This is a genomic window from Corynebacterium sp. CCUG 61414 (assembly GCF_024453945.1).
Lineage (GTDB): Bacteria > Actinomycetota > Actinomycetes > Mycobacteriales > Mycobacteriaceae > Corynebacterium > Corynebacterium pseudogenitalium.
In genome coordinates this window covers 1-40,377 of record NZ_JAGPYU010000018.1, presented here as the reverse complement: position 1 = coordinate 40,377, position 40,377 = coordinate 1, and the positions used below count along the sequence as shown (strand labels likewise).

Here is a 40,377-nt window from a genome sequence, read left to right as displayed (position 1 = left end):
AGCATATATTTTCCGCAAACGCGGAGTTCAGAGCATGAAAATCAACGATTCCGGACACACATTTTGTCGCTTAACCCACAAAAGAACCTCCGACACTGCGTCATTTGCAATCCCGGAGGCTCTTTCCTCTTGTGCGCCCGGTGAGACTTGAACTCACACGTCAAAGACACTGGAACCTAAATCCAGCGCGTCTGCCAATTCCGCCACGGGCGCATAAAGCGCCTTTCATCCTACACACTGCACAAGTGGGCACAAACTAGCAGGAAGGACCGGGGCTGCTGCTACCAGGTTGGGGGAGGTGTCCGCCGCGCGGACACGCGATCTGCTCCACCTGTCAGCGGCAAGACATCAAATGTTTCCGCCGCGCGGACACACAACCCCCTTTTCATCTTCCACCCCGCGGACACAGGATCCACTCCCCCGTTGTCCGCCGCGCGGACACGCGATCTGCTCCACCTGTCAGCGGCAAGACGCCAAATGTGTCCACCGCGCGGACACACGCAACCACAGAACAAGTATCGGGGCCGCAAAACTTGTCGGAGGGGGCGTCGATAAGTGTTGTTGCTAGACTGAAGCACTGTGAGCGAGCAAAACAGTTTCCCAGGTGAAGAGGGCGCGCCGAAGCGTCGGCACGTTCGGGTTCGCGCATGGCACGTCGTGTTGCTCATCGCCGCGGTGATTACGTGCTGTCTGCTGGCGTACTGGCAGTGGACTCGCTACCAGTCCGGGACAGGAACGTTCCAGAACCTGGGGTACGCGTTGCAGTGGCCGTTCTTCGGTGCGTTTTTCGTCTACGCCTACAAGGCGGGGTTAAAGATGGAGAACGAAAAGATTGATGCGCTGAACGCATCGGGGTCGATGGATGAGCTCTACGAGGCGGACCTTGCACGCTACGGTGCGGACGGCAGCCGTGATCCGGTGGAGATTGATGAGGATTTCCTGCCGGAGCGTCCTACTCTCGATGTGGAAGAATACAACTCGATGCTCGCACCACGCCGTCGTGGTTCGGCGGAACCAAACAGCGAACCAAACAGCGAGCCGAAGAGCGAACCCAACAGAAAGTGAGAGGCCTGAAAGCATGACCCAGCCGCAGCCAAACGCAGCAGCACCCAAGATTCACCCGGAGCGTCAGCGCCGAGTAAAGCAAGCGCTCACGGCGTTCTCTGTCGCAGCGTGGACAACGGGCATCCTGCTGCTGCTCCTATGCGCGCGCATGATCATGCAGTACCTCCTGCACATAGACGTGTCCATGCTGGAGTGGGTGGCGCGCGTGCACGGCCTGGCGTACATCCTGTTCCTGGTCACATCGCTGAACCTGGGACTGAAAGCCCGTTGGGCTGCGCAGACGTGGGCGGTGACCGCGATTTCTGGCGTCGTCCCCTTCTTGTCTTTCTGGGTGGAGGCGAAGCGCCGCAAGGAGGTCACGCGCACGTTCCAGCTACGCTAGCTGCCCACGCTAGCTACAAAGCGCCGCGATGCGCGGTGCCAGCGCCCGCAACGCCGTCCCACGGTGTGAGCGGGCGTTTTTCTCTTCCGGTGTGAGCTGCGCTGACGAGCGGCCGGGGGTGTCGGCTGGTTGGAAGATCGGGTCGTAGCCGAAGCCGTGCTCGCCCTTCGGCGCTTCGAGCAGGCTACCCTCCCAGCGGCCCTCGGCGGTGAACTCCTCGCCCTGCGGGGTCACGAGCGCGCAGCAAGACACGAACGCCGCGTCACGCAGAGCGATGTCCGCCATCTGCGCGAGCAACAAGTTGTTGTTCGCGGTGTCGGTGTCCTCGGCGCCATGCTGCCCGGTATGCCCAGACCAGCGGGCGGAGAGCACGCCGGGCATCCCGTTGAGCGCGGCGACGGCCAGGCCGGAATCGTCCGCCACGCACGGCAGCCCGGTGGCTGCTACCCCGGCGCGCGCCTTGATCAGCGCGTTTGCTTCGAACGTCAGCCCGTCCTCTTTTGGCTCCGGGTACGGCTCCACCTCGCCGAGGGCGACGAGTTCCACGCCGTCGATACCGCAGTCGTCGAGTACCTGCTGGAGTTCCTTGAGCTTCTTTGCGTTATTGGACGCAACCAGCAACTTCACCGTCATGCGAGCGCGGCCTTCTGTGCCTGGATGAGCTCGTTCAAGCCCTTCTGCGCCACGTCGAGCATCTGGTTGAGCTCCTCGCGGCCGAACAGGCCGTGCTCGCCGGTGCCCTGAATTTCGACGAAGTTATCGCCCTCCTGCATCACTACGTTGAGGTCAACTTCAGCGCGGGAGTCTTCTTCGTACGGCAGGTCGAGGCAAACGCGGCCGTCGATAATCCCTACGGAGACTGCGGCGACTGGCGCGAGCAGCGGCTCACCCGGTACGACACCGCGCTCTTTGAGTACGGAGATGGCGTCCGCAAGCGCGACGTACGCGCCGGTGATGGAGGCGGTGCGGGTGCCGCCGTCGGCTTGGAGGACGTCGCAGTCGAGCTGGATCGTGTTCTCCCCCAGCTGGCGCAGGTCCACCGCGGCGCGCAGCGAACGCCCGACCAGGCGGGAGATTTCGTGGGTGCGGCCCTTCACCTTGCCGCGCATCGATTCGCGTGGCATGCGCTCGTGGGTTGCGGCCGGGAGCATGGAGTATTCGGCGGTCAGCCAGCCTTCGCCGGAGTCTTTCTTGAAGCGCGGCACGCCTTCCTCGATGGAGGCGGTGCACATGACGCGGGTGTTGCCGAACTCTACAAGGACGCTACCTGCCGGGTTCGAGGTAAACGAGCGGGTGATACGCACCGGGCGCATTTCGTCGAGCGCGCGCCCGTCTGCGCGCAGAAAATCAGAAGTTGTCATGCCCTCCAGGGTAACGCACTGCGTTACAGCTCGAAGCAGGCGCCGGGCTCGCCGAGCACCGTCGGCCCACCGAACTCGCGCGCAGCGGCCTCAAGGGTGGCCTGCTGGTCCGCCCACGGCTGGATGTGCACAACCACGAGCTTTTTGACGCCCGCTTCGCGCGCAATCCGCCCCGCCTCTTCACCAGAAAGGTGCATGCCGGGCGCCATCCCCTCGGATGTCGGACCCCAGGCGGCCTCGCAGAGGAAGAGATCCGCGTCGCGGGCCGCCTCGACTAGGTTAGGCGTGACCCCGCTATCGCCCGAGTAGACCAGCGTCGCGCCGGTCTTCTTGCACGTAACCCGCAGCGCGTGCGATTCCTGCGCCGGGTGATCCACCGGGAACGGAGTGACCTGCACGCCATCTATCTCAACCGGGGTGCGAGGGCTCCACGTGTGTACGTCAAAGGTGTCACTGATGTCGTCGACCTCGTCGGCGGTGTTCGCAGTCATTCGGCCAAAGTGTGTCGCGGCGTGGCCTGGGCCGTACAGCTTATGCGCGCTCTCCGCGGGCTTCTCCGGGTGGTAGCGCCGCCATACCAGCAGCGAGGGCACGTCAGAGCAGTGATCCGCGTGCAGGTGCGAAAAAATCAGGTGCGCGTTGGAAGGATCCATTTCTTCGCGCGTTTGCATCGCAGCCAATGCGCCTGGCCCAAAGTCCATCAGTATGTCCGGGTTGCCCGGAGTACTGATCACATAGGACGAGCCGGGATTACCGGGGGCGCCTAAACTCCCTGAACACCCGAGAATGGTCAACTTCATGGAATTACTGTGCCATGAAAACTACGCAATTTCTAACGTTTCCACTAAAAACGCTCAGTTTTGTAGCCATGTCAGTAAAAACCGGCAGCTGTGGCCTAGCTCATGGGGTGGTTTACGGCGTGCACCATCGGCCCAAGGAAGCGCGTCGCGAGGGAGTCAAACACTGCCGGGTCGCCGGTGGACTCGAAAGTCCTCGTTGGCTCCACCTCAGGATCCGCCAGCAAGTCGCGCTCAGTGAGGATGCGGAGCACGTCCTTCGCAGTCTCCTCCGCTGAGGACACGAGTGTGACGTCGTCCCCCACTGCAAGCTGCACGATGCCAGAGAGGAGCGGATAGTGGGTGCAGCCCAGCACCAGCGTATCGACGCCCGCTTCGCGCTGCGGTGCCAAGTACTCCTTGGCAATGCTGAGGATCTCCGGGCCCGACGTCACGCCGCGCTCCACGAACTCGACGAACCGCGGGCAGGCGGTGGCCGTCACCTCCAAATTTGAGTTGAGCGCGAACAGGTCCTGGTATGCCCCGGAGGTGATGGTGCCCTGCGTACCGATGACACCAATTTTGTTATTTCGCGTCGTCGCGATTGCGCGCCGCACCGCTGGTTGAATCACCTCAACAACTGGGATGTCGTAGCGCTCGCGGGCGTCGTGCAAGAATGCGGAAGTGGCCGTGTTGCAGGCGATGACCAGCATCTTGCAGCCGCGGGCGACGAGTTCGTCGGCGATGCGCATTGCGTGTTGGCGCACCTGCGCAATCGGCTGCGGGCCGTACGGGCTGTTCGCGGTATCGCCGATGTAGATCATCGACTCGTTGGGCAGCTGGTCTATGACGGCGCGGGCTACCGTCAGTCCGCCCACGCCAGAGTCGAAAAGACCGATAGGAGCATTGTTCTCGAGCGTTTTCACGTCACATCATCCTAGCCCATAGGGCTGATTCGGATTCTTGCGCTGTTTCTTCTGCGCTTTCTTCATCGCAAGCTCCGGCGGGTCGTCCGAGGTGATGATCATACCCGCCGCCATGCCGCCAATCGCTCCAAAGAGGTGCGCCTGCCAGCTGACACCTTCGACCAGTGGGAGCACACCCCACATCAGACCCGAGTACGTAAACCCGAGGATGACACCAAGCAACACCTGGCCCGCCGACCGGTTGAAGAAGCCGCGCACCAGCAGGTACGCCAGCCAGCCGTAGACCAGGCCCGAGGCACCAATGTGGTTCGTGCCGATCCCACCGAACAACCAGGTTCCGATGCCGCCGATCAGCACCACAAAGGCCGTGACCTCCCAGAACACTCGCTTACCGGAGTACCCCACCAGGAACGCGAAGAGCGCACCCAGTCCGGTGTTGCCGATCAAGTGGTCCAGGTCAGCGTGCAGCAGCGGCGAGGTGAAGATGTGCCAAATACTGGTCAGGTCCAGCGGGTGCACGCCAAAGTTATTCAGCCCTCCGCCGAACACCGCCATGTTCAGGATGTGCACGGCCCAGATAATCGCGATGTAGCCAAGGGCGAACAGCAGCCCGGTTCTGCGCTGCTGCTTGAACTTGCTCTTGCGCTGCGCGGCGGGGTCCATCGCAGGGTCGACGCCAAACGCGGCAAGCTGCTGGTCCGGGTGCGAGAACGGCCGGTCGAAGGGCTTGCCGTAACCCGGCTGCCCAGTCTGGCCGTAGCCCCAGCCTGGCCTCGGTGCGTGTGGAGGTTGCGTCATATGCTTACTCGCCCATCATCGCCTGCAGCAGCGACTCCTGGCAGAACGCCAGCCACTCGATGAGCTGCGCGCGTTGCTGCTCGGCGGCCTCGCCGCCGCGGTCGTCGGCCGAGACGTACAGGCGCATGTCGTTGAGCGCCGCCAGGAACTGGTGCGCCTCCTCTTCCTCGATGGTCACCTCAACGCCACCGGTTGGGCCCAGCGCCTCGTTGACCACCTGCAGGTTGGTCAGCTTCGCCTTGATGATGTCGTTTTCGTGCAAGCTGCGAAGCAGGCCGTTGTCGCCCTCGAACTCCTCGTCCTGCTCCCGCTCAAAGTCCGGCAGCAGGCGCAGGAGCTTCGGGTCCGTCGGCGCCTCCGAATGCCCCACTGAGAGTCCCATCATCTCCGAGAACTCGTCGCGCGGCGCGGACTGCGCCCTAGCGATCAACGCCTCGGACACCGTCGCCGTCAAGTCCCCGATGATCTCGCGCTCGAGGGGGTCAAACAGCGTCGTAAATTTGATGCCTGAGCGCAACAGGCCCTTCTTCTTCCGCCAAGCTTGCATTCGCTACTCTCTCCTTGCCCTGGCCTAGCCGGCCTGCTGCATTGTTGCCCAGAGGCCAGCGGTGTGCAGCTTCTTCACGTCGCCTTCGACCTTGTCTTTTTCACCAGAGGACACCACCGCTTTCCCCTCGGTGTGCACCTGCATCATGAGCTCCTGGGCGCGCTTACGGTCGTAGCCCAAGACGGTTTGGAAAACGTAGGTGACATAGCTCATCAGGTTGACGGGGTCGTCCCACACTATGCACATCCACGGCAGGTTTTCGCTCGTCGCAACCTCGACGTCAATGGCTTCGTCGAGCTCAGGAGACGCCATCGGCGAACTCATCGCTACAATTCCTGTCTTTTTCATGTGCACCACCTTACCTGCTTCAGAAACACGACGCCCGCAAGCATTGTGTGCTAATGCACCCAGCAGCCCCGTCTACGCACTACACTCATCGAACATGACTGAAAACCAGGCCCGCCCCAACTACTCGACGGCATTCCTGACGGACATGTACGAGCTGACCATGCTCGACGCCGCCATCCAAGACGGCACCGCACACAGGCAGTGCGCCTTCGAGGTCTTTACCCGCCGCCTGCCGAATGACCGCCGCTACGGCGTCGTCGCAGGCACCGCCCGAGTTGTCGACGCCATCCAGAACTTCCGTTTCACCGACGCGCAAATCGAGGCGCTCGACTTCCTCTCTGACGAGGCCAAGGAATATCTGCGGGACTACTCGTTCTCCGGCCAGGTCGATGGCTACCGCGAGGGCGATATTTACTTCCCATACTCCCCCATCATGACAGTGCGCGGCACCTTCGCCGAGTGCGTGATCCTGGAGACAGTCATCCTGTCGATCCTCAACGGCGACTCCGCGGTGGCCTCCGCCGCGTCCCGTATGGTCACGGCCGCTGATGGCCGCCCGATCATAGAGATGGGCTCGCGACGCACCAACGAGCAGGCAGCGGTCTCTGCTGCGCGTGCCTCCTACATCGCGGGGTTCGTCGGCACCTCCAACATGGAAGCCTCCTACCGCTACGGTATCCCGGCCTCCGGCACCGCCGCCCACGCGTGGACACTGCTGCACGTCGACGAGGAAGGTCGCCCCGACGAGGTCTCCGCGTTTAAGGCACAGGTCGAAAGTCTGGGCAAGGACACCACCCTGCTCGTCGATACGTACGACATCACTAAAGGCATCGAGCACGCACTCGAGGTCGCGGGCACTGAACTCGGCGCGATCCGCATCGACTCCGGCGACCTGGGCATCGTGTCGCGCCGCGTGCGCGCCCAACTCGACGAGGCCGGCGCGTTCAACACCAAGATCATCGTCTCCTCCGACCTCGACGAATTCGCGATCGCGGGCCTGCGCGGCGACCCTGTCGACGGCTTCGGCGTCGGCACCTCGGTGGTCACCGGCTCCGGCGCACCGACGGCCACGCTGGTGTACAAGCTTGTAGAGGTCGACGGCCACCCCGTGGCCAAGCGTTCCTCCGGGAAGCGCACCTACGGCGGCGCCAAACTGGCCAAGCGCGCCTACCGCGCCTCCGGTGTCGCGGTGGCGGAGCTCATCTACCCGCTGCGCGCGGAAATCGATACGAAGCCAGCCCTCGAGTACCGTGACCTGGTGGTACCGCTGATTCGGGGCGGAGCAGTCGTCGACAAGCATGACGAGCTCGAGGCCGCCCGCGAGCTGCACAATACCGCTCGCACCACCCTGCCGTGGGAGGGCCTGGCGCTGGCGAAGGGCGACGCGGCGATCCCGACGCGCTTCGTCGGCTTCCCTGAGCCCACCGAGTAGGTAGACTTTCCCGACGTGAGTGACCAGCCTTTCGCCCAAACGACCGAAGACCTCCTCGCGGCCGCCGTCGCCGCCCTCGGTGGCGCAGAGCGCCCTGGGCAGGTCGCGATGGCGAAGGCCGTCACCAAAGCGATCGATGCCGGACGCCACCTCGCCGTGCAGGCTGGCACTGGCACCGGCAAGTCGCTCGCCTACCTCATCCCCGCGATTCGGCACGCGCAGCAGTCGGACAGCACCGTCGTCGTATCGACGGCCACCATCGCGCTGCAACGCCAGCTCGTCGAGCGCGACCTGCCCCGGCTCGCCGACGCCCTCGAGCTGCTTTTGGAGCGCCGCCCGACGTTCGCCATCCAGAAGGGCCGCAACAACTACGTTTGCCTGCACAAAATCGGGCTAGACGAGGAGACGCCGGAGGCGCTCATCGAGGAAGACGACATTTCCTGGCTGGGCAAACACGTCAAGCGCGTCGCCGAGTGGGCACAGGACACCGAGACCGGCGACCGCGACGACCTCGAACCCGGCGTACCCGATTTGGCGTGGCGCCAGGTGTCCGTTACTTCCAACGAGTGCCTGGGAGCGAGCCGCTGCCCGCACGGCGACGAATGCTTCGCCGAGCTCGCACGCGAGAAAACCCGCTCCGTCGACGTGGTGGTAACTAACCATGCGCTGCTAGCTATCGACGCCCTCGCAGACGTTGACGTACTGCCGGAGCACGACGTCGTCATCATCGACGAGGCCCACGAGCTCGACGGGCGCATCACCTCCGTAGCAACCAACGAGCTCTCCGCCCGCGCGCTGACGCTCGCTGCCCGGCGTGCGGGCAAGCTCGGTGCGGATAAGGCGATCCTCGAAGACGTCGCCGACGACTTCAGCGCGGCGCTCGCTCTGGAGGAGCCCGGCCGCTGGGAACGCATCTCCGATCCCGCGCGCGGCGCCTTCACCGGTGTCCGCGATGCACTGTGGCGCACGCGCAACGCCATCGCGGACGCCCCCGAGGGCGAGGCCGCGAACGACCCGGAAACCGCCGCCGAGCGCGGCAACCTCAAGAACCACCTCGAGGACTTGCACGACGCCACCGTCCGCATCCTCGAAGTTTTCGACGAGGACGACCCAGCCAAGCACTACGACGTGGTGTGGCTGACACGCTCCGACAAGTACGACGACTCCGTGGCCGTCGCGCCACTCTCCGTCGCCGCCCTGCTGCGGGAGAAGCTCTTCGGCGAACACACCGTGGTGCTCACCTCCGCCACGTTGACGGTCGGCGGGAACTTCAACGCCATGGCGGCCTCCTGGGGTCTTCCGGACAAGACATGGGACAGCCTCGACGCCGGCACCCCCTTCGACCCGGCGAAGTCCGGCATCCTCTACACCGCCAAGCACCTGCCTGCACCTGGACGCGACGGCCTGTCGGACGCGACGCTCGACGAGATCGCCGAGCTCATCACCGCCGCTGGCGGCCGGACGCTCGGTTTGTTCTCTTCGCGCCGCGCCGCCCAGCAGGCCGCGGAAGCGATGCGCACACGCCTCCCCTTCGACATCATGTTGCAGGGCGAAGACTCCACCGGCGCGCTCGTGGACAAGTTCGCCCGCAACGAGAACAGCTGCCTGTTCGGCACGCTGACCCTCTGGCAGGGTGTCGACGTCCCCGGCCGCTCACTGTCCCTCGTCATCATCGACCGCATCCCGTTCCCCCGCCCCGACGATCCGCTGTTGCAGGCACGTGCCAACGCCGCGGATGCTGCCGGGCGCTCCGGGTTCATGGAGGTCTCCGCGACCCACGCCGCCCTCCTCATGGCGCAGGGAGCGGGCCGCCTGCTGCGCTCGGTCAGTGACCGCGGCGTCGTCGCTGTGCTCGATAACCGCTTAGTCACGAAGCGCTACGGCTCATTCCTGCGCCGCAGCCTCCCAGCCTTCTGGGAGACCACCAACCCCGATACCGTCAGAGGCGCGCTGCAACGCTTAGTGGCGGCTCGCTAAACGCCAGCGCCGTCACCGAGCCTGGCGCGACCTCCGTGAACCCTGCGTCGGCGACCACCACGCCGTCGTGTTCGCGCGCGTACGCCAAGCACTCCGCAAACACGCCGCTGTCCGCCTCGCGGACACTCAGCGGGAAGCCGTCCTCGGCCCACGCCTGCACCCACTCGAGCGGGCGCTGCGCAGCAAGCAGCATTGAGGCATGCCCCACCTGTGCGGCCGCCTTCCCCGCAGACATCTCGAGCCCAGCATCCACCACAATCACAGGTGTCGACGCCCCCACCTGCCCCTCCACTGTCTCCATCGGCAGGTCCGTCCCCTTGATCTGCAGCTTCGATACCTCGTGTGGCACGTCGCACACCGCGGATGGCACAAACGCCCGCACCGACCCGACCGTCACCCCGGGCACCTCCTGCACATCCAACCACGCCTTGTTTCGCGCCCGTCGAGTCACCTTGCGGATGCGGTGGTCGTACCAGCGCTGCAGGTGCTCCCGCCACGGCCCGGGCTCGCCCGCTTGTTCCGCGAGGCAGACGGCGACGGTGGCGCGGGCGGCGTCGACTAGCACCGCGTTGCGTGGTGGCGGGTCCTGCTTCGGCAGGTTGATCACCAGCTGCATCGCCTGCACCGTCTCCGGGTCGCGCGGGTCCTCGGTGCGCTGCCGGTAGTCAGCGCTGGTGCGCTCGTGCAGGAGCTGCCAAGCTAACTGTCTGCTCATGCTTCGCGGCTTGTCAGCGCTACGCGGCCGTCGATGCCCTGGCGCTCATTCGAGTCGTCGATCTCGTCGCGCGGGATGCCGATCATGTAGAGCACCTCATCCAGGAATGGGTGGTTCACCGACGCGTCCGCGATCTCCTTCAACGCCGGCTTCGCATTAAACGCAATGCCCAAGCCTGCGACCGACAGCATGTCAATGTCGTTCGCGCCATCGCCCACCGCAATCGTCTGGTCCATGCGCAGCCCACTGTCCTGCGCAAACTCGCGCAGGAACTCCGCCTTCGCCTGGCGGTCCACCACCTTGCCGATCACCCGACCCGTCAGTTTGCCGTCTTCAATCTCGAGCGTGTTCGCGCGCACGTAGTCGAGCTCCAGTTCTTCAGCCAGCCCCTCCAGCACCTGGATGAACCCGCCAGAGACCACCGCGGTGCGGTACCCCATCGAGTTCAACGTGCGAATCGTGGTCCTCGCTCCAGGCGTGAGCACAATGTCCTTCGCCACCTGCTCAATCACCGACGCGTCGAGCCCCGCCAGTGCCTTCACTCGCTCGCGCAGCGACTCCTCAAAGTCCAATTCGCCCCGCATCGCGCGCTCAGTCACAGCAGCGACCTCCGCCTCACGTCCCGCGTGCGCAGCCAGCATCTCGATAACCTCGCCAGTAATCAACGTCGAATCACAGTCGAAACACACCAGGCGCTTCATCCTGCGGTGCAGGCCCGCGTGCTCCATCGCGAGATCAATCCCCAGCTCTGCGGAGATCTCCGCGAGCTTCTTACGGATCTCCTGCCCGTCACCCGGCGAGTAATTCGGGATCGTAATGCACAGCTCCAGGCCTGTCACCGGGTACTGCGCAATGCCGCGAATCGTGTCGATGTTTGCACCTACCGACGCCAACTCCGTCCCCAGCCGTGAAACCGCCTCAGCCGTAACCGGGTTGCCAAGGACCACCACCACGTGCGTGGAACGCGGGCGCTGGTCCGAGCGGGCGGAGACATCCGTCTCGATGGTGACACGCTGACCATAGTCCCACAGCGCGACGCGCAGCTCACGCTCGATATCCACCAAGTCGTTTGGGTCCATGCCCACGAAGGCTGCCAGCATCAGGCGCCCTCGGAAGTCCGTCTGCTCCACGTCGAGCAGCTGGACATTGTGGCGCGACAGGGTTGTGAAAAACGAACCCGAAACGCCCGGGCGGTCTGGGCCCGACGCGGTGATAACCGCAGGCTTGAGACCTGCTTGCAGCTCTACCTCAAACGCCGTCATTGGTGGTGTACTCCTTCGTGTTACTGGCTGACTGTGATGAGGGTAGCACCTTTTGACAACACAAAACCCCTCATCGGAGAACCGATGAGGGGTGTGATCTGTCAGGATGAGGGGTTCACCATCTGGTTACTTCCCGGAGTTCGTGCCCTTCCACGTTGCTGGGGTATCAGCCTTGTGGTTGCTGTGAGCCTCGCGGCGCAGCTGCTCCACCATGTGCGGGTAGTGCAGCTCGAACGCAGGACGCTCGGAGCGGATACGTGGCAGCGCGGTGAAGTTGTGGCGCGGTGGCGGGCAGGAGGTTGCCCACTCGAGCGAGTTGCCGTAGCCCCATGGGTCATCCACGGTGACAATCTCGCCGTAACGCCAGGACTTGATGACGTTCCAGATGAACGGCAGCATACCGATGCCCAGGATGAAGGAACCGACCGTGGAGATCTGGTTCAGCAGCGTGAAGCCGTCGGTATCCAGGTAGTCAGCGTAGCGGCGTGGCATGCCCATGTTGCCCAGCCAGTGCTGGACCAGGAAGGTCATGTTGAAGCCGATGAACGTGAACCAGAAGTGGATCTTGCCCAGGCGCTCGTCCAGCATGCGGCCGGTCATCTTCGGGAACCAGAAGTAGACACCAGCGATTGCGGAGAACACCACGGTACCGAACAGGGTGTAGTGGAAGTGCGCAACCACGAAGTAGGAGTCATGCAGCTGGAAGTCCAGCGGTGGCGAAGCCAGCATAATACCGGTCAGACCACCGAAGAGGAACGTGAACAGGAAGCCCATCGCCCACAGCATCGGGGTCTCGAAGGTGATGTGTCCGTTCCACATCGTGCCCACCCAGTTGAAGAACTTCACGCCGGTTGGGACGGAAATCAGGAAGGTCATGAAGGAGAAGAACGGAAGCAGGACGGCACCGGTTGCAAACATGTGGTGCGCCCACACAGCCATCGACAGGCCAGCAATCGCGAGCGTTGCAAAGATCAGGCCGATGTAGCCAAACATTGGCTTACGGGAGAAGACCGGGATGATCTCGGAGATGATACCGAAGAACGGCAACGCCAGGACGTACACCTCAGGGTGTCCGAAGAACCAGAACAGGTGCTGCCACAGGATTGCGCCACCGTTTGCAGTGTCGTAGATGTGGCCGCCCAGCAGGCGGTCGTACAGCACGCCCAGTGCAGCAGCGAGCAGCAGCGGGAAGATCATCAGCGCGATGATCGAGGTGACGAACACGGTCCAGGTGAACGCTGGCATACGGAACATCGTCATGCCTGGCGCACGCATGGTGAGCACGGTGGTCAGCATGTTGATCGCGGATGCGACGGTACCGATACCGGTTGCGCCCACACCGACGATCCACAGGTTCGCGGATACGGATGGGGTGTGCGTTGCGTCAGCAAGCGGCATGTACATGGTCCAGCCGAAGTCAGCCGCACCACCCGGGGTCAAGAACCCAGCCAGCATCGCGAAAACACCGACGGACGTAATCCAGAAGCCGAACGCGTTCAGACGTGGGAACGCCACATCCGGCGCGCCGATCTGCAGCGGCAGGACATAGTTAGCGAAACCCCACACAACTGGCGTACCGAACGCAAGCAGCATCACGGTGCCGTGCATGGTAAACAGCTGGTTGAACTGCTCGTTGGACAGGAACTGCAGGCCCGGGCTGAACAACTCAGCACGGATCAGCAGAGCCATCAAGCCACCAACGAAGAACCAGATGAAGGACATGATGATGTACATGATGCCCAGCTCTTTGTGGTCTGTCGTGGTGAGCTGCTTATAAATCTGAGAGCCAATCCGGCCATTGCCAGTTGGCTCCGGACGTGTCGACTGGACTTTAGTCTCCAGCCTTGGCGCCACAGCGGTCATTCGTTCCTCCTGACTGTAACTTTCGGACACAAAACGGGTACACGAAAGCTAATTGTGATACCGCATCATCTTAAGTGACGCGCCCATACATTTGCCAGCCTTTCTTGGCCTCCCCCCAATATCCACCTCGCACCTCAGCCAAGGCCTGACAACAGCCACCATGAGCTACCTGCCGAAACACCAACAGTCACAGCAGCCACCAAACGCATAGCACAAGCCAGTACGCTCGCAACGTTTCGAAACTCCCCCACACACGTCCCCCGTTTAGTATCAACCCAAAGTTTGGGCATGTTGACGCCCGAAAGCGAAAAACGTGCCACCGCAAACTGCTGCGGTGGCACGAAGTGGCGTCGAAAAGCACTCAGCTGACAGGGTTAGAAGTCCCAGTCATCGTCCTCGGTCTCCTCGGCCTTGCCAATGACGTACGAGGAACCCGAGCCAGAGAAGAAGTCGTGATTCTCATCAGCGTTTGGCGATAGCGACGCCAGGATCGCCGGCGAAACGCGAGCCTCATCGACCGGGAAAAGTCCCTCGTAGCCCAGGTTATTGAGGGCCTTGTTCGCGTTGTAGCGCAGGAATCGCTTCACATCCTCGGTCCAGCCCAGCGGATCGTAGATGTCTTCCGTGTACTGGATCTCGTTCTCGTACAGGTCGTAGAGGATGTCGAAGGCGTACTCCTTGAGTTCCTCCTGACGCTCCGGCGACTCGTCGCGCAGGCCGACCTGGTACTTGTACCCGATGTAGTAGCCGTGCACCGCCTCGTCGCGAATGATGAGGCGGATAATGTCCGCGGTGTTCGTCAGCTTCGAGTGCACCGCCCAGTTCAAAGGCAGGTAGAAGCCCGAGTAGAAGAGGAAGGACTCCAGCATGACGGAGGCGACCTTCTTCTTCATTGGGTCGTCGCCACGGTAGTAGGACTCTACAATCTTAGCCTTGCGCTGCACCTCTTTGTTTTCTTCTGTCCAGCGGAACGCCTCATTAATCTGCGGGGTGGACGCCAGCGTCATGAAAATGTTCGAGTAGGACTTCGCGTGCACCGACTCCATGAACGCAATATTCGTATAGACGGCCTCTTCGTGCAGCGTCTTCGCGTCCGGCAGCAGAGATACCGCACCGACGGTGCCCTGCAGCGTATCCAGTAGCGTCAGGTTTGCGAACACGCGCATCGTGGAAAGCTGCTCATCATCAGTCAGCGTGTTCCAGCTCGGAATGTCATTCGAAACAGGAATCTTTTCTGGGAGCCAGAAGTTACCCGTGAGGCGGTCCCAGACCTCGAGGTCCTTCTCATCAGGGATTTCGTTCCAGTTAATCGCCTTCATCGGCTCCTTATGAGCCTGCAGGTAGCCAAGATACTCTTCAGTCATGGCGCCCATCTTAGCGCAAGCGCCTCTACGCAGCGGCGCCGGTTGCGATTGTCCGCGCGGCGGACACTTGGCGGGGGTACATTCCGGACAGCCGACTTTGACTTTCGCCAAACGCGACCAGTTCCCTACAGCGCTTTCTCCTTAGGATTCACCCCCTCCTACCCCCACCCATGCCCGACTCGTTGCGTTGTAGTTCACAGCCGGGGTTATGCTGATTAATAGTCTCAATTCAAACTCTCCGATACGAGAAAAAGGATGAATAGCATGCCTCTCACCCTCGATCCTGCCGAATCCGCCGAAGGACCTCTTCTGACCAAGGTGCTCGACGAGCTTGGGGGCGAGATTGTATCGGGGACAATGGCGCCGGGAGAGCGCTTTACGCTCCAGGATCTTTCCAGCCGGTTTGGGATTTCGCGCACAGTCGCGCGTGAGGCAATGCGCGCGCTGGAGCAGCTCGGGCTTGTGAGCTCCTCTCGCAGAGTCGGCATTAAGGTGCTGCCGGAAGAACACTGGGCTGTCTTTGATCAGGCCGTGATCCGCTGGCGTCTCAGCAGCGAAGCCCACCGGGCGAAGCAGATCGTGTCACTCGACCAGTTGCGCAAGGCAGTCGAGCCAGTCGCAGCAGCGCTCGCAGCAACGAACGCAACGAAGGAACAAGCACAGGAGCTCAAGGCGCTCGCTAAGCAGCTCATGGAGCTCTCCGAAGCCGGCGAAGGCAACACGGAAGCGTTCCTCGAGGCGGATAAACGTTTTCACACCTTAATATTGGAGAGCTCTGGCAACGAGATGTTCCGCACCCTTGCCCTCCCAATTCTGTACGTGCTTGAAGGGCGCACCCGCTACGGCATCATGCCGAACGACCCACACCTTGATGCAATGGCATACCACCTGAAAGTGGCAGAAGCCATCCAATCCGGCGACTCAACAGGAGCAGAAAACGCATCCTGGAGCCTTCTGCGCGGAGTGGACGGCTTCGTCGAGTTCTAAGCCAGCACTGTTCTCAACCAGCGCTTACAGCATGCAGGATACGCAGCCCTCGATCTCTGTGCCCTCCAGGGCCATCTGGCGCAGGCGGATGTAGTACAGGGACTTAATTCCCTTGCGCCATGCGTAGATCTGCGCGCGGTTCAGGTCGCGCGTCGTCACCGTGTCCTTGAAGAACAGGGTCAGCGACAGGCCCTGGTCGACGTATTTCGTAGCGACAGCGTAGGTGTCGACGATCTTCTCGAAGCCGATCTCGTAGGCGTCGTCGAAGTACTCGGTGTTGTCGTTGTTCAGGTGAGGCGCCGGGTAGTAGACGCGACCGATCTTGCCTTCCTTACGGATCTCAATCTTCGACGCGATCGGGTGGATCGAGGAGGTTGAGTTGTTGATGTAAGAAATCGAGCCGGTCGGCGGGATTGCCTGCAGGTAGCGGTTGTAGATGCCGTCGCGAGCGACCGCTTCTTTCAGTGCTGCCCATTCTTCGGCCGTCGGCACTGCAATCGTCGACTTTTCGAACAGCGCCTTGACCTTCTCCGTCTTCGGCTGGAAATCCTCCGGGTTGTAGCGGTCGAAGAACTCGCCGGTGGCGTACTCGGAGCGCTCGAAGTCTTCGAACTTCTTGCCCGTCTCCACTGCGATCTTGTGCGATGCCTTGATGCACTCGTACATCACGGCCGCGAAGTAGGCGTTCGTGAAGTCGAGGCCTTCCTCTGAGCCGTAGTGGATGTGCTCGCGGCCAAGGAATCCGTGCAGGTTCATCTGGCCCAGGCCGATGGCGTGGGAGGCGTCGTTACCCTCACGGATCGACGGCACCGAGTCAATCGACGTCTTGTCCGCCACCGCCGTAAGACCGCGGATTGCGGTCTCGACGGTGCGGGAGAAGTCGTCGGAATCCATCGCCATCGCAATGTTCAAGGAGCCAAGGTTGCAGGAAATATCGTGGCCGACCTTCGCGTACGTCAGGTCAGCGTTGAGCTCCGACGGGGAATTGACCTGCAGGATCTCGGAGCACAAGTTGGACATGTTAATGCGGCCAGTCTTGACCGGGTTCGCTCGGTTCGCGGTGTCCTCGAACATGATGTACGGGTAGCCGGACTCGAACTGGATCTCCGCCAGCGTCTGGAAGAACTGACGCGCATTAATCTTCGACTTGTGGATGCGCGGGTCTTCCACCATCTCTTCGTACTTCTCGGTGACGGAGATGTCGGCGAACGGAACGCCGTAGACGCGCTCGACGTCGTACGGCGAGAACAGGTACATGTCGTCGTTACGCTTCGCCAGCTCAAAGGTGATGTCTGGGACGACGACGCCCAGCGAGAGCGTTTTAATACGAATCTTCTCGTCAGCGTTTTCGCGCTTGGTGTCCAGGAACTTCATGATGTCAGGGTGGTGCGCGTTGAGATACACAGCACCTGCGCCCTGGCGTGCGCCGAGCTGGTTTGCGTAGGAGAAGGAGTCCTCCAGCAGCTTCATCACTGGAATCACACCAGACGACTGGTTCTCGATGTGCTTAATGGGCGCGCCGGCCTCACGAATGTTCGACAGCAGCAACGCTACGCCGCCGCCGCGCTTCGACAGCTGCAACGAGGAGTTAATCGCACGGCCGATGGACTCCATATTGTCCTCGATGCGCAGCAGGAAGCAAGACACGAGCTCGCCGCGCTGCGCCTTGCCTGCGTTGAGGAATGTCGGCGTCGCTGGCTGGAAGCGGCCCGTCATGATCTCGTCGACCAGTGCGGATGCTACCTCTTCCCTGCCGTCAGCGAGGAAGAGCGCGGTCATCGCCACGCGGTCCTCGAAGCGCTCGAGGTAACGGCGACCGTCGAATGTCTTCAGCGTGTAGGAGGTGTAGTACTTGTACGCGCCCAGGAAGGACTTGAAGCGGAACTTAAAGGCATACGCACGCTTGAACGTGTCCTTCACGAACTCCCAGTCATATGCCTCAATAACCTCGGGCTCGTAGTACTTGTTGTCCACCAGGTACTTCATCTTCTCTTCGAGGTCGTGGAAGTACACCGTGTTCTGGTTCACGTGCTGCAGGAAGAACTGATTCGCAGCCTCGCGGTCCTTATCGAACTGGATCTGGCCGTTTTCGTCGTACAGGTTCAGTAGCGCGTTGAGCGTGTGGTAGTCCAGCTTGTCAGCCTCGTTGACTGGCTCCGGCACATTCTTGCCATGAATAGGGTTCGTAGACACAGATATCCTCTTGATGGTTCAGCGTTGATTAACGATCGGCGTTACGGTATTTATTTGTATATTTCTCGCGCAGTTGCGCTAAGCGTTGTGCGTTTTCCTGCCCCGGCAGCTGCCCAACCGACTCTAGCGCGTCTTCCTGCTCGGGGGTCAGCGGCAGCAAACCGAGGCGGTCGGCGTGCTCGATCAGCTGGTTGCGCACGCGAAGCACGTCGTCATCAGTACCCAGCAGCTCAAAGCGGAAAAGGTACGGGACGTTGCACTTCTCCGATATTACGTCACCAGCCAGGCCGTAGTCCGTGCCAAAGTTGGAGTTGCCAGACGCGATGACGCCACGGATATAGCTGCGGTTGTGTTCGTCATTCAAAAACTTGATGACCTGCGGCGGGACAGGTTTGGTGTTCACGTGCGTCATCGATACGCCCCCGCCATAGGTCGGGCAGATGAGGACGTAGGGCTCGTCGATAATTGGTGCTGGGTCCGTGCGCCGCAACGGAATACGCTGTGCCGGAAGCCTCACCTTATCGACGAACCGCTTCGTCGTCTCTGTCAACGACGAGAAGTACACGATCAACATGTTGGATGCCCTCTACATAAAAAGAGCCGCCAATGTGTAAAACACTAGCGGCGTGAGACGTCGGAAGAGTTAAGCCGCAGCCAGGCCACGGATGCGCTCCGGGCGGAACCCAGACCAGTGCTCGCCGTTTACCTCAACGACTGGTGCCTGGAGGTAGCCGAGCGCGAGGACGTAGTCACGCGCTTCGTCGTCGACGGAGATATCTACGAGGTCGTACTCCAGCCCTGCTTTTTCGAGTGCTTTGGTAGTTGCTTTGCACTGCATGCACGCCGGCTTGGTGTAAACGGTAATAGACATAACCTGTGGGCTCTCTCTCTACATAAAATGAAGACTATTTCGGGAGTTTTCCCCGCGCCGTCTTGATCGGCGCTACAAGAGAAGACACTATACCTTGGGTGATATTTCTGCAAGTGATACTACATATAGTAGTTACACGCGTGGTATTCCCAGCACGGCTCCCACCGCGGGTCCACATGTAGCCTAGACTATGAAAAATCACTTCCGATGACCTGAAAGCCCACCAATGTTTCGCTCCCACCCCAGCCCGCAGCAACGCTACAGCCACATGGCACGGCGCGCCGCGAGCGAGGTCATTGGCAGCTATTCGACGAGCTTCGGCGCCGCCACGCGACTACTTCCCGAGCCGCAGCGAACCGACATCCGCAACCTCTACGCGGTGGTGCGCATCGCCGACGAAATTGTGGACGGCGCCACCCCCTCCCCCGAGCGCGCGGCAGCCCTCAAGGACTACGAGCAGCGCGTCCGCAGCGCCACAGCAACCACGTTCCACACCGACCCGATCCTGCACGCCTTCGCCGATACCGCTCGCCGCTGCAACTTCGATGACGCCCACCTCGCTGCGTTCTTCACCTCGATGCGCCACGACGTAACCGGCGAGGCGCACACGGAGGAGTCCGTCGAGCGATACATCTACGGCTCCGCCGAGGTCATCGGTTTGCTGTGCGTGGATGTCTTCTTCGGGGGCCGACGCCCTCCCCAGGCCGAGTACAGCAAGCTGCAGGAAGGTGCGCGGGCGCTGGGGGCCGCGTTTCAGAAGGTGAACTTCCTGCGCGACTACGCCGACGACACCAACCGGCTCGCCCGTAACTACTTCCCGCAAGCTTCTTACCCGCTAACCAAGGCCGGCCGAGACGCGATCATCGCGGACATCCGCCACGACTTCGACGCCGCGTGGTCCGCCATCCCCGCGCTGCCCAAGCGCTGCGGTGTCGCCGTCGCGGTAGCGGCGAACCTGTTCGAAGCGCTCACCGACTTGCTCGCGGACACGCCACCAGAAGCCATCCTCACCCAACGAGTCCGGGTGTCCGCGCCGCGGAAAGCAGCGATCATCGCGCGGACAGCGGCGACGGGAAGGAGGCTGCAGTGACGGAGCGCGTTGTCATCATCGGCGGGGGAATCGCAGGCCTGGCAACAGCGTGCCTGCTGGCGAAGCGAGGTGCGGCGGTGGTGGTCGTCGAAAAAAATGGACACCTCGGCGGGCGCGCGGACGAGTTGCGCATCGACGGCTTCCGCTTCGAGACCGGCCCCTCCTGGTACCTCATGCCCGAGGCCTACGACCACTTCTTCGAGCTCATGGGCACCTCCACCGCGGCCGAACTCGACCTCCAGCTGCTCGACCCCGGCTACCGCATCTACCCCGAACACCACCCGCTTCTCGACGTTCCCTTCGGTACCGACGCCGTCGCCGACCTCTTCGAATCCCTCGAGCCCGGCGCGGGCGACGTGCTGCGCGACTACCTCGCCAGCGCCGCCGATGTCTACAACATCGCGCTCGACCGCTTCCTCTACACCACGTTCAGTTCGCTGCGGCCGTTCCTGCACCGCGACGTCGTCTCCCGCGCATTCACCCTCGCGGTGTTGCTGCTCCAGCCGCTGCAGCGCTACGTGGACAAGCGTTTCCGCGACCCGCGCCTGCGCCAGATCCTGCAGTACCCGGCGGTGTTCCTGTCCTCACAGCCGCGCGACACCCCGAGCCTGTACCACCTGATGAGCCACACCGACCTGACTCTCGGCGTGCGCTACCCACAAGGCGGATTCAGCGGCATCGTCACCGCGCTCGAGCGGCTCGCCCGCGCGCACGGCGTCGAAATCCTGCTTGAGCACGAGGCCACCAGCATCGAAGTTATCGACGGCTCCACCACCGGCATCCACGTGCTCAGCGACAGCGGAGAACGCTTCCTACCCGCCGACGTCGTCGTCGCCGCCGGAGACCTGCACCACACCGAGACTTCGTTGCTCCCCGCGTCTGCTCGCACCTATTCCGAGGCGCACTTTAAGCACCACAACCCAGGTGTGAGCTGCGTACTCGCGCTCATTGGTGTGCGCGGTGCGCTGCCGGAACTGCTTCACCACACGCTGTTCTTCTCCGAGGAGTGGGGCGAAGACTTCGACGCCGTGTTCCCTGCTGACAGCAGCGGCTCGCGCGACGCATCGCGCTCGATCTACGTGTGCAAGCCCTCCGCCACGGACCCAACCGTCGCCCCTTCCGGATGCGAGAATCTATTCGTGCTCATCCCCGTTGCTGCCGACCCGTCGATCGGTCACGGGGACGCGTACGGCGCTGCAGAGTCCCCGCGCGTCGCCGCCATCGTTGACGCGACACTGGACCTCATCGTCGCACGCACTGGTGTCGCTGACCTGCGGGAACGGGTCGTCGTGAAGCGAACTATCGGCCCCGCCGACTTCGCCGGACGCTACTACTCCTTCGCAGGTGGCGCCATCGGGCCTGCACATACCCTGCGGCAATCCGCGTTCTTCCGCGGTCGCAACATTTCCGCCAAAGTGGACAACCTGTACTACGCCGGGCAAACCACCGTTCCTGGCGTCGGTGTGCCCATGTGCCTCATCTCTGCCGAGAACGTGGTCAAGCGCATGCTCGGACTTCGTGACGCATCTCCTATACCAAAACTGTGAGAAGCTCGTGAAGATTCTGTACATTTAATTCATGCGAAGCCTTCGACCTGGTAAGACGCTTATCGCCCTTTTCACAGCCTTCGCGATGAGCGCCACTGTCATTTCCCCGCCCGACGCCACAGCCCAGACCACGAGCCAGTGGGTGCCCGATCAGCATGAGGAGCTGTTCGAACAGCGGGACAAACTTCTGTACTCGGAGGATGGCTCCGATTACATCTGCCAAGTTGCCCACATCGCCGACGGGCGCGTGTACACCGATGCGCTTTGCGGCGAAGGGCATTTCTTGTACTACCGCGACTCCGAGGGCTCCATACACTACTTCGAGGACAGGCAGACCGATTTTTCTCGCAACAAAGATCTCTTCCTGAATCGCTTCGCTTCCTACGCGATCCCGGACTCGCTGCTTCCACAAGTCGGTGAGTCAGCTGAGCCAATTCTCGGTTCGTACCTCTCGGCCGGGGATACCGTGACCGTTCACGGCCCACGGGAAGACTACGATGCAACGATTGAGAACACCACCGATGGTTTCCTGGCGATTACGCTTCCGAGCCATGCGTATTTGACACATGGCGCCCCAGTTTCAGTCGGCGGCCACTACCTTGGGATGTATGAGGACGTCTTTGACAACGACGACCACAGACAGGGACTCGTCCTCCTCGCAGACCCAGAAGTTCCTCCGACAAGCGAACCGAACAAAGTGGCGTTACTCCTCGAGCGTGAATCCATGCTGTCATATGCTCCGGGCGAAGTAAGCACGATTAACCAAGGTGACAAGATTTTTAACAACGGTCATCGTTGCACCGTCGGATACATCGATAAGTCCAACAGCCGTATTTTCTTAGCTGGTCACTGCAGCGATGGCGGCCCTCTCTACTTCACCGACACACAAAAAAGGAACTATTACCTGGGCACGATGGTGACTGAGTTCGACTTCGAGGGAAGTCTCACCAACAGCACCATGAGCAAAGACTGGGGCTATATCGATATCCCCGAAAACCGCTCGGCATTGCTCGGGGAGAATCGCTACTCCTCCGACAGCGTTCTCCTACCGTCGATGCTTCGCGTCGGACAGATGGTGTACGGCTTCGGTCAAACAACCGGCCACGTGATGGAGAACTACGTCATGGGCGTGATTAATAACGTCATCCTCCTCACACAACAAAATCCGATGCATGAGGGAGATTCCGGTGGGCCGAACTGGATCGTCGATGACGAAGGCAAAAAACACTTTATCGGGGTCAACTCCGGGAGTGACGATGTCCCAGAAGGTCAAGCCCACAAATACGGTATTGCTGTCGGATGGGAAGAAACTCCAACTAGCGACGAGTACGTCAACTACTCGGGCCTCGCGATGCAACAGTGGGACGCTTACCAAAAGGCACAGGACGAGGCCGAGAACCCCGTCGCGGTCAACCAAGGCGACACCGTGGGGCTCGACGACAATGATCGCGACCTCTTCCTCGACCAGGAGTGCACAGCGAAATACATCGATCACGTCCACCAGCGGATCTACACCAGTCCCGCGTGCACCGGGCCGGGCGGCGCGCGCGGAGTTTCTACGACATACGGGTGGCCCAAGCACTGGGCACTGGCCGAAATCGGTAGCTTCTATGATGCGCAGCTCCCCTACATCCAGGCCCCAAATGGCACACGGTTGGGCGAAAACCCTGGTGCTCCTGGAGCGCTCCTATCGACCGGCCAGGTACACCTGGGTGACGCAGCTAGCGTTGACTGGCGTTCATTGACGGTGGCAGGCACAGTCGGCGACGCGATCCTGCTTCTCCCCTATGGCGATTTCGCTCCAGAGATCAACACACCAGTTACCATCGGAGACGACGTTGCAGGCCTCGTTTCCGGGATCTACTCCGACGAGAACGGCAACGTGAAAGGCATTGAAGTTCAAAGCCTTCTCGAGACTAATCCGATTGAGCTTCCAGAGGGCTGGCAGGAAGACCTTCTCTACGAGTACGTGAAGGCAACTGACGAGACCGCTCCCGTGATTGTGGACGTCGAAAAGAAAGAATTCGACTCCGATGCCGAGATTGAACCCTTCGAATTCACCATCACGGACGAGTACAACGAGCTGACTGTCGAGGTAACCGACCTGCCAGAAGGTCTGTATGCGGACATTCAGTACGACGAGCCACGGCTCCGCGCCACCGTCACTGTTCGAGGGACACCGACGAAGCCTGGTTGGCAATACGCGAATGTAACAGCGCGAGATGCCCTCGGGAACGGGACCTCACGCAACCTCGAATTCTGGATTGCCGACGCCACTGCGCCCGTCATCGATACCACTCCGTTGATCTTGGAGGCCGGCGAGTACGCCGACCTTGAGATTCCAGTAACCGACAACAGCGGCTATTCCCCCAACGTGACAGTCAGCGCTCTCCCCGATGACCTCACGTCATATGAGGGACACATTCACGGGCAGACCAACGCAGTCGGAACGCACGACATCCACGTAACCGCCACGGACCCCGCCGGCAATAGCGCGACGGCGACCATCCCGCTCGAGGTGCGCGACACGAAGAAGCCGACCATCAACGTGCGGAGCAACGCTCGCTGGGAAGCCAATTCGGAATTCAATGACTCCATCAGCATTGAGGTTGACGACGCAACACCTGTCGACGTACGCGTCGAGGGTCTTCCCCGCGGACTTTTCTATGACGAAAGCAACAGAGCCATCGATGGCGTCACCGACGCGGTTGGTACGCATTCCGTCACCGTCATCGCTACCGATGCCGGCGGCAATACGTCCGAAGCTGGGCTCGAATTGATTGTGGAAGACACCACCTCCCCAACAGTGCAAAACGCTGAGTTTTCGTCCGAAGTCGGTTCACCGTTTTCGTATGTTGTTAATGCAACAGACAGCGTGGGACTAAAGCGGGTTACCGTTTCGGGCCTCCCTCACGGCCTGCGCTTCGACGAAAACTCTCGCACAATCAGCGGTACTCCTTCATCGCTTGGATACTTCCAAGCTTTTGTCACAGCTTCTGATAGGGCTGGAAATACTGGAGACGGTGTCATCGAATTCCGCGTGGTGGACACCGTCTTGCCTCGCATCTTGGTTGACCACAACCCGCCTGCGGCAACTAAGTTCGACCTGCCGATCCGAGTCGAGGACGCAACCAAGACGGCGTTGTCCGTGACCGGCCTGCCAGCCGGACTGCGACATAAAGGGAACCGGATTGTTGGTTCGACCAAAGATTCGGGCACACACCGTGTAGTCATCACCGCCACGGATGAAGCCGGCAATCAAGCTTCCGAGACGATCACCCTTTCAGTGCCGAAGCCTCGCCCAGCCAAGACGACAGCTCCCGCAGCTCCGTCAACGCAAACAAAGGTCCCGGCAAGACCATCTAAGACGACGGTGCCCTCGACGTCAGCTACGTCAGCCCCGCAGAAGCCGAAGGGGACGACCCCAGCTGCCGAGTCTCCGCGTCAAACTTCGGTCCCAGCCAAGCCGTCCGACGAGGCAACAACGCCTACAGCTCCGTCCGAAACAACTCCGGCGGCTAGCACGCAGTCCGAGCTTCCAACTGAAGAAGGTGGCAGCGCCTCCGGTTCCTCGAAAGGCGGAATCGCAGCACTGGTAATCCTGGGCATCATCGCGTTGGTTGGTGGCGTCGTCGCTACGAACCCTCAGCTGATGAAGCAGATTCAGTCGATGCTGCCGTAGGAAGATGCACCGACGTGCTTAGACTGTGGGGCGGTCCCAGTCCCACGTCGGTGCAGTCTCATCCGCAAACGAATCCATACCTGCGCCATCCATCTCAATTTCCGCAGCATCATCGCGATACCCCACCCGACCAGGCTCACACACCCACTGCTCACCACTGGCAAACCGGAAATACAACGTCGGGCCAGGCTTGACCACCCGAATAACCCCATCCGTGACCAACGAATGACACCGCGAACACAACGGCACCAAGTTGCTAATCAATGGAATGGCGTAAACTCTTGTGGAGTAGGTCGATTGGTGCCACTGCCACCGCCACGGGTTGCAAACATGCAGGTGGGAAACGTGTTGTGAGGCGTTGAACGGGCGCCGGTGGTACGTGGGTAGGGCCAACGCCTCTATGCTTGTTCTATGCACGCGTTCTTTTCTTGGCTCACGTCTCAAAGTGGCGTGTCGTTGTTGGTTGCCCTCATAGCCCTCGGTGGTGTGCTCATTAACAACCGAGCGGCGGAAAAGCGACGTCGTGCTGACCAAGCGGCGGCCGACCAACGGCGCAAAGACGACCAAGCGGCCGAGGACGCTAGACGTAAAGCCGACGACGACCGACGTGAACGGGAACGACGCGAACAACTGCAACGTGAAGATCGGGAGCGTCAACGCAAGGCAGTGGCCGATTGCATAAGAGAAATTACCAAGTCAGCAGCGCTTGTGAGCGAGCGCGCCGCGGCCGTTCATTTAGATGGGAGCGGAAGCGTTGAACAAGGGAAATTGATTAAGGCGGTTGAGCTCACTCGGTTCAATGTTGAAGCTACTAGTCAATTGACCTTGTTAGATGTCGAAATAACGCAACCCCATGTGAGTGCCCAATTAAAAGTGCTGTGGGAACAGATTGCGAGTGATTACCGGCCGCTATTGGAAGCTCGTAAGCGCGGTGGGCAAGCATGGATAAACCAAGCCCAGGATATGCCGCCCCTGAGTGATTTAGCTCTACACGGAATTAGAGCGTTAACCATTGTGGCCCGGTTGGCGCTACTTGAATGCCCCGAGCACATGGCAACACGACCGGTTGAACCACTCGACCTTGAAGAGTTCTACAAGGACACCCAAGCCAAGAGAGGCGACAAGGACAACGATAACTAACGATAGATTCACCGCCCCCGACGCTCTAGGTGTGAGCGCCGGGGCGGTGATCTATCCCGAGTAGCTAGGTGCCTAGCAAGTGGCCGATTCTAGTAGTAACCAAAACCGGGCAAGCCAGGCGTGTCACCTCGGTCGTGTCGGTTATCGACGGTGACCTTATTGGTGGTGTCCGTGCGGCGGACAGTGCGCGGGGTGCTTTTCGACGCCCACCTTCGGGCACCAGGGGCATTCGGACGTGGTGCACGCGGGTGGTGTCCGCGCGGCGGACAGTGAACGGGCCGGCCAGGAAGGGAGGAGGAAGTATCCGCGGAGCGGACAGTTCGCAACACGTTCAAACCCTGCACCGGTCAACTCAGATTGTCCGCGCGGCGGAATAACGTAGCCGACTCCTTAAGGCAGAGGGGACTGTCCGCGCCGCGGACATCTCGCTTGCTGAGAAATAGGTCAGCGTCAATGTCGGCAGTGTCCGCCCGGCGAAATGCGTGCACCCTTGATGCGGTGTCCGCGCGGCGGACAATAGTAGTGGCGTTTGCCAACGCCCACCTTCGAGTGTGCTGCACGCGGGTAGTGTCCGCGCCGTGGAATAGCAAGACCGGCACCTTAAGAAAGCGGATCCTGTCCGCGCCGTGGACACCTCACCTATTGAAAAACGGCTTGGTATCAATGCCGATAGTGTCCGCCCCGCGGAATATCACAGTGCCCGATCGATCTGTCCGCCCCGCGGACACCCCCATCAACCAATCAGCAGGCCGCAACCGGCAGCTGATCCAGCTGGCTCCGGAGCCGTTCTGCAACGGCGTTGGCCATGACTTGGCCGGTTTGGTAGCTGCCGTCGGCGGGGACAACGACCAAAGCCAAAGCAACGTCCTGCTCTGCGGAATTTGACACGAGTCCCATCTGGCGCACTTCGTATCCACCAGTCTCCGAGGGCCCCCACCCGCCTTTGAACCGCGCATTGGGAAGCTGGCCGAAGCCGTAGTCCTGCCCGGGCACGATTTGCCCCATCAACTCAAGGACGGGGTCGGCGTCGCTCAGGCAGCTCAGATTGGACATGAAAGTGGATTCCTCGGCGGCGGTGAGCATGGTTTGGCCGAAGGTTGAGAACTCGGGTCGGATGCGTTCGGTGTTGATGGTTTTTGGTACGCCGCCCTCGGCCAAAACGGTGTCGCCGACGCCGGGTGGCAGGGCGTTCCAGAGTTGCAGCGCGGCGTCGTTGTCTGAGGCGGTGATCGCGGCGGGTGCTGCGAGCTGCGCGGTGTCGGGCGCCACGCGGTACGCGGCGACTGCGAGTGGGACTTTGATGGTTGACCAGGCAGGCATCGCTGGGTCGTTGCTGCTTCCTATGCCGCCTGCGGCGACTGCGACAGTGCCACCGAACTGGTTGGCAACTTCGTCGGCGATAGTGGAGAGCAGCTTATCGACGCCCACTTCGCCCACCGGCTCGTCAACTGGTGCAGGCGGCTGAGCGTTCGGGTGCGTCGTCGTTGAGGTGACGGTGATGGTCGGCGGGGCGTCGATAGTGGGTGTCCCGCAGGCCCCGAGGGCGGTCACGGCGAGGAAGGCGCAGCATGCTCGTTTCACCTCCACCACCCTAGTGCCCTGGGCACGAAAAAACCCGCACACGAGGTGCGGGTTTTCACGAGTGCTGAATTAGCCCTGACGAGCCTTGAAGCGTGGCTCCTTCTTGTTCAGGACGTAAACCTTGCCGCGGCGGCGCACAACCTGGGCGCCCGGCTTGTTCTTCAGCGACCGAAGCGACTTGCGGACCTTCATCGGGCGCTCCTTTCTAATCGAGGATCTTCATCTTCGTGCGACCACTGGAAACAGTCTGGTCGCGACACGTCGCGTTATATTACCCCATCACGTGGGGAAACCAAAACGCCGGTGCTACTTGGTGTAGCGTTGCTCCATTTCCGACGCCACTTCGTCCAGGCTCCGGTTCATTGTTTCGGGGACGAAGTAGCGGACGAATCCTGCTGCAAGGATGCCACAGATGATGAAGATGGAGAAGGTGGCGGTGGCGGAGAGGGCGTCGACAAGTGGGAGGAAGAACTGGGCGACGATCCAGTTCATCACCCACAGTGCGAGCCCTGCGAGCCCCATGCCTGCGCCGCGGATTTGTGGCGGGACCAGCTCGGAGATAAGCAGCCAGGTCGTGGGCGAAACTGCTGACTGCTGCGATGCGATGAACAGCGCCATGCAGGCGAGGGAAACCCACGCGAGTGCGGCGTTGTTTTCCGCGGCGCGGTACGTGAGCGTGAGCGCGAAGAGGAAGATGACGTTGCCGCTCAGGCCGATGAGCAGTAGCCGTTTACGGCCGATCCTGTCGATGACCTGCAGTCCGACCCAGCACGCGACGACGGAGACGAGCCCGATCACCATGGAGGTGTAAACGGCATTTTCGGTGGAGAGGCCGACTTTGTTCATCATCGTTGGCGCGAAGTAGACGATGGCGTTCACACCGGTGACCTGCTGCGTGATGCCGAGTAGCGCGGCGATCAGCACGGTCATGCGTAGCCATCGAACGTTGCGCAGGCGTGCCCACTCGCCGCCGCGCTGGGCGCGAAGCTCGGCGTCTTCGGTGGTTTCGAGGGTGAGTTCTTCGCGGGTCATGCCGACTCGGTCGCCGATGGTGAGGGCTGCGTCGATACGCTGGTGGCGGGCGAGCCACAGGGGCGTTTCAGGCAGGAATGCCATGCCGATGGCCAGCGCGGCTCCGGGCACTGCGGCGAGTCCGAGCATCAGCTGCCAGCTGCCGGTCGAGGCGAGTGCGGAGTTCACGGAGTACGCGAGCAGCTGCCCCACCACAATCATCAGCGTGTTCAGCGACACCATCTTGCCGCGCACCCGGGCGGGCACCATCTCCGAGATGTACATCGGCGCCACGATGGACACTCCGCCGACGCCGACTCCTAAGAACGTTCGGGCCGCCGCGAGTGCTCCCACCGACCCCGCAAGCGCGCACCACAGCGAGCCTGCAATGAACACGATGCCGCCCATTATTAAGGTGCGTTTGCGCCCAAGCCTGTCCGCGATCGACCCGCCGCTGAGCGCGCCGACCGCTGCGCCGACGAGCAACATTGAGGTCACCAGGCCTTCTTGCCCTGGGGTGAGCTGGAATTCGGGGGTGATGTAGAGCAGCGCGCCGCTCATCACGCCGGTGTCGTAGCCGAAGAGCAGCCCGCCCAGCGCGGCAACGCCCGCAACTTTCCGGACGTAGCTTCGTTGGGCGGTGGTGAGTTGTTGCATGCATACCAATATGCACCGTGGGTACGCTGGTTCCTATGTCTCGGCCAGATTCACCGCAAGTTAGCAGCAAACAGCAAGAGATCATCGACACGCTCGGGGTCCAACCTTCGATTGATCCCGCGCGCGAAATCGAGCGTCGCGTCGCATTCCTCTGCGACTATGCCCGCGCAGCCTCCTCAGCCGGTTTCGTACTCGGCATTTCCGGGGGCCAGGACTCGACGCTCGCAGGTCGCCTCGCACAGATCGCTGTCGAGCGGCTGCGGGACTCGGGTGTCGACGCCCACTTCCTCGCCGTCCGCATCCCCCACGGTGTCCAAGTCGACGAGGACGACGCCCAGTTGGCGCTCCGCTTCATCGAACCGGATGAGACGGTGACCGTTGACATTGCTCCTGCCACGAAGGCGCTCAGCGATGAGGTCGCCGGTGCGTTGGGGGCGCCCCTCAGCGACTTCAACAAGGGCAACGTGAAAGCCCGCCTTCGAATGGTGGCGCAGTACGCGCTTGCCGGCGAGCGCAACCTCCTGGTCATCGGCACTGACCACGCGGCGGAAAACGTCACCGGTTTCTTCACCAAGTTTGGCGACGGCGCCGCAGACCTCACCCCCCTCGTCGGCCTCAACAAACGCCAAGGCGCAGCTCTCCTCCGCGAGCTCGGCGCCGACCCTCGCCTCTGGGAGAAAGTCCCCACCGCCGACCTGGAAGAGGACCGCCCGGCCTTGCCCGATGAAGAAGCGCTCGGCGTGACCTACCAGCACATCGACGATTACCTCGAAGGCAAAACCGTTCCGTCCGCGGCGGCGGAACGCATCGAGCACCTCTGGCGCATCGGCCAGCACAAACGACACCTGCCGCCAGGGCCAGATTCCTCCTGGTGGAAGGCTTAGCCCGTCACGTCTAACGTCGCTTGCGCGGCGTTGGCAAGCTCCCCCGCGTACGCCGGGCCGTGCGTCAACGCGTGCACGGCCAACGGGTGAAGCTGGTGAATCGGGATGCGCCGACGCCAGTCCTCCCCCAGGCTTGCCCGCGACTCGTAGCCCGCAAGGATATCTTCCAAAAACGGCGCGCCGAACAACGCCAGCATGGCGATGTCCGTCAACGGGTGCCCACCGTGTGCCGCCGGGTCGATGAACCTCGGGCCGGACTCGTCGAAGAGCAGGTTGCCCGCCCAAAGATCGCCGTGGATACGCGCCAGCGGGGCGTCCTCGTCCCCCTCAACGAGCGCAGCGCAGGCGCGTTCCACGAGCTCTAGCTGCTGCTTCGAAATATTTCCCGCCACATGTGCGCTCCTAGCGAACGGCAGCACGCGCTGCTCGGTATAAAACTTCGCCCACCGCTGCTCCGGCACGCAGTCCTGCTCAACCCGGCCGATGAAGTTCGGGCCATCCCACCCGGTCGGCGGCGCACCGAAGGCTTCAGCGCCCATCGCGTGGATCTTCGCCAGCTCCTCCCCCGCCCGGCGCGCCGCGTCACGAGTGGGTCGCACGGTTTCGACGCGTTCTATTCGCAACGTCCGCTGCTCCTCGTCCACGCCGCGGACCTCCACGACTGCCTCGCTGCCCTCGCGCAGCCAGCGCAGGCCGGCGGCCTCGCTGCTCGCCTGGCCCGGCGCGGTACAACGCTTACTGAAATCGTTCATGGTGGCCCTCCAATGCAAGCAAGAATCGCTTCATGTCTTCCCCACCACGGTAGCGCCCGAGGTGGCCGTCGCTACGCACGACCCGATGGCACGGAATGAGCAGCGGCAGCGGATTTTTCGCGCACGCAGTGCCGACGGCACGCACCGCCCCCGGATTATCGACGTCCGCAGCAAGCTCCTTGTACGTTATCGTCTCACCGAACGGCACGTGTTGGAGCGCGCCCAGCACCTTCGTCCGGAACGGCGGGAGGCCCTCAAGGTCGACCGGGACATCGAAAGACGTTCGTGTCCCGGCGAAGTATTCCTCGAGCTGCCCGCGGACGGCACCAATCGGTCCGGGGCGCGCGCCTGTGGCGTGGATTACCTCAGCGGGGTCGTCCGTCGGCAACGCGATCCGGCGTACTCCGCGCGGCGAAACGACGATTGTCAAGGGGCCTACCTGCGTCTCGACGGTAGCGAATGATGTTTCACACATGGCACCAGTACTAGCACCTTGCTATGGTGCCAGCCATGACCACCCGCATTCCCCTACCTGGATACACGGCGATCACGGTCCCGGAGGACCACGACGGTCGGCGGATGCACAAGTTCCTCGCCAGCTACACCACGTGCCCGGCGACCATGCTGTTCAAGCTCGCACGCAAGGGGGCGTTGCGGGTCAACCAGAAACGTATCAAGCAGGATTACCGCGTCCGGGCTGGGGACGTGATCACGTTGCCGGGTGAGTTCTGTCAGGAAGCGAAGAGGGCGTCGAAAAGTAAGAGCCACGAGTTTGAGGTGCTGTGGGAGGGGCCGACGGCACTGGTAGTAAATAAGCCGGCGGGGGTGCCGGTGCATGCGGGAACCGGGACGCGGCGCGGCGTCATCGAGCGCATCCGTGACGTGTACCCCGACGCTGAGCTTGCGCACCGCATTGATAAGGAGACGTCCGGGGCGCTGCTGATCGCGCTCAACCATGCAGAGCTGCGCCACCTGCAGCGAGCCTTCCGCGAGCAGAACGTGATCCGCATCTACCGCGCAGTCGTGGAGGGACGCTGGGCGGGTACACGCGACGTAAAGGCCCCGATCGCGCGAACACCGAAAACCATGGTCGTACGTGCCGACGGCGACGACGCCCACACACGATTCCGCCGCGTGGAAAACCGCGGGCCGAACACGCTCGTCGAGGCCGAGCTCATTACTGGACGACGCCACCAAATCCGCGTCCACGCCTCCCACGAAGGCCACCCCATCGTCGGCGACCGCGCGTACGGCTCGCGTACGGGCGCGCAGCGCATGTTCCTGCACGCGTACCAGCTGGAGTTCACGCTGCGCAACGGCGAGCACGTCGCAGTGACGGCGCCGGTCCGGGAACACAAAGACCGCAGGTCTTAAGCAACCTGCGGTCTTTTCTGTGGAGCTAACGGGATTCGAACCCGTGACCCCCACACTGCCAGTGTGGTGCGCTACCAACTGCGCCATAGCCCCGCGCACGCTAAAACACGCGTAGGTGCCAGCTTATACCGTGCGTTTAATGTGAGGCAAATGCGACCGGGGCTGCCCGGAGGACCATGATGCTCAGCGGTGGGACAGTAACGTCGCCGTGTGAAGTGAGTAGTCGTGGCTCCTCGTAGACGTCCGTTGCCTGGATCATCACTTCATACTCACCGGTTGGCAGCGGCGCCTGCCACGGTTCCGTCGCGGCGTTCACGTACACGAAGGCGTCACGATTGCCTGGGAATGCATTTTTCACGGTGTAGGCAACATGATTCATGTGCACGTTGTCAGCACCAGCAACGATTCCGTGCGTGTACTTGCTGTTAATCGCCTCATAGCTCGGCAGGCGCATGAAGTCGTAGCGCTTGCGGAACGCGTTCAGGTCGCGGAAGAACTGCACGTGCTTTGCAAACTGAGCTGCTCTGTCGTAGTCGAGCGCGTTGACCTCATCTGGCGACTTGTACGAGTTGTGGTCGCCCGCCTTCGTGCGCAGAAACTCCTGCCCCGCATGAATGAACACTGCTCCGTTGGCCAAGTACTGCGTGGCCGTAGCGAGTGCATGACGCCGCGCGATCTCCTCATCAGACGCGTGCGGCATGCTGCCCTTGAGCTTGTCGAACATCGTGTAGTTATCGTGAGCCTCGTTGTACACCACGGACTGCTCCGGACCCAGGTAGTCCCGCACGTGCTGAGCGCCCTTGATGTTGTTCAGCAAGTCCCAAGAACGATGCTCCTGATCCGCGCCGTTTACAAAGCCAGCATGCTCCAACTCAAAGTTGGAGCCCTTGACGGTGTCGCGGTATTGATCATTGAAGAACGCGATACCCGGCAGCTTGTCGGCGTTCTTCTGGTTCGCGCCGAGCACGCCTCCGGGGTGGTTGCCCATCTCCCACCCCTCCCCGAGGATGACTATCGAAGGATCAATCTCATTGAGCGCCTCGCGCACGGCGTTCATCGTGTCGACGTCATGAATCCCCATCAGGTCAAACCGGAAGCCGTCGATGTTGTATGTTGTGGCCCAGTACGTCACTGAGTCAACGATGTACTTGCGCATCATGGGCCGCTCTGACGCGGTTTCATTGCCGACGCCCGTCCCATCAAGAAAGTTGCCTTGCGAGTCCGTCCGGAAGAAATAGTTAGGCACCGTCTGCTGCAACGGCGAGTGCTCCGCGACGTAGACGTGGTTGTACACCACGTCCATGATGACCCGGATACCATCAGCGTGCAGCGCGGCAATCATGGACTTCAGTTCCACGATTCGCGCGGTTGGGTCCTGGGGGTGCGTCGAATAGGAGCCTTCGGGAACGTTATAGTTTTCCGGATCGTAGCCCCAGTTGTACTGTGCGTTAAACGACAGGTCGCCGATCTCATCCACGCTGCCAAAATCGTAGATCGGCAGCAACTGTAGATGGGTGATACCCAGGGACTTCAAGTAGTCCAGACCCGATGGGTTCCCCGCCTGTGTCTTGGTCCCAGCCTCGGTGAGTCCCAGGAATTTCCCCTTGTGCGTGATGCCATTGTCCGGTCCGATGGTCAGGTCGCGCACGTGTGCCTCATAAATGATAGCGTCCTGCATCGAAGAAAACGGCGCCATACGCTTGCCGGACCACCCCTCGGGCACAATATGCTCCGCATCAACGACCACGGTGTGCTCCCCGTTGGCGGTCACTGCCCGCGCGTAGGGGTCGACGGCTTCGTTGACTGTTCCGTCTCCAAACTCCAGTCGGTAGCGGTACTCCAGCCCGTGGCGGTCACCTTCGAGGGTGAGTTCCCAGGTCCCACGCTCGCCCCTTGCCAGAGGAGTCACGGCAGCGTTATCGGAGTAATTCACGAACTCTACTGCACGCGCCGTCGGCGCCCAGACCCGAAACGTGGTCTTTTCCGGGGTATAGATCGCGCCGAGCTCGCCGTCGTAGAAGTACTTCTCGTGAAACTCGTTCGAGTAATTGATCGCAGACTCACCCTCAACACAGCTCATTGCTACAACAAAAAGCTCCCCACCAGTTCTTCACCGGTGGAGAGCACTCTCTGTGGAGCTAACGGGATTCGAACCCGTGACCCCCACACTGCCAGTGTGGTGCGCTACCAACTGCGCCATAGCCCCTTGAACTCTTACGAGCTTTCATCACCATACACGTGAAGAGAGCCTGGCCACAAATCATGCAGCCAGGCCCCACGCGGACATACAGTTAGCTGTTTGCGACGGTATCGACCCAGTTGTCGATCTCGCCTTCAACGTCCTTGCCGTCAACCATGACGCGCGGAGTCCACGCCTCACCGGCGCGCTCTTCCTGCAGCTTCATGTTGCCGTTCGACATTGCGCGCGCCGCATCGTAATAGGTCTTATCGCGGATGTCCTGTACCGCCTTGTCGCTAGCGCCGTAGTCGCGGGCCAGGTCAGCGAGGTCATCGTCGGTCACCTTCGAGTACACGTCCTTCTGGTTGACCATCAGGTGGTCGCGGAGGTTCATCATCGCAGCTGGCTCGTTATTTGCGACGAGTGCCAGCTCCGCAGCCAGCCCCATCGTGGAGTGACCGTTGGTCAGGCCATCGAGCGTCACCATCGGGCGCAGCTCGACCTCAATCTTGCCCTCGCGCAGCTTCTCGAACATCTGCTCATCCGTCGCTACCGCCAGATCTGCACAGTGTGGGCACGAAAAGTCCTCGTACAGCTCTGCCATCGGGGCGTCGTCGACATCTTCGGCTGCGAGGCGAATGAAGTGGTCGTCCTCGTTCCAGCTCACAGTGATGCCAGTAGTGTCAATCATGTTCTCGGCCATGGCTGCCTCGCGGCCCTTCTTGCCGTTGACGAAAATCAGGCCGATCACAAGCGCCGCGATCGCAATCACTGCAACGATTGCCCAGATGAACCCTGCACCGTTCTTCTCGTTCGGGTTCTTCACCTTACGGGTAGTCACGTATTTACTCCTTGACGTTGGAAATTGCCCAACAGCTTAATCGCTGGATGAGGCTATGGATAAATCGCAAACTTCTTGTACGGCACATAAATCATGAACAAGGTCGCCGCGATCAAGACAAAGTCACGCAGGATCGTCTCAATGAGGTTCGTGCCTTCATCTGACGGCTGCGGGCCAAAGCACCCACAGTCGATGACCAGCCCTCGCGACCACGCCGAGTACATCCCGATGATGAACAGCACCAGGACCCCGATCGAGACCCAGCCGCATTCACGCAGCTTGATGCCAGCCAGCAGGAGCAGGCCACCGGCCAGCTCCAACGGTCCGATCCACTGCGCCAAAATATTCGACCACTCATGGGTGAAAATCTCGTACGCAATGATGTTTTGCGTCACTTCCATATGGGCGCCAATCTTGGTCCACCCGGCGACAATCCACACAGCCGCCAGCCCAAATCGCGCCGCAGCCGACGCGATTTCCAGCAGCTTGCCTCTTGCCTGTTTGGTCTCGTGTGTCTCAGTCACGATTGGCCATTCTATCCGAGCACCTGCGCAACAAGCTCTTTCGCAGCCTGCTGCACCTGCGCCAAATGCTCCTTGCCCTTGAAACTCTCGGCGTAAATCTTGTACTTGTCCTCCGTACCCGATGGTCGCGCCGCGAACCAGGCGTTTTCCGTGGTCACCTTCAGGCCGCCAATCGGTGCACCGTTGCCTGGTGCCTCGGTCAGCTTCGCGGTGATCGGCTCACCGGCGAGCTCCGTTGCGGTGACCTGCTCCGGGGAGAGCGCCTTCAGCGTCGCCTTCTGCTCGCGGTTCGCCGGGGCATCAATACGTGCGTATGCCGGGGAGCCGAACTTCTCAGCCAGTTCAGCGTAGCGTTGCGACGGCGTCTTCCCCGTCACAGCTGTAATCTCCGCCGCGAGCAGATCCAGAATCAGGCCGTCCTTATCAGTCGACCACACCGTGCCATCCTTCCGCAGGAAGGACGCACCCGCGGATTCTTCGCCGCCGAAGCCAACGGTGCCGTCGATAAGCCCTGGCACGAACCACTTAAAGCCAACCGGAACCTCGACGAGCGTGCGCCCAAGCGATGCCACTACACGGTCAATCATCGACGAGGACACCAGCGTCTTGCCAACTGCGGTGTTGTCCGCCCAGCCCTCGCGATGTGAGAACAGGTACTCGATCGCGACGGCGAGGTAGTGGTTCGGGTTCATCAGACCGGCGTCCGGCGTGACGATCCCGTGGCGGTCCGAGTCAGCGTCGTTGCCGGTAGCGATGTCATACTTGTCACGATTGTGCACCAGCGATGCCATCGAGTCCGGCGAGGAGCAATCCATGCGGATCTTTCCATCAGTGTCGAGCGTCATGAAACGCCATGTCGGGTCGACCTCCGGGTTCACCACGGTCATGTTCAGGCCGTGCTTCTCAGCGATTGCACCCCAATAATCGACGCTCGCGCCGCCCATCGGATCTGCGCCAATGCTCAGACCGGATTCACGAATCGCCGCAATGTCGACGACGTTCGGCAAGTCATTGATGTAGTTATTCAGGTAGTCGTAGCGCTGCGCACGCTCATCGAGCACACCAGACGCCGCGGAGCGCTTCACGCCCTCCAAACCGTTTGCGATGTACTCGTTCGCCCGCTTCGCAATCCAGTCCGTAGCGTCAGTGTCCGCCGGACCACCTGACGGCGGGTTGTACTTAAACCCGCCATCACGAGGAGGGTTGTGCGACGGCGTAATCACAATGCCGTCCGCACGCTTCGCATCCGTCCCGGTCACGCCGCCAGGCAGCTTCGCGTTGTGCGACAAAATTGCGTGCGACACCGCCGGAGTCGGTGTGTAACGCCCAGCGGCGTCAACAAGCACCTCAACCCCATTGCCAAACAACACCTCAAGCGCGGAGACCATCGCTGGCTCAGACAACGCGTGCGTATCGCGCCCGATGAAGACCGGACCGCCAATGTTTTGCTCACGACGGTAGTCGACGATCGCCTGCGTGGTCGCCAGAATATGCGCCTCATTAAACGCGTTATCAAGCGAAGAACCACGGTGACCAGAGGTACCAAACACCACCTGCTGGTCAGGATTGTGCGGGTCTACATCACGGGTGTAGTAAGCAGTCACCAACGACGCGATATCGATCAAATCTTCCGGGCGGGCAATCTGGCCAGCACGTTCATGAGCCATACGACAACATCCTTTCGAATACGTTCACACCCATCTTTCCCTTTTTTGGAAACTTCTGCCAGAAAGGTCGTACAAACCGTGTACACACGGGAGGTTATGTGTCTATTATCTCAATCACGTTATCGGCAGAAAGGTAACCTGGCCCACACCCTATTGCGAAAGGATCACGATGGCTGCGCAACTCAACGAAATCCTCGGGACGATCGCCTCGTTCGTCTGGGGCCCATTCCTGCTCATCCCGCTGCTGCTCGGCACGGGCCTCTTCCTGACCGTCCGAATGGGTGGCATCCAGTTCCGCACGCTCGGTCGCGCGACCCGCCACGCGTTCGTCGATAAGAATGAAGAAGGCTCCGGCGACATCAGCAACTACCAGGCCTTAACGACGGCCCTCGCCGCAACAGTCGGCACCGGCAACATCGTCGGCGTAGCAACCGCGATCTCGATCGGTGGCCCGGGCTCCCTGCTCTGGATCTGGGTCACAGGCATCGTCGGCATGGCATCGAAATACTCCGAGGCCTACCTTGGCGTCCGCTTCCGCACCACCGACGACAAAGGACGCCAACAAGGCGGACCACACGAGTACCTCCGCCGCGGAATCCCAGGCCCGCTGGGGTCCGCGCTCGCGGTCGCATTCATGCTCTTTACTATCTTCGCGTCTTTCGGCATCGGTAACCTTACCCAGGGCAACTCCATCGCTGCAGGCATGCAGGAAGCGTTCGGCATCGAACCTACTGTCTCCGGCATCCTGATCTTCATTGGCGTCGGCGCAGCCATCTTGGGTGGTATTGAAGGCATCGGCAAGATCACCGCAGCGTTCGTCCCTCTGATGATTGTTCTCTACGTCGGTGGCGGCATCGTCGCACTCGCTTTGATGGCAGACCAGATCCCTGCAGCTATCTCTCTCATCTTCCACGACGCGTTCACCGGCTCAGCCGCGACCGGTGGCTTCGTCGGCTCCACCATCATGATGGCAATCCAGTTCGGTGTTGCCCGCGGCATCTTCTCCAACGAGTCCGGCATGGGCTCCGCAGCAATCGCCGCTGCGGCAGCGAAGACCCAGCATCCCACCCGCCAGGCACTGGTATCCATGACCCAGACGTTCATTGACACCCTGATCGTTGTTACCATCACCGGCCTTGTCATCGTGACCTCCGGGACCTGGGACCTGGGACGCGACGAAGCAGCAGTCATGACCGCACGCGGCTTCTCGACGGTCCTGCCAGGCACCTGGGGCGGCGACATCGTTTCCGTTTCCCTCATTTTCTTCGCCTTCTCCACGATCCTGGGCTGGTCCTACTACGGCGAACGCGCCGCAACCGCCCTCTTCGGCCAGTGGGCTTCATTGCCATACAAGATGTTCTTCACCGCCGTAGCGTTCCTCGGCGCCACGACACACCTCGAACTCGTATGGACGTTCTCCGACCTGGCGAACGGCCTTATGGCAATCCCGAATCTCATCGGTCTGCTGCTGCTTTCCGGGCTTGTCGCCCGTGAGACTCGCGAGTACCTCAAATTCGATCCGAAGCTTCGCCGTAGCCCCGAGGAGGTTGCAGTATTTGTAAAGCAGCAAGGCATGAATTGGGAGTAAGCGCACTAGTAGACTTCTGGTGTGCAATTACAAAACATTGAGTCGAATGAGCCCCTCGCGGTAGGCGTCGGAGCGGGCACGGGAGCACTTACGCGCTACGTGCTTACAGCGGGACTCCTTGCGGTGCTGCCAGCAGCACCGCATTACGCATTTCTGGTCACGCTTGGCATCAACGTGTTGGGCAGCTACGCAATGGGTTACTTCCGACCAGGCCCATTACTCGGCACAGGTTTCCTCGGAGGCTTCACTACGTTCTCCGCCCTCACCGTCGCCGCAGCGCAAACGACTGCAATCACTGCCTTCATCTACGTACTCTCCAGTGTTGTCTTCTGCATCGCTGGCTGGTGGGCTGGCGACGCCATGCGTGAGCGCAAGGAGGACGGTGATCGATAGTGTTTATTGACCCAATTGCTATCCCTGCAGTGTTCTTTGGCGGCGCGCTGGGCGGCGCCACACGGTGGTGGATTAGTTCCGCCCTCCCACCGCGCAAGGGCACCTTCACGGCCAACGCTGCTGCATCCATGGTCCTCGGATTTACAGTCGCGATGGCGCCGATGTGGGCAGTGTTTATTGGAACGGGATTTGCTGGTGCCCTCTCTACATGGTCGACGCTCGCCAAAGAAGCAGGAATGCTGCTCAAAGAGCGCAGGTACGCACGATGCGCAAAGTATCTGTTGTGGACGCTCGCCGTCGGCGTTGCGTTCGCAGGGCTAGGCGTAATGCGCGGTAACGCGGCATTTTAGACGGTTACCAAGCGCTGCAAATACTTTTTGTGTGTTGTCTGTGGACCAGAATTGGTAACCGACCACGCGCAACCATACCTTGTTGTTTGTTGTGAGGGTGCACAAACAAGAATGTGGTGGGTGTGACACCCACCTCCCTAAACAAAGAGGGGATGTCGCACCCACCACACACAAAAATGAAGTTATAGGCCGGCGGTAACCTACTCTCCCACACCCTCCCAGGTGCAGTACCATCAGCGCGGGCGGGCTT

General features: G+C 61.3%; 37 protein-coding genes, 3 tRNA genes and 1 pseudogene. 14 read left to right on the top strand and 27 right to left on the bottom strand.

What is annotated here, in order from left to right; genetic code table 11:
- Positions 1-132 precede the first annotated feature (132 nt).
- Positions 133-213: transfer RNA gene (locus KBX14_RS10315), tRNA-Leu, on the bottom strand.
- Between the two features lie 366 nt (positions 214-579).
- Here KBX14_RS10315 and KBX14_RS10310 point away from each other — a divergent pair.
- Positions 580-1,065 (top strand): hypothetical protein, encoded by a 486-nt coding sequence (locus KBX14_RS10310; protein ID WP_256042487.1) that lies wholly within the window; start codon positions 580-582, stop codon positions 1,063-1,065.
- Between the two features lie 13 nt (positions 1,066-1,078).
- Positions 1,079-1,447, top strand: coding sequence for a DUF3817 domain-containing protein (locus tag KBX14_RS10305; protein WP_256042486.1), 369 nt, complete (start codon positions 1,079-1,081; stop codon positions 1,445-1,447).
- Positions 1,448-1,456: 9 nt separating this feature from the next.
- Here KBX14_RS10305 and rdgB read toward each other — a convergent pair whose 3' ends face one another.
- The 7 genes from rdgB to clpS form a co-directional block, all read right to left on the bottom strand.
- Positions 1,457-2,080: an RdgB/HAM1 family non-canonical purine NTP pyrophosphatase gene (gene rdgB, locus KBX14_RS10300; protein ID WP_256042485.1), complete on the bottom strand. Its 624-nt coding sequence runs from the start codon at positions 2,078-2,080 to the stop codon at positions 1,457-1,459.
- On the bottom strand, positions 2,077-2,808 hold the full coding sequence (gene rph / locus KBX14_RS10295) for a ribonuclease PH (protein WP_070478462.1): 732 nt from the start codon (positions 2,806-2,808) through the stop codon (positions 2,077-2,079). Before rph ends, rdgB begins: the two co-directional genes overlap by 4 nt.
- A gap of 23 nt (positions 2,809-2,831) precedes the next feature.
- On the bottom strand, positions 2,832-3,608 hold the full coding sequence (locus KBX14_RS10290; protein WP_256042484.1) for an MBL fold metallo-hydrolase: 777 nt from the start codon (positions 3,606-3,608) through the stop codon (positions 2,832-2,834).
- A gap of 95 nt (positions 3,609-3,703) precedes the next feature.
- Complete coding sequence (gene murI, locus KBX14_RS10285) at positions 3,704-4,510, bottom strand: glutamate racemase (protein WP_070361988.1); 807 nt, start codon at positions 4,508-4,510, stop codon at positions 3,704-3,706.
- A gap of 6 nt (positions 4,511-4,516) precedes the next feature.
- The gene (locus KBX14_RS10280) at positions 4,517-5,308 is read right to left on the bottom strand and encodes a rhomboid family intramembrane serine protease (protein ID WP_370687098.1); all 792 of its coding nucleotides are present in this window, start codon (positions 5,306-5,308) and stop codon (positions 4,517-4,519) included.
- 4 nt (positions 5,309-5,312) lie between these two features.
- A complete protein-coding gene (locus KBX14_RS10275) occupies positions 5,313-5,855 on the bottom strand; it encodes a DUF2017 domain-containing protein (RefSeq protein ID WP_071565626.1) in 543 nt (180 codons plus the stop codon).
- Between the two features lie 24 nt (positions 5,856-5,879).
- Complete coding sequence (gene clpS / locus KBX14_RS10270; protein WP_071565662.1) at positions 5,880-6,179, bottom strand: ATP-dependent Clp protease adapter ClpS; 300 nt, start codon at positions 6,177-6,179, stop codon at positions 5,880-5,882.
- Between the two features lie 118 nt (positions 6,180-6,297).
- Between clpS and KBX14_RS10265 the strand changes: the two genes are divergently transcribed.
- Both KBX14_RS10265 and KBX14_RS10260 read left to right on the top strand, forming a co-directional pair.
- Positions 6,298-7,635 carry a nicotinate phosphoribosyltransferase gene (locus tag KBX14_RS10265; protein WP_256042483.1) on the top strand — a complete coding sequence of 446 codons (1,338 nt, stop codon included), beginning with the start codon at positions 6,298-6,300 and terminating at the stop codon, positions 7,633-7,635.
- A 15-nt stretch (positions 7,636-7,650) separates the two neighbouring features.
- Positions 7,651-9,612, top strand: coding sequence for an ATP-dependent DNA helicase (locus KBX14_RS10260; protein ID WP_256042482.1), 1,962 nt, complete (start codon positions 7,651-7,653; stop codon positions 9,610-9,612).
- Here the strand turns inward: KBX14_RS10260 and KBX14_RS10255 are convergent.
- The 4 genes from KBX14_RS10255 to nrdF all read right to left on the bottom strand — a co-directional run bounded on the left by KBX14_RS10255 (position 9,575) and on the right by nrdF (position 14,816).
- Complete coding sequence (locus tag KBX14_RS10255) at positions 9,575-10,327, bottom strand: aminoacyl-tRNA hydrolase (protein ID WP_256042481.1); 753 nt, start codon at positions 10,325-10,327, stop codon at positions 9,575-9,577. The two genes, KBX14_RS10260 and KBX14_RS10255, sit on opposite strands and share 38 nt — an antisense overlap.
- Positions 10,324-11,589, bottom strand: a complete 1,266-nt coding sequence (gene serB / locus KBX14_RS10250; protein WP_071573747.1) for a phosphoserine phosphatase SerB — start codon at positions 11,587-11,589, stop codon at positions 10,324-10,326. Before serB ends, KBX14_RS10255 begins: the two co-directional genes overlap by 4 nt.
- Before the next feature lie 126 nt (positions 11,590-11,715).
- Positions 11,716-13,452 (bottom strand): cytochrome c oxidase subunit I, encoded by a 1,737-nt coding sequence (gene ctaD, locus KBX14_RS10245; protein ID WP_070361980.1) that lies wholly within the window; start codon positions 13,450-13,452, stop codon positions 11,716-11,718.
- Positions 13,453-13,826: 374 nt separating this feature from the next.
- Positions 13,827-14,816 carry a class 1b ribonucleoside-diphosphate reductase subunit beta gene (nrdF, locus tag KBX14_RS10240; RefSeq protein WP_070363445.1) on the bottom strand — a complete coding sequence of 330 codons (990 nt, stop codon included), beginning with the start codon at positions 14,814-14,816 and terminating at the stop codon, positions 13,827-13,829.
- A gap of 264 nt (positions 14,817-15,080) precedes the next feature.
- Between nrdF and KBX14_RS10235 the strand changes: the two genes are divergently transcribed.
- Positions 15,081-15,803, top strand: a complete 723-nt coding sequence (locus tag KBX14_RS10235; protein WP_256042480.1) for a FadR/GntR family transcriptional regulator — start codon at positions 15,081-15,083, stop codon at positions 15,801-15,803.
- A 24-nt stretch (positions 15,804-15,827) separates the two neighbouring features.
- On the opposite strand, the gene nrdE is transcribed toward KBX14_RS10235, so the two are convergent.
- From nrdE to nrdH, 3 genes and pseudogenes are all read right to left on the bottom strand, one after another.
- The gene (gene nrdE / locus KBX14_RS10230; protein ID WP_070361978.1) at positions 15,828-17,996 is read right to left on the bottom strand and encodes a class 1b ribonucleoside-diphosphate reductase subunit alpha; all 2,169 of its coding nucleotides are present in this window, start codon (positions 17,994-17,996) and stop codon (positions 15,828-15,830) included.
- A gap of 151 nt (positions 17,997-18,147) precedes the next feature.
- Positions 18,148-18,570: pseudogene (nrdI, locus tag KBX14_RS10225) on the bottom strand (class Ib ribonucleoside-diphosphate reductase assembly flavoprotein NrdI); the annotation flags it as partial.
- A gap of 69 nt (positions 18,571-18,639) precedes the next feature.
- Complete coding sequence (nrdH, locus tag KBX14_RS10220; RefSeq protein ID WP_070361976.1) at positions 18,640-18,867, bottom strand: glutaredoxin-like protein NrdH; 228 nt, start codon at positions 18,865-18,867, stop codon at positions 18,640-18,642.
- A gap of 268 nt (positions 18,868-19,135) precedes the next feature.
- Between nrdH and KBX14_RS10215 the strand changes: the two genes are divergently transcribed.
- From KBX14_RS10215 to KBX14_RS10205, 3 genes are read left to right on the top strand one after another with little or no spacing between them, the layout of a single operon-like run.
- The gene (locus KBX14_RS10215; RefSeq protein WP_252932026.1) at positions 19,136-19,957 is read left to right on the top strand and encodes a phytoene/squalene synthase family protein; all 822 of its coding nucleotides are present in this window, start codon (positions 19,136-19,138) and stop codon (positions 19,955-19,957) included.
- Complete coding sequence (gene crtI, locus KBX14_RS10210) at positions 19,954-21,504, top strand: phytoene desaturase family protein (protein WP_252932025.1); 1,551 nt, start codon at positions 19,954-19,956, stop codon at positions 21,502-21,504. The genes KBX14_RS10215 and crtI overlap by 4 nt, the downstream gene beginning before the upstream one ends.
- A 31-nt stretch (positions 21,505-21,535) precedes the next feature.
- Positions 21,536-25,186 carry a putative Ig domain-containing protein gene (locus KBX14_RS10205; RefSeq protein WP_256042479.1) on the top strand — a complete coding sequence of 1,217 codons (3,651 nt, stop codon included), beginning with the start codon at positions 21,536-21,538 and terminating at the stop codon, positions 25,184-25,186.
- 18 nt (positions 25,187-25,204) lie between these two features.
- Here KBX14_RS10205 and KBX14_RS10200 read toward each other — a convergent pair whose 3' ends face one another.
- A complete protein-coding gene (locus tag KBX14_RS10200; RefSeq protein WP_256042478.1) occupies positions 25,205-25,450 on the bottom strand; it encodes an HNH endonuclease signature motif containing protein in 246 nt (81 codons plus the stop codon).
- Between the two features lie 147 nt (positions 25,451-25,597).
- On the opposite strand from KBX14_RS10200, the gene KBX14_RS10195 reads away from it, so the two are divergent.
- A complete protein-coding gene (locus KBX14_RS10195) occupies positions 25,598-26,326 on the top strand; it encodes a hypothetical protein (protein ID WP_256042477.1) in 729 nt (242 codons plus the stop codon).
- A gap of 741 nt (positions 26,327-27,067) precedes the next feature.
- On the opposite strand, the gene KBX14_RS10190 is transcribed toward KBX14_RS10195, so the two are convergent.
- The 3 genes from KBX14_RS10190 to KBX14_RS10180 all read right to left on the bottom strand — a co-directional run bounded on the left by KBX14_RS10190 (position 27,068) and on the right by KBX14_RS10180 (position 29,575).
- On the bottom strand, positions 27,068-27,907 hold the full coding sequence (locus KBX14_RS10190) for a hypothetical protein (protein ID WP_256042476.1): 840 nt from the start codon (positions 27,905-27,907) through the stop codon (positions 27,068-27,070).
- Between the two features lie 69 nt (positions 27,908-27,976).
- Positions 27,977-28,099, bottom strand: coding sequence for a type B 50S ribosomal protein L36 (ykgO, locus tag KBX14_RS10185; RefSeq protein ID WP_018020497.1), 123 nt, complete (start codon positions 28,097-28,099; stop codon positions 27,977-27,979).
- Positions 28,100-28,213: 114 nt separating this feature from the next.
- Positions 28,214-29,575, bottom strand: a complete 1,362-nt coding sequence (locus tag KBX14_RS10180) for a sugar porter family MFS transporter (protein WP_256042475.1) — start codon at positions 29,573-29,575, stop codon at positions 28,214-28,216.
- Between the two features lie 35 nt (positions 29,576-29,610).
- Between KBX14_RS10180 and nadE the strand changes: the two genes are divergently transcribed.
- A complete protein-coding gene (gene nadE, locus KBX14_RS10175) occupies positions 29,611-30,459 on the top strand; it encodes an ammonia-dependent NAD(+) synthetase (protein ID WP_256042474.1) in 849 nt (282 codons plus the stop codon).
- On the opposite strand, the gene KBX14_RS10170 is transcribed toward nadE, so the two are convergent.
- Positions 30,456-31,211: a fructosamine kinase family protein gene (locus KBX14_RS10170; RefSeq protein WP_070975269.1), complete on the bottom strand. Its 756-nt coding sequence runs from the start codon at positions 31,209-31,211 to the stop codon at positions 30,456-30,458. The two genes, nadE and KBX14_RS10170, sit on opposite strands and share 4 nt — an antisense overlap.
- Entirely contained in the window at positions 31,195-31,686 is a 492-nt protein-coding gene (locus KBX14_RS10165; protein ID WP_070478257.1) for a methylated-DNA--[protein]-cysteine S-methyltransferase, read from the bottom strand. The genes KBX14_RS10170 and KBX14_RS10165 overlap by 17 nt, the downstream gene beginning before the upstream one ends.
- 35 nt (positions 31,687-31,721) lie before the next feature.
- Between KBX14_RS10165 and KBX14_RS10160 the strand changes: the two genes are divergently transcribed.
- Complete coding sequence (locus KBX14_RS10160; protein ID WP_070478259.1) at positions 31,722-32,585, top strand: RluA family pseudouridine synthase; 864 nt, start codon at positions 31,722-31,724, stop codon at positions 32,583-32,585.
- A 20-nt stretch (positions 32,586-32,605) separates the two neighbouring features.
- Here the strand turns inward: KBX14_RS10160 and KBX14_RS10155 are convergent.
- The 6 genes from KBX14_RS10155 to pgm form a co-directional block, all read right to left on the bottom strand.
- A tRNA-Ala gene (locus KBX14_RS10155) sits at positions 32,606-32,678 on the bottom strand.
- 43 nt (positions 32,679-32,721) lie between these two features.
- Positions 32,722-34,665, bottom strand: coding sequence for a type I pullulanase (gene pulA / locus KBX14_RS10150; RefSeq protein ID WP_256042473.1), 1,944 nt, complete (start codon positions 34,663-34,665; stop codon positions 32,722-32,724).
- Positions 34,666-34,718: 53 nt separating this feature from the next.
- Positions 34,719-34,791, bottom strand: a tRNA-Ala gene (locus KBX14_RS10145).
- Positions 34,792-34,876: 85 nt separating this feature from the next.
- On the bottom strand, positions 34,877-35,605 hold the full coding sequence (locus tag KBX14_RS10140; protein WP_256042472.1) for a DsbA family protein: 729 nt from the start codon (positions 35,603-35,605) through the stop codon (positions 34,877-34,879).
- Between the two features lie 53 nt (positions 35,606-35,658).
- Complete coding sequence (locus KBX14_RS10135; protein ID WP_256005440.1) at positions 35,659-36,129, bottom strand: MauE/DoxX family redox-associated membrane protein; 471 nt, start codon at positions 36,127-36,129, stop codon at positions 35,659-35,661.
- Positions 36,130-36,140: 11 nt separating this feature from the next.
- On the bottom strand, positions 36,141-37,796 hold the full coding sequence (pgm, locus tag KBX14_RS10130) for a phosphoglucomutase (alpha-D-glucose-1,6-bisphosphate-dependent) (RefSeq protein WP_256042471.1): 1,656 nt from the start codon (positions 37,794-37,796) through the stop codon (positions 36,141-36,143).
- 169 nt (positions 37,797-37,965) lie between these two features.
- Between pgm and KBX14_RS10125 the strand changes: the two genes are divergently transcribed.
- From KBX14_RS10125 to KBX14_RS10115, 3 genes are read left to right on the top strand one after another with little or no spacing between them, the layout of a single operon-like run.
- Entirely contained in the window at positions 37,966-39,384 is a 1,419-nt protein-coding gene (locus tag KBX14_RS10125; RefSeq protein WP_256042470.1) for a sodium:alanine symporter family protein, read from the top strand.
- 21 nt (positions 39,385-39,405) lie between these two features.
- On the top strand, positions 39,406-39,777 hold the full coding sequence (locus tag KBX14_RS10120) for a CrcB family protein (protein ID WP_256042469.1): 372 nt from the start codon (positions 39,406-39,408) through the stop codon (positions 39,775-39,777).
- The gene (locus KBX14_RS10115) at positions 39,777-40,127 is read left to right on the top strand and encodes a CrcB family protein (protein WP_176754783.1); all 351 of its coding nucleotides are present in this window, start codon (positions 39,777-39,779) and stop codon (positions 40,125-40,127) included. Before KBX14_RS10120 ends, KBX14_RS10115 begins: the two co-directional genes overlap by 1 nt.
- Positions 40,128-40,377 lie beyond the last annotated feature (250 nt).

What these genes read in the sequence shown, in the direction of transcription:
- KBX14_RS10305 (WP_256042486.1), top strand. Translation starts at nt 1,079, where the DNA reads ATGACCCAGCCGCAGCCAAACGCAGCAGCACCCAAGATTCACCCGGAG.
- rdgB (WP_256042485.1), bottom strand. Translation starts at nt 2,080, where the DNA reads ATGACGGTGAAGTTGCTGGTTGCGTCCAATAACGCAAAGAAGCTCAAG.
- rph (WP_070478462.1), bottom strand. Translation starts at nt 2,808, where the DNA reads ATGACAACTTCTGATTTTCTGCGCGCAGACGGGCGCGCGCTCGACGAA.
- KBX14_RS10290 (WP_256042484.1), bottom strand. Translation starts at nt 3,608, where the DNA reads ATGAAGTTGACCATTCTCGGGTGTTCAGGGAGTTTAGGCGCCCCCGGT.
- KBX14_RS10280 (WP_370687098.1), bottom strand. Translation starts at nt 5,308, where the DNA reads ATGACGCAACCTCCACACGCACCGAGGCCAGGCTGGGGCTACGGCCAG.
- KBX14_RS10275 (WP_071565626.1), bottom strand. Translation starts at nt 5,855, where the DNA reads ATGCAAGCTTGGCGGAAGAAGAAGGGCCTGTTGCGCTCAGGCATCAAA.
- clpS (WP_071565662.1), bottom strand. Translation starts at nt 6,179, where the DNA reads ATGAGTTCGCCGATGGCGTCTCCTGAGCTCGACGAAGCCATTGACGTC.
- KBX14_RS10265 (WP_256042483.1), top strand. Translation starts at nt 6,298, where the DNA reads ATGACTGAAAACCAGGCCCGCCCCAACTACTCGACGGCATTCCTGACG.
- KBX14_RS10255 (WP_256042481.1), bottom strand. Translation starts at nt 10,327, where the DNA reads ATGAGCAGACAGTTAGCTTGGCAGCTCCTGCACGAGCGCACCAGCGCT.
- serB (WP_071573747.1), bottom strand. Translation starts at nt 11,589, where the DNA reads ATGACGGCGTTTGAGGTAGAGCTGCAAGCAGGTCTCAAGCCTGCGGTT.
- ctaD (WP_070361980.1), bottom strand. Translation starts at nt 13,452, where the DNA reads ATGACCGCTGTGGCGCCAAGGCTGGAGACTAAAGTCCAGTCGACACGT.
- nrdF (WP_070363445.1), bottom strand. Translation starts at nt 14,816, where the DNA reads ATGACTGAAGAGTATCTTGGCTACCTGCAGGCTCATAAGGAGCCGATG.
- KBX14_RS10235 (WP_256042480.1), top strand. Translation starts at nt 15,081, where the DNA reads ATGCCTCTCACCCTCGATCCTGCCGAATCCGCCGAAGGACCTCTTCTG.
- nrdH (WP_070361976.1), bottom strand. Translation starts at nt 18,867, where the DNA reads ATGTCTATTACCGTTTACACCAAGCCGGCGTGCATGCAGTGCAAAGCA.
- KBX14_RS10215 (WP_252932026.1), top strand. Translation starts at nt 19,136, where the DNA reads ATGGCACGGCGCGCCGCGAGCGAGGTCATTGGCAGCTATTCGACGAGC.
- KBX14_RS10205 (WP_256042479.1), top strand. Translation starts at nt 21,536, where the DNA reads ATGCGAAGCCTTCGACCTGGTAAGACGCTTATCGCCCTTTTCACAGCC.
- KBX14_RS10195 (WP_256042477.1), top strand. Translation starts at nt 25,598, where the DNA reads ATGCACGCGTTCTTTTCTTGGCTCACGTCTCAAAGTGGCGTGTCGTTG.
- ykgO (WP_018020497.1), bottom strand. Translation starts at nt 28,099, where the DNA reads ATGAAGGTCCGCAAGTCGCTTCGGTCGCTGAAGAACAAGCCGGGCGCC.
- KBX14_RS10180 (WP_256042475.1), bottom strand. Translation starts at nt 29,575, where the DNA reads ATGCAACAACTCACCACCGCCCAACGAAGCTACGTCCGGAAAGTTGCG.
- nadE (WP_256042474.1), top strand. Translation starts at nt 29,611, where the DNA reads ATGTCTCGGCCAGATTCACCGCAAGTTAGCAGCAAACAGCAAGAGATC.
- KBX14_RS10170 (WP_070975269.1), bottom strand. Translation starts at nt 31,211, where the DNA reads ATGAACGATTTCAGTAAGCGTTGTACCGCGCCGGGCCAGGCGAGCAGC.
- KBX14_RS10165 (WP_070478257.1), bottom strand. Translation starts at nt 31,686, where the DNA reads ATGTGTGAAACATCATTCGCTACCGTCGAGACGCAGGTAGGCCCCTTG.
- KBX14_RS10160 (WP_070478259.1), top strand. Translation starts at nt 31,722, where the DNA reads ATGACCACCCGCATTCCCCTACCTGGATACACGGCGATCACGGTCCCG.
- pulA (WP_256042473.1), bottom strand. Translation starts at nt 34,665, where the DNA reads ATGAGCTGTGTTGAGGGTGAGTCTGCGATCAATTACTCGAACGAGTTT.
- pgm (WP_256042471.1), bottom strand. Translation starts at nt 37,796, where the DNA reads ATGGCTCATGAACGTGCTGGCCAGATTGCCCGCCCGGAAGATTTGATC.
- KBX14_RS10125 (WP_256042470.1), top strand. Translation starts at nt 37,966, where the DNA reads ATGGCTGCGCAACTCAACGAAATCCTCGGGACGATCGCCTCGTTCGTC.